The organism is Streptomyces callyspongiae (assembly GCF_047200695.1).
GTDB lineage: Bacteria > Actinomycetota > Actinomycetes > Streptomycetales > Streptomycetaceae > Streptomyces.
Map to the genome: position 1 here is coordinate 1 of NZ_JBJZOM010000024.1, position 56,520 is coordinate 56,520.

The 56,520-nt window shown below is 72.0% G+C and carries 54 protein-coding genes and 1 riboswitch (1 of these 55 only partly in view); of the genes, 25 read left to right on the forward strand and 29 right to left on the reverse strand.

From position 1 onward, the window contains the following. Positions 1 to 321 precede the first annotated feature (321 nt). Positions 322 to 1,710, forward strand: a complete 1,389-nt coding sequence (locus ACL06G_RS19760) for a phytoene desaturase family protein (RefSeq protein ID WP_412785830.1) — start codon at positions 322 to 324, stop codon at positions 1,708 to 1,710. Between the two features lie 51 nt (positions 1,711 to 1,761). On the opposite strand, the gene ACL06G_RS19765 is transcribed toward ACL06G_RS19760, so the two are convergent. The 5 genes from ACL06G_RS19765 to ACL06G_RS19785 all read right to left on the reverse strand — a co-directional run bounded on the left by ACL06G_RS19765 (position 1,762) and on the right by ACL06G_RS19785 (position 6,343). After that, a complete protein-coding gene (locus tag ACL06G_RS19765; RefSeq protein ID WP_412785829.1) occupies positions 1,762 to 2,910 on the reverse strand; it encodes a hypothetical protein in 1,149 nt (382 codons plus the stop codon). Positions 2,911 to 2,982: 72 nt separating this feature from the next. After that, positions 2,983 to 3,891, reverse strand: coding sequence for a methylenetetrahydrofolate reductase [NAD(P)H] (gene metF / locus ACL06G_RS19770; RefSeq protein WP_412785828.1), 909 nt, complete (start codon positions 3,889 to 3,891; stop codon positions 2,983 to 2,985). A gap of 60 nt (positions 3,892 to 3,951) precedes the next feature. Continuing rightward, positions 3,952 to 4,650, reverse strand: a complete 699-nt coding sequence (gene thiE / locus ACL06G_RS19775) for a thiamine phosphate synthase (protein ID WP_412785827.1) — start codon at positions 4,648 to 4,650, stop codon at positions 3,952 to 3,954. Between the two features lie 109 nt (positions 4,651 to 4,759). After that, the gene (locus ACL06G_RS19780) at positions 4,760 to 5,125 is read right to left on the reverse strand and encodes an Rv2175c family DNA-binding protein (RefSeq protein ID WP_412836432.1); all 366 of its coding nucleotides are present in this window, start codon (positions 5,123 to 5,125) and stop codon (positions 4,760 to 4,762) included. Between the two features lie 33 nt (positions 5,126 to 5,158). Beyond that, entirely contained in the window at positions 5,159 to 6,343 is a 1,185-nt protein-coding gene (locus tag ACL06G_RS19785) for an NAD(P)/FAD-dependent oxidoreductase (protein WP_412785843.1), read from the reverse strand. Between the two features lie 145 nt (positions 6,344 to 6,488). After that, positions 6,489 to 6,601: riboswitch (TPP riboswitch) on the forward strand. On the opposite strand from ACL06G_RS19785, the gene thiO reads away from it, so the two are divergent. The 7 genes from thiO to ACL06G_RS19820 all read left to right on the forward strand — a co-directional run bounded on the left by thiO (position 6,594) and on the right by ACL06G_RS19820 (position 13,504). Continuing rightward, a complete protein-coding gene (gene thiO, locus ACL06G_RS19790) occupies positions 6,594 to 7,790 on the forward strand; it encodes a glycine oxidase ThiO (protein ID WP_412785825.1) in 1,197 nt (398 codons plus the stop codon). Its footprint overlaps the riboswitch before it by 8 nt. Then, on the forward strand, positions 7,787 to 8,011 hold the full coding sequence (gene thiS / locus ACL06G_RS19795; RefSeq protein ID WP_412785824.1) for a sulfur carrier protein ThiS: 225 nt from the start codon (positions 7,787 to 7,789) through the stop codon (positions 8,009 to 8,011). The genes thiO and thiS overlap by 4 nt, the downstream gene beginning before the upstream one ends. Before the next feature lie 4 nt (positions 8,012 to 8,015). Then, positions 8,016 to 8,879, forward strand: a complete 864-nt coding sequence (locus tag ACL06G_RS19800; protein ID WP_412785823.1) for a thiazole synthase — start codon at positions 8,016 to 8,018, stop codon at positions 8,877 to 8,879. Between the two features lie 140 nt (positions 8,880 to 9,019). Then, complete coding sequence (pknB, locus tag ACL06G_RS19805) at positions 9,020 to 10,930, forward strand: Stk1 family PASTA domain-containing Ser/Thr kinase (RefSeq protein WP_412836433.1); 1,911 nt, start codon at positions 9,020 to 9,022, stop codon at positions 10,928 to 10,930. 324 nt (positions 10,931 to 11,254) lie between these two features. Then, positions 11,255 to 12,064, forward strand: a complete 810-nt coding sequence (locus ACL06G_RS19810) for a transglycosylase SLT domain-containing protein (protein WP_412785821.1) — start codon at positions 11,255 to 11,257, stop codon at positions 12,062 to 12,064. 29 nt (positions 12,065 to 12,093) lie between these two features. Beyond that, positions 12,094 to 12,981 carry a deoxyribonuclease IV gene (locus ACL06G_RS19815; protein WP_412785820.1) on the forward strand — a complete coding sequence of 296 codons (888 nt, stop codon included), beginning with the start codon at positions 12,094 to 12,096 and terminating at the stop codon, positions 12,979 to 12,981. A gap of 43 nt (positions 12,982 to 13,024) precedes the next feature. Further along, complete coding sequence (locus ACL06G_RS19820; RefSeq protein ID WP_412785819.1) at positions 13,025 to 13,504, forward strand: DUF4396 domain-containing protein; 480 nt, start codon at positions 13,025 to 13,027, stop codon at positions 13,502 to 13,504. Between the two features lie 14 nt (positions 13,505 to 13,518). Here the strand turns inward: ACL06G_RS19820 and ACL06G_RS19825 are convergent, their stop codons facing one another. Beyond that, complete coding sequence (locus ACL06G_RS19825; protein WP_412785818.1) at positions 13,519 to 14,376, reverse strand: alpha/beta fold hydrolase; 858 nt, start codon at positions 14,374 to 14,376, stop codon at positions 13,519 to 13,521. A gap of 92 nt (positions 14,377 to 14,468) precedes the next feature. Further along, positions 14,469 to 15,092 (reverse strand): sulfite oxidase-like oxidoreductase, encoded by a 624-nt coding sequence (locus tag ACL06G_RS19830; RefSeq protein WP_412836434.1) that lies wholly within the window; start codon positions 15,090 to 15,092, stop codon positions 14,469 to 14,471. A 169-nt stretch (positions 15,093 to 15,261) separates the two neighbouring features. Here ACL06G_RS19830 and bfr point away from each other — a divergent pair, with 169 nt between their 5' ends. Beyond that, a complete protein-coding gene (gene bfr / locus ACL06G_RS19835; protein ID WP_412785816.1) occupies positions 15,262 to 15,741 on the forward strand; it encodes a bacterioferritin in 480 nt (159 codons plus the stop codon). Between the two features lie 66 nt (positions 15,742 to 15,807). Here bfr and ACL06G_RS19840 read toward each other — a convergent pair whose 3' ends face one another. The 5 genes from ACL06G_RS19840 to ACL06G_RS19860 form a co-directional block, all read right to left on the reverse strand. Then, on the reverse strand, positions 15,808 to 16,224 hold the full coding sequence (locus ACL06G_RS19840; RefSeq protein WP_412785815.1) for a DUF7144 family membrane protein: 417 nt from the start codon (positions 16,222 to 16,224) through the stop codon (positions 15,808 to 15,810). Between the two features lie 191 nt (positions 16,225 to 16,415). Further along, the gene (locus ACL06G_RS19845; protein WP_412785814.1) at positions 16,416 to 16,703 is read right to left on the reverse strand and encodes a (2Fe-2S)-binding protein; all 288 of its coding nucleotides are present in this window, start codon (positions 16,701 to 16,703) and stop codon (positions 16,416 to 16,418) included. A 155-nt stretch (positions 16,704 to 16,858) separates the two neighbouring features. Beyond that, on the reverse strand, positions 16,859 to 18,208 hold the full coding sequence (locus tag ACL06G_RS19850) for a class II 3-deoxy-7-phosphoheptulonate synthase (RefSeq protein ID WP_412785813.1): 1,350 nt from the start codon (positions 18,206 to 18,208) through the stop codon (positions 16,859 to 16,861). An 87-nt stretch (positions 18,209 to 18,295) separates the two neighbouring features. After that, complete coding sequence (locus tag ACL06G_RS19855) at positions 18,296 to 20,104, reverse strand: AMP-dependent synthetase/ligase (protein ID WP_412785812.1); 1,809 nt, start codon at positions 20,102 to 20,104, stop codon at positions 18,296 to 18,298. Between the two features lie 285 nt (positions 20,105 to 20,389). Further along, positions 20,390 to 21,805, reverse strand: coding sequence for a GNAT family N-acetyltransferase (locus ACL06G_RS19860; RefSeq protein WP_412785811.1), 1,416 nt, complete (start codon positions 21,803 to 21,805; stop codon positions 20,390 to 20,392). A gap of 139 nt (positions 21,806 to 21,944) precedes the next feature. Here ACL06G_RS19860 and ACL06G_RS19865 point away from each other — a divergent pair, with 139 nt between their 5' ends. The 6 genes from ACL06G_RS19865 (at position 21,945) to ACL06G_RS19890 (ending at position 27,055) form a co-directional block, all read left to right on the forward strand. Beyond that, a complete protein-coding gene (locus ACL06G_RS19865; protein ID WP_412785810.1) occupies positions 21,945 to 22,706 on the forward strand; it encodes a metallophosphoesterase family protein in 762 nt (253 codons plus the stop codon). Between the two features lie 113 nt (positions 22,707 to 22,819). Then, on the forward strand, positions 22,820 to 23,311 hold the full coding sequence (locus ACL06G_RS19870) for an SRPBCC family protein (RefSeq protein WP_412785809.1): 492 nt from the start codon (positions 22,820 to 22,822) through the stop codon (positions 23,309 to 23,311). Continuing rightward, complete coding sequence (locus ACL06G_RS19875; RefSeq protein ID WP_412785808.1) at positions 23,301 to 24,602, forward strand: ArsA family ATPase; 1,302 nt, start codon at positions 23,301 to 23,303, stop codon at positions 24,600 to 24,602. The genes ACL06G_RS19870 and ACL06G_RS19875 overlap by 11 nt, the downstream gene beginning before the upstream one ends. A gap of 40 nt (positions 24,603 to 24,642) precedes the next feature. Next, on the forward strand, positions 24,643 to 25,131 hold the full coding sequence (locus ACL06G_RS19880; RefSeq protein WP_412785807.1) for a DUF5304 domain-containing protein: 489 nt from the start codon (positions 24,643 to 24,645) through the stop codon (positions 25,129 to 25,131). A gap of 108 nt (positions 25,132 to 25,239) precedes the next feature. After that, a complete protein-coding gene (locus ACL06G_RS19885) occupies positions 25,240 to 26,181 on the forward strand; it encodes an ROK family glucokinase (protein WP_412785806.1) in 942 nt (313 codons plus the stop codon). 31 nt (positions 26,182 to 26,212) lie between these two features. Next, positions 26,213 to 27,055, forward strand: a complete 843-nt coding sequence (locus ACL06G_RS19890) for an endonuclease/exonuclease/phosphatase family protein (RefSeq protein WP_412785805.1) — start codon at positions 26,213 to 26,215, stop codon at positions 27,053 to 27,055. A 254-nt stretch (positions 27,056 to 27,309) separates the two neighbouring features. On the opposite strand, the gene ACL06G_RS19895 is transcribed toward ACL06G_RS19890, so the two are convergent. Next, positions 27,310 to 27,849, reverse strand: a complete 540-nt coding sequence (locus ACL06G_RS19895) for a hypothetical protein (RefSeq protein ID WP_412785804.1) — start codon at positions 27,847 to 27,849, stop codon at positions 27,310 to 27,312. After that, positions 27,836 to 28,606: an alpha/beta hydrolase gene (locus ACL06G_RS19900; protein WP_412785803.1), complete on the reverse strand. Its 771-nt coding sequence runs from the start codon at positions 28,604 to 28,606 to the stop codon at positions 27,836 to 27,838. Before ACL06G_RS19900 ends, ACL06G_RS19895 begins: the two co-directional genes overlap by 14 nt. A gap of 144 nt (positions 28,607 to 28,750) precedes the next feature. On the opposite strand from ACL06G_RS19900, the gene ACL06G_RS19905 reads away from it, so the two are divergent. From ACL06G_RS19905 to ACL06G_RS19920, 4 genes are all read left to right on the forward strand, one after another. Beyond that, positions 28,751 to 29,599 carry a lysophospholipid acyltransferase family protein gene (locus ACL06G_RS19905; RefSeq protein ID WP_412785802.1) on the forward strand — a complete coding sequence of 283 codons (849 nt, stop codon included), beginning with the start codon at positions 28,751 to 28,753 and terminating at the stop codon, positions 29,597 to 29,599. 19 nt (positions 29,600 to 29,618) lie between these two features. Then, positions 29,619 to 30,815, forward strand: coding sequence for a MacS family sensor histidine kinase (macS, locus tag ACL06G_RS19910; protein WP_412785801.1), 1,197 nt, complete (start codon positions 29,619 to 29,621; stop codon positions 30,813 to 30,815). 34 nt (positions 30,816 to 30,849) lie between these two features. Continuing rightward, a complete protein-coding gene (locus ACL06G_RS19915) occupies positions 30,850 to 31,494 on the forward strand; it encodes a response regulator (RefSeq protein WP_412785842.1) in 645 nt (214 codons plus the stop codon). Positions 31,495 to 31,627: 133 nt separating this feature from the next. After that, the gene (locus tag ACL06G_RS19920; RefSeq protein ID WP_412836435.1) at positions 31,628 to 32,656 is read left to right on the forward strand and encodes a 6-phosphofructokinase; all 1,029 of its coding nucleotides are present in this window, start codon (positions 31,628 to 31,630) and stop codon (positions 32,654 to 32,656) included. Positions 32,657 to 32,755: 99 nt separating this feature from the next. Here the strand turns inward: ACL06G_RS19920 and ACL06G_RS19925 are convergent, their stop codons facing one another. Beyond that, positions 32,756 to 33,925, reverse strand: a complete 1,170-nt coding sequence (locus ACL06G_RS19925) for a glycosyltransferase family 4 protein (RefSeq protein WP_412785799.1) — start codon at positions 33,923 to 33,925, stop codon at positions 32,756 to 32,758. 108 nt (positions 33,926 to 34,033) lie between these two features. Here ACL06G_RS19925 and ACL06G_RS19930 point away from each other — a divergent pair, with 108 nt between their 5' ends. Continuing rightward, on the forward strand, positions 34,034 to 35,344 hold the full coding sequence (locus tag ACL06G_RS19930) for a glycosyltransferase 87 family protein (RefSeq protein WP_412785798.1): 1,311 nt from the start codon (positions 34,034 to 34,036) through the stop codon (positions 35,342 to 35,344). Here the strand turns inward: ACL06G_RS19930 and ACL06G_RS19935 are convergent. The 4 genes from ACL06G_RS19935 to ACL06G_RS19950 form a co-directional block, all read right to left on the reverse strand. After that, positions 35,298 to 36,533: a hypothetical protein gene (locus ACL06G_RS19935; protein WP_412785797.1), complete on the reverse strand. Its 1,236-nt coding sequence runs from the start codon at positions 36,531 to 36,533 to the stop codon at positions 35,298 to 35,300. The two genes, ACL06G_RS19930 and ACL06G_RS19935, sit on opposite strands and share 47 nt — an antisense overlap. 65 nt (positions 36,534 to 36,598) lie before the next feature. Further along, entirely contained in the window at positions 36,599 to 37,633 is a 1,035-nt protein-coding gene (locus ACL06G_RS19940; RefSeq protein ID WP_412785796.1) for a C40 family peptidase, read from the reverse strand. A gap of 233 nt (positions 37,634 to 37,866) precedes the next feature. Continuing rightward, on the reverse strand, positions 37,867 to 38,886 hold the full coding sequence (locus ACL06G_RS19945) for a C40 family peptidase (RefSeq protein ID WP_412836436.1): 1,020 nt from the start codon (positions 38,884 to 38,886) through the stop codon (positions 37,867 to 37,869). A gap of 316 nt (positions 38,887 to 39,202) precedes the next feature. Then, complete coding sequence (locus ACL06G_RS19950) at positions 39,203 to 40,558, reverse strand: NYN domain-containing protein (RefSeq protein ID WP_412836437.1); 1,356 nt, start codon at positions 40,556 to 40,558, stop codon at positions 39,203 to 39,205. 498 nt (positions 40,559 to 41,056) lie between these two features. On the opposite strand from ACL06G_RS19950, the gene ACL06G_RS19955 reads away from it, so the two are divergent. Continuing rightward, complete coding sequence (locus tag ACL06G_RS19955) at positions 41,057 to 41,338, forward strand: Lrp/AsnC family transcriptional regulator (RefSeq protein ID WP_412785793.1); 282 nt, start codon at positions 41,057 to 41,059, stop codon at positions 41,336 to 41,338. A gap of 77 nt (positions 41,339 to 41,415) precedes the next feature. Here the strand turns inward: ACL06G_RS19955 and trpD are convergent, their stop codons facing one another. The 5 genes from trpD to ctaE form a co-directional block, all read right to left on the reverse strand. Further along, entirely contained in the window at positions 41,416 to 42,480 is a 1,065-nt protein-coding gene (trpD, locus tag ACL06G_RS19960; RefSeq protein WP_412785792.1) for an anthranilate phosphoribosyltransferase, read from the reverse strand. A gap of 239 nt (positions 42,481 to 42,719) precedes the next feature. Further along, positions 42,720 to 44,345: a cytochrome bc1 complex cytochrome b subunit gene (gene qcrB / locus ACL06G_RS19965; protein ID WP_412785791.1), complete on the reverse strand. Its 1,626-nt coding sequence runs from the start codon at positions 44,343 to 44,345 to the stop codon at positions 42,720 to 42,722. Next, a complete protein-coding gene (gene qcrA / locus ACL06G_RS19970) occupies positions 44,342 to 45,427 on the reverse strand; it encodes a cytochrome bc1 complex Rieske iron-sulfur subunit (RefSeq protein ID WP_412785790.1) in 1,086 nt (361 codons plus the stop codon). Before qcrA ends, qcrB begins: the two co-directional genes overlap by 4 nt. Then, entirely contained in the window at positions 45,424 to 46,236 is an 813-nt protein-coding gene (gene qcrC / locus ACL06G_RS19975; RefSeq protein ID WP_412785789.1) for a cytochrome bc1 complex diheme cytochrome c subunit, read from the reverse strand. The genes qcrA and qcrC overlap by 4 nt, the downstream gene beginning before the upstream one ends. A 77-nt stretch (positions 46,237 to 46,313) precedes the next feature. Then, positions 46,314 to 46,934, reverse strand: a complete 621-nt coding sequence (gene ctaE / locus ACL06G_RS19980; RefSeq protein WP_412785788.1) for an aa3-type cytochrome oxidase subunit III — start codon at positions 46,932 to 46,934, stop codon at positions 46,314 to 46,316. A 198-nt stretch (positions 46,935 to 47,132) separates the two neighbouring features. On the opposite strand from ctaE, the gene ACL06G_RS19985 reads away from it, so the two are divergent. Continuing rightward, positions 47,133 to 47,546: a hypothetical protein gene (locus ACL06G_RS19985; RefSeq protein WP_412785787.1), complete on the forward strand. Its 414-nt coding sequence runs from the start codon at positions 47,133 to 47,135 to the stop codon at positions 47,544 to 47,546. Between the two features lie 30 nt (positions 47,547 to 47,576). Here the strand turns inward: ACL06G_RS19985 and ACL06G_RS19990 are convergent, their stop codons facing one another. The 4 genes from ACL06G_RS19990 to ctaC all read right to left on the reverse strand — a co-directional run bounded on the left by ACL06G_RS19990 (position 47,577) and on the right by ctaC (position 52,098). Further along, positions 47,577 to 48,845, reverse strand: coding sequence for a L,D-transpeptidase (locus ACL06G_RS19990; RefSeq protein WP_412785786.1), 1,269 nt, complete (start codon positions 48,843 to 48,845; stop codon positions 47,577 to 47,579). A 114-nt stretch (positions 48,846 to 48,959) separates the two neighbouring features. Then, positions 48,960 to 49,358 carry a cytochrome c oxidase subunit 4 gene (locus tag ACL06G_RS19995; RefSeq protein WP_412785785.1) on the reverse strand — a complete coding sequence of 133 codons (399 nt, stop codon included), beginning with the start codon at positions 49,356 to 49,358 and terminating at the stop codon, positions 48,960 to 48,962. Then, complete coding sequence (ctaD, locus tag ACL06G_RS20000) at positions 49,355 to 51,106, reverse strand: aa3-type cytochrome oxidase subunit I (protein WP_412785784.1); 1,752 nt, start codon at positions 51,104 to 51,106, stop codon at positions 49,355 to 49,357. The genes ACL06G_RS19995 and ctaD overlap by 4 nt, the downstream gene beginning before the upstream one ends. Further along, on the reverse strand, positions 51,103 to 52,098 hold the full coding sequence (gene ctaC, locus ACL06G_RS20005) for an aa3-type cytochrome oxidase subunit II (RefSeq protein WP_412785783.1): 996 nt from the start codon (positions 52,096 to 52,098) through the stop codon (positions 51,103 to 51,105). Before ctaC ends, ctaD begins: the two co-directional genes overlap by 4 nt. A 289-nt stretch (positions 52,099 to 52,387) precedes the next feature. Between ctaC and ACL06G_RS20010 the strand changes: the two genes are divergently transcribed. Further along, positions 52,388 to 53,827: a cysteine desulfurase/sulfurtransferase TusA family protein gene (locus ACL06G_RS20010; RefSeq protein WP_412836438.1), complete on the forward strand. Its 1,440-nt coding sequence runs from the start codon at positions 52,388 to 52,390 to the stop codon at positions 53,825 to 53,827. A 28-nt stretch (positions 53,828 to 53,855) separates the two neighbouring features. Here ACL06G_RS20010 and ACL06G_RS20015 read toward each other — a convergent pair whose 3' ends face one another. Further along, the gene (locus tag ACL06G_RS20015; protein ID WP_412785781.1) at positions 53,856 to 54,833 is read right to left on the reverse strand and encodes a carbohydrate kinase family protein; all 978 of its coding nucleotides are present in this window, start codon (positions 54,831 to 54,833) and stop codon (positions 53,856 to 53,858) included. 135 nt (positions 54,834 to 54,968) lie between these two features. Between ACL06G_RS20015 and ACL06G_RS20020 the strand changes: the two genes are divergently transcribed. Next, the gene (locus tag ACL06G_RS20020; protein ID WP_412785780.1) at positions 54,969 to 55,208 is read left to right on the forward strand and encodes a hypothetical protein; all 240 of its coding nucleotides are present in this window, start codon (positions 54,969 to 54,971) and stop codon (positions 55,206 to 55,208) included. 99 nt (positions 55,209 to 55,307) lie between these two features. After that, a protein-coding gene (locus tag ACL06G_RS20025; protein WP_412785779.1) for a hypothetical protein crosses the window boundary here: on the forward strand, positions 55,308 to 56,520 show its 5' portion. It continues 293 nt past the right edge of the window; 1,213 of the gene's 1,506 nt are visible here — the first part of the coding sequence; it begins with the start codon at positions 55,308 to 55,310; the stop codon falls past the right edge of the window.

Consider the following 56,520-nt stretch of genomic DNA (forward strand, 5'->3'; position numbering starts at 1 on the left):
GGGCCGCCCGCGGGGCCCCCGCCGGGGGGGGGGGGGGGGGGGGGGGCCCCCCCCCCCCCCCCCCCCCCCCACGTCTCCCCCGTCCCCCGTATCCCCCGTATCCCCCGAATACGGTCTCCCCCGGTGCATGACCGGGGCTCCGACGCTCCGCCGCCCCGTGCCGGCGGTTCGTCGTCGCTCCCTGCCACGCCTCACACTCTGCCGCTCCCGGCGGGCCCGTCCCATCCGCTCCGGTACTCAAACCCCACCCTGGGTACGCGTACTCAGGCGGTGCGCACCGGTGCTCAACAGGCCTCCGGCCTGCCGATAGGGTCCATGCCCATGGCAGGCATCGCGGTGATCGGATCCGGCACGGGAGCCATGGCAGCCGCGGCGCGGCTGGCGACGGCCGGACATCGGGTCACGGTCCTCGAGGCGAACGACACCTACGGCGGAGCCCTGCGGCGGTACGAACGGGACGGCTTCGCCTTCGACACGGGCCCGGGACTGCTGCACCTGCCCGCCGTCCACCGGGACCTGTTCCTCAAGACCGGACGCCGCGGCCTGGAGGACTGCGTGGACCTGCGCCGGGTCGACCCGGACGCCCGCCACGTGTTCGCCGACGGGACCGGCGTGACACTGCCGGGCTTCTCGCACGGCGGCGTGGCCGCCGCCCTGGACTCCGCGCTGGGCTCCGGCTCCGGGGCGCAGTGGCAGTCCGTCCTCGGCCGGGCCGCCACGACGTGGGACGCCACCCGCCGCCCGCTGCTGGAGGAACCCCTGCACGAGGACGCCCCCGTTCCGCAGGACCCCTACCCCGTCCGACGGCGCCGGGGCCTGCTGCGTCGGCGGCCGCCGACGCTGGCCCGAGTGGCCGCGGACGAGCTGCGGGACCCGCGACTGGCGGCTCTGCTGTGCGGCAGTGCGCGGTCCCACGGCATCGATCCGGCCCGGGCCCCCGCCAGCGCCGCGGTCCTCGCCCATCTGGAGCAGACCTTCGGGACGTGGTACGTGCGGGGCGGCATGCGGGAGCTGGCGCGGGCACTGCACGACCGCTGCCGCGAGCGGGGTGTGGAGTTCCGGTTCGGCACCCGGGTCGCTGGGGTGCGGGAGGCCTCCGGAGCCGTGACCGGGGTGGCCCTGGCCGACGGCGAGGAGCTCGACGCGGACGCCGTCGTCGCGCCCGGCTCGCCCCGGCCCGACGCGCCGGGCGTCCGGTCGCGTTTCACGGTGCTGCTGGCGCTGCGCGGGGCGCGCCCGGAGGGCACACCGCACCGCACGCTGCTCCACGACGCCGGGGGACGGCTGCTGACGGTGCTGCGGCCTGGCGACCCGGCCCTGGTGCCCGACGAGGACCACGAGTCGGCGGTGCTCACCGTGAGCGTGCCGCCGGGTCCGGTGGCCGCACCGGAACGCACGGCACGGGAGCTCATCGCCCGGGCGGACGCGGCCGGACTCGGCCTGGGCCCGCGCCTCCTGTGGTGGGAGGCGGTCACACCTGCCGACTACGCGATCCACACCGGCTCCCCGGGCGGGGCGGTCCCCCCTCCCGCTCTCGCCGGGGACGGCGGCGAGGGTCTGCGGGACGCGAACCTGCCCGGGTCTCCTTCGGGCCTCTTTCGCGCCGGCGGCTGGGCCCACCCCGGAGGCGGACTCGCGCATGCGGGCATGTCGGGAGCCCTCGCGGCCGGTCTGCTGGTGGAGGGGAAGGACTGGCGCGGGAGCGCCTGAGCCCGGCAGCACGCCCTGTTCCGCACGCGGTCGCGGCGTGCGGGATCGGATTCAGTAGCCGCGCTGCTCGTCGTAGCCGTATCCTCCGGCCGCCGGGTCGTAGCCCGGCGGCGCACCGCCTTCGTATCCGTAGCCCTGGCCGGGGTACGGCTCGTTGCCGTAGGAGGCCTGGGGGTCCGTGCCGTAGGCGGCCTCGGCGTACGGATAGCCGTAGCCGTCGCTCCCGCCGTAGGCGGCTTCTCCGTAGCCGCCGTACGGGAGGTTCTGCTCGTAGCCGCCGTAGGGAGCCTGCCCGTAGCCGCCGTAGCCGTCTCCCGCCGGGGTGTAGCCGTACCCGGCGGCGTCGTAGCCGTACCCGTCCTGGAAAGGAGCGGGAACCTGCTCGGCCTCCCGCTGCTGCGGGACCCAGGCGCCGTCCTGGGGGGCGTAGCCGGGGTCGGGGAACTGGTTCGGGTACCCCTCCTGCGCGGGGTACCCGGAGTCGTAGGGGTCGTAGCCGTACTGCCCGGAGTCGAATCCGGCGTACGGGGCGTACTGGTGCTGTTCCTGCTGCACCTGGCCGACGTCGGCCGCAGGCGCGTACGGCAGGGGCTCGCCGGGGTCGTACGCGCCGTACTCCCCGGTCTCCTCCGGCAGGGGCTGCGGCGCGTACGCAGGCATGTCGTACGGGTCGTACCCCTGCGGGGCGCCGGGGCCTGCCGCGTCGTTGCCGAACGGATCGAACTCCTGCTCCCCATACGGCTCCGGGCCGGGCGCACCGTACGGGTCCGGACCGGAGTCACCGTACGGGTCCGGACCGGAGTCACCGTACGGGTCGGCCTCACCGTCCCCGTACGGTTCCGCCTCCGCGAACCGGTCCTCGGCATCGGCGGACTCCGGTTCCTGCGGCGCTGTGTCCTCGGCGGCGACGGGGCCCTCCCGGCGCCGCCTGCTGGAGCCGGGCATGCCGCCCAGTGCCCAGCCGGTGGTGAAGCCGCGGCGGTAGGACAGCGTGACGAAGGTCTGCCCGACGGCGAAGGCGGCGGCGCCGAGGGCGATCACGACGACCGAGGAGAGGACGACGACACCGGCCACCACCGTGGCGAAGCCGGCGAAGGCCAGGAGCCGCCAGCGCAGCCGCGCCTTGTACTGGAGCAGCACCTCACCGAGGAGCCACAGCGCCACCACCCCGAACGCCGCGTAGAGGACCGTCCAGCCCATGTCCGCCCTCTCCTTGCTGCCGCTCGGTTGGTGCACCCGGATCCCGCCGGACCCCGGACATGACGTCCGACCCTAATGGAGACCGAGGTTCTGATGGATCTCGAGTGTCGCCGTGGAATGGTTCAGCGTAATGAAGTGGAGGCCGGGGACGCCTTCCTGCTGAAGCCTCGCACACAGTTCCGTGGCGTACTCGATTCCGACCGAGCGTACCGCTGCCGGATCGTCCTGCACGGCAAGGATCCGCTCCGTGAGCTCCGGCGGCAGGGAGGCGTTGCTGAGCTGGGCGAACCGCTCGATCTGCCGCACGTTGGTCACCGGCATGATCTCGGGAATGATCGGCGTCTCGCAGCCCCGTGCCGCGACGCTGTCCCGCAGCCGCAGGTAGTCCTCTGCGCGGAAGAACATCTGGGTGATGGCGTAGTCGGCTCCGGCGCGGCACTTGTTCACGAAGTGGCGGATGTCGGTGTCCCAGTCGGTCGACCGCGGGTGCATCTCCGGGAAGGCGGCCACACCGACGCAGAAGTCGCCCGATTCCTTGATGAGTTCGACCAGCTCGGAGGCGTAGGTGACGCCCTCCGGGTGCTTGACCCACTCCCCCATCGGATCGCCGGGCGGGTCGCCGCGCAACGCGAGGACGTTGCGGATGCCGACGTCGGCGTAGGAGCCGATGACGTGCCGGAGCTCCGCGCGGGAGTGGTTGACCGCGGTCAGGTGGGCGACCGGTGTCAGGGTGGTCTCGTTGGCTATCCGCTCGGTGGCGCGGACGGTGCCTTCCCGCGAGCTGCCGCCGGCGCCGTAGGTCACCGACACGAACGTGGGCGATACGGCTTCGATCCGGCGCAGGGCGTTCCACAGGGTCCGCTCGCCCTTCTCCGTCTTCGGTGCGAAGAACTCGAAGGAGTACGAGCGCCTGCCGGAGGCCAGCAGGTCACGAATGGTCGGTGTGCGCTCTGTCCTGACGGATGTAGTCCCAAGGGCCATATGTGCAGGCTATCCGCAGCTTCAAGACCGCGTCCGGTAGCGGCGAAGGACAGGCGCCTCTCATCCGCTTTCCGGACGCCCGGCGTCCACGGAGTGGACGATCGGCCGTTCCCGCAGGCGCTTCGACAGCTCGGCGGCCGCGGCGGCGGGGTCGTCCGCCTCGGTCAGGGCGCGCACCACCACCACTCGCTCCGCGCCCGCCTCCAGCACCGCGTCCAGCGTGCGGAGGTCGATACCGCCGATCGCGAACCAGGGGCGCGCCGGAGCGAGCGCTGCCGCGTACCGCACCAGCGGAAGTCCCGGGGCGTGCCGCCCCTGCTTGGTCGGGGTGGGCCAGCACGGGCCGGTGCAGAAGTAGTCCGCCCCGGGCTCCGCGACGGCCGCGTCCACCTCGGCCTCGGCATGCGTGGAGCGTCCGATCAGGACGTCGCCCGACCTGTCGCCGAGAACGGTGCGGGCCGCCGGAACCGGCAGGTCGCCCTGCCCCAGGTGGAGGATGTCGGCGCGAGCGGCGTGGGCGACGTCGGCACGGTCGTTGACGGCCAGCAGCTTCCCGTGGCGGCGGCAGGCGTCGGCGAACACCTCCAGATGCTCCAGCTCCTCCTTGGCTTCCAGACTCTTGTCGCGGAGCTGCACGACGTCGACCCCGCCGCCGAGCACCGCGTCGAGGAACTCGGGCAGGTCCTGCTGCTCCTTGCGGGCGTCGGTGCACAGGTAGAGCCGGGATGCGGCGAGGCGTGTGCGGGGGCTGCCGGCCATGGGTGGCGTGTCTCCAGAGAGCCGTGCCGGGGTGCTGGCCGCAGCGTGGCGGCCCGCACCCCGGCGAACGTCGGGTGCGGGGTGCGGTCGGCGCCGGGGCGGCCGGGGTTCAGACCGCCAGGGCCTGGGCCCGGCGCTTCACCTCGGTGCCGCGGTTCTCACGCAGTGCCTGTGCCGGCGTGCCCGGCAGACTGTCGTCGGAGGTGAACAGCCACTCGAGCATCTCCTCGTCGGTGAAGCCGTCGTCCCGGAGCAGCGTGATGGTGCCGGCCAGTCCCTTGATGATCCTTCCTTCGCCGATGAAGTCCGCAGGCACCTGCAGAACGCGGTTCTCGCCCCTCCGCACGGCGATCAGCTGGCCCTCCTTGACCAGCTGCCTCACCCGCGTCACCTCGACGTCCAGCCGTTCGGCGATGTCGGGCAGGGTGAGCCAGGCGGGAACGAGCGCATCGGTCTTCTCGTCAATCTCGGTCACGGTCACCAGCCTGCCACCTGGCGCCGACAGCCACTACCGTGCCGCCTTCTTCAGGGCGAGCGAGGCGTCGGCCAGCAGAGTGGTGTCCAGCACGGCGCCCTGCCGGATGAGCCGCCGCCCCTGCGTCAGATCGCGGGGGCGTCCCACGGCGAGCAGCGCGACGAGACGCCCGTCACGCAGCCAGCAGGCCGACCAGGAGGCCTCCCGCGGATCGCCCCGGAGCAGCAGCAGGTCGTCCTCGCCGTGGTGGCCGGCGTACTGCACGAAACGGCCGAACTGCTCCGACCAGAAGTACGGCACGGGGTCGTGGACCGGTGCGGCTTCCGCCGGCCTCCCTCCGAGTTCCGCCGTGAGCGCGGCGGCGACCACGACCGGCCCCTGCAGTGCGTTGTCCCAGTGGTGCACCAGCAGGCGTTCCCCGAACCGGGCCGAGGGGAAGGACACGCAGTCGCCCACGGCATGGACGCCCGGCAGGGACGTGCGCAGGCGTGCGTCGCCGCGGATCGAGCCGTCGGCGCACAACTCGACCCCGGACCCCTCGAGCCAGCCGGTGGCGGGGCGGGCTCCGACGCCGACGACCACGGCGTCGGCGGCCAGCCGCTCGCCGTCGGCGAGAACGACCGCGCCGGGCTCGACCGAGGACACCGCCGCCCCGGTGCGCAACCGGGCTCCACTGCGCGCGTACCAGTCGCGCATGGGCTCGGCGACGGCGGGCGGCAGCACACCGGGCAGCGGCCGGTCGCCCGCTTCCACGACGGTGACCTCGCAGCCCGCCTCCCGGGCTGCAGTGGTGAACTCCGCGCCGATCCACCCGGCGCCGACCACCACGACGGTCCGTCCTCCGGCGAGCACGGGCTGCAGCCGGTGCACGTCGTCAAGGGTCCGCAGCAGGTGGATGCCGGGCACGTCCTCGCTGCCGGGGAGCGCCACCGGCTCCGCTCCGGTGGCGAGCACGAGGGCGTCGTAGCGGACCTCGCCGCGGTCCGTGGCGAGCACCCCGGAATCCGCACGCAGGGCGGTGGCGCGGGTGCCGAGTTCGAGGTCGATGCCGAGTGCATCGAAGTCGATGTCGAAGGCGGAATCCGCCTCCTTGCCGAGCAGCACGGCCTTGGACAACGGCGGCCGGTCGTACGGCCGGTGGGGCTCCGCCCCGAGCAGCCGGATCCGGCCCGCCCATCCCTGTTCCCGCAACTGGACGGCAGTCTGCACTCCCGCCATGCCCGCTCCGACGATCACGACGCCGTGCTTCCGCGTGTCCTTGGCTCCCACACCGCCACTGTAGGCATGCCACGGGGCCGGGCACCGGGCCCCCGACGGGCGGAGCCTGACGCGGTGCACGGCACCGAGTAGGCTGGTCGGCGTACGTCGACACCGCGGGAGCCCGGACGACCGGGCTGAGAGGGAGGCTGGCGCGGCCTCCGACCGTACGAACCTGATCCGGGTCATTCCGGCGAAGGGAGGAGCAACCGTGCACACCTCCGGCAACGCCGCCCGCCGGCCCGACGTCCTGGTCCTGGGCGGCGGTCCGGTCGGGCTGGTCACGGCCTGGCGCACGGCGCAGCGCGGCTCGAGCGTCACCGTGGTCGATCCGGAGCCCGGCAGTGGTGCGTCCCGAGCGGCTGCGGGCATGCTCGCGGCCGTCACCGAACTCCATCACGGCGAGGAGACGCTGCTCGCGCTCAACCTGGCCTCCGCACACCGGTGGCCGGACTTCGTAAGGGAGTTGGAGGAGGCAAGCGGGCAGGAGACCGCCTACCGGACGGACGGCACCCTGGCCGTCGCGTTCGACTCCGACGACCGCGCCGCGCTGCGGGAGGTGCACGCGCTCCAGCAGCGCTACGGGCTGCGCTCCGAGTGGCTGACCGGTCGGGAGTGCCGGAGCATCGAACCGATGCTCGCCGCATCGGTTCGGGCCGGTCTCCGGGTGGACGACGACCACCAGGTCGACCCCCGCCGGCTCACCGCGGCGCTGCTCGAGGCATGCGGCCGGGCCGGTGTGCGGTTCCGTCACGCATCGGCGGCACGGCTGACGGTGAGTGGGGACAGGGCCCGTGGGGCCGTGCTGGACGACGGGACCGAGGTGTCCGCGGAGCAGACCGTGGTCGCCACGGGCTCGTGGAGCGGGCGGCTCGAGGGCGTGCCGGAGGACGCCCTTCCACCGGTCCGGCCGGTCAAGGGCCAGGTGTTGCGGCTGCGGGTGCCCGCCGCCCAGGCACCGTTCCTCTCCCGGTCGGTGCGCGCGACGGTACGCGGGGCAGCCGTCTATCTGGTTCCGCGCCGGGACGGCGAATTGGTCATCGGAGCCACGAGCGAGGAGTTGGGTTGGGACACGACCGTCACCGCGGGCGGCGTCTACCAGCTGTTGCGCGATGCCCATGCGTTGGTGCCCGGCATCACGGAACTTCCGCTGGTGGAGAGCCGGGCGGGGTTGCGGCCGATGTCGCCCGACAACGCACCGCTCCTGGGAGCCACCCGCGTCCCGGGGCTGCATCTGGCGAGCGGGCACGGCCGCAACGGAGTCCTGCTGACCCCGGTGACGGGGGACGCCATGGCGGACGTGCTGACGTCCGGTGAACCGCCCGCTGTGGCGGAGCCGTTCACCCCTCTGCGTTTCGTGCCCCCGGTGGGAGCGCGACGCGCACCGCGCGAAGGGGTTGCACGGTGACCGCCTCGTCCACCGCCACCGTCGGGGTCACCGTCAACGGCGAGCCGCGCCGGCTGGTGCGGGGCAGCACACTCGACGTCCTGATCGCCGAACTGACGGCCGCGCCCTCCGGTGTGGCGGCGGCCGTGAACGAGACCGTCGTGCCGCGCGGCCGCTGGCCCGAGGAGGAACTCGCCGACGGTGACCGCGTCGAGATACTGACCGCAGTCCAGGGAGGCTGACCCGGTGACCGATTCCGCAACGACGTCCGACGTCCACCGGGGCGCGGAGGAGACCGGACCGGCCGGCGGGCCGGCTCGGGACCCGCTGGTCATCGCGGGCACGTCCTTCTCCTCGCGCCTGATCATGGGGACCGGGGGTGCGCCGAGCCTGGAGGTCCTGGAGCGGTCGCTGCTCGCCTCGGGCACGGAACTGACCACGGTGGCGATGCGCCGGGTCGACCCGACCGTGCAGGGTTCGGTGCTGACGGTGCTGCGACGGCACGGCATCGGCGTGCTGCCCAACACCGCGGGCTGCCGAACGGCGGGCGAGGCGGTGCTGACGGCACGACTGGCCAGGGAAGCGCTGGACACCGCCTGGGTGAAACTGGAGGTCGTGGCGGACGAGCACACGCTGCTGCCCGACCCGTCGGCGACGTTGGAGGCCGCGGAGACGCTGGTGGACGACGGTTTCACCGTGCTGCCGTACACGAACGACGATCCGGTGACGGCACAGCGGCTCCAGGACATCGGCTGTGCGGCCGTCATGCCGCTGGGGTCGCCGATCGGATCCGGTCTCGGCATCCGGAACCCGCACAACTTCGCGCTGATCACGGAGCGCGTGACGGTCCCGGTGATTCTCGACGCCGGTGCGGGAACGGCTTCGCACGCCGCCCGGGCGATGGAACTGGGCTGCGCCGCCGTCATGCTGGCCTCGGCCGTCACGCGGGCACGAGTCCCGGAGCTGATGGCCGAGGCGATGCGCCATGCCGTGGCGGCCGGACGCCTCGCGCACCGCGCCGGCCGCATTCCGGAACGGCGCTACGCCACTGCTTCGTCCCCCCTGGACGGCGTCGCCGAACTCGACCCGGAGCGTCCCGCCTTCCGGTAGGCGTGCCGTGGGCCGTCGCACCCGATCCGTGTGGCGCGGGTCACGGAAGGAGTGGTTCCGCGTCACCGTCCTGCTGCAGGTACGCCACCGGGCGACGGGGGTGCCCGGTGGTGCGCCGGCGGCCTCGTAGACTCAGGCCCGTGGACAGCACCCTTCAGGACCCGCTCGTGGGCCGCATGGTCGACGGCCGGTACCGCGTGGACGCGAGGATCGCGGTGGGCGGCATGGCCACGGTCTACCGGGCCCTGGACACCCGCCTGCACCGCGTCCTGGCGCTCAAGGTGATGCACCCGTCCCTGGCGACCGACCAGGCCTTCGTCGCCCGGTTCACCCGCGAGGCCCGCTCGGCCGCCCATCTGGCGCACCCGAATGTCGTCGGCGTGTTCGACCAGGGCAACGACGGGGAGCACGTGTACCTGGCGATGGAGTATGTCGACGGCTGCACGCTGCGCGACGTCCTCCGGGAACGCGGAGCGCTGCAGCCCCGCGCCGCCCTCGACGTGCTGGAGCCGGTGCTCGCCGCTCTCGGGGCCGCCCACCGCGCCGGACTCGTCCACCGGGACGTGAAGCCGGAGAACGTGCTGATAGGGGACGACGGCCGGGTGAAGGTGGCGGACTTCGGCCTGGTGGGTGCCGTGGGCGGGCAGACCTCGGTCGGCACCGACTCCCTCCTCGGAACCGTCTCCTACCTGGCGCCCGAGCAGATCGAGCACGGCGTCTCGGACCCCCGCAGCGACCTCTACGCCTGCGGCGTGGTGCTCCACGAGATGCTCACCGGCGCGAAGCCGCACGGCGGGGACACGCCCGCCCAGGTGCTCTACCAACACCTCCAGGTCGACGTGCCGCCTCCGTCGCTTCTGGCCCCGGGACTCGCGCCGGCCCTGGACGCCCTGGTCGCACGCGCCGCGGCGCGCGATGCCGGGCAGCGGCCGGAGGACGCGGTGGCCCTCCTCTCCGAGTGCCGGACCGTGCGCGACGGCCTCACCGAGGAGCAACTGGACGTGATGCCGCCGCAGGCGCGGGACCTCGGTCCGTCCGGTACCGAGCACCTGACCACGGTCCTGCCCCGTCCCGTCGGGGCCGTCGACGCGACCGCCGTGGAACGCACGGCCCGCTTCCCCTCTCCTGCGGTCGAGGAACCACCTGCCGGTCCCCCGTCGCACGGCGCGCAGAACCGCCGCCACGGACGGCTCCTGGTGGTCTCGCTCGTGGCGCTCCTGGCCGTGCTGCTGGGTGCGGGCGTGTGGTACATCGGCTCCGGGCAGTTCGTCCGCACTCCGGGCGTGCTGTCGCTCACGGAGGAACGGGCCCGCTCCGAACTGCGGGAAGCCGGCCTGGACGTGCGCGTGGAGCACGACCACAGCCTCACCGTGGACCGCGGACACGTCATCGCGAGTGATCCGGAACCGGGAGAACGGGTCCGCCGCAACCGGGCGGTGACGCTCGTGGTCTCCAGCGGCCCGAGGACGGTGGAGGTGCCGGAGCTGACAGGTACGCCGCTCGCCGAGGCGCGCAGCGCCCTGAAGGAGGCGGGACTCGAACCGGGGCTGGTCTCGCGCCGGTTCGACGACGCGGTCGCCCGCGGCTCGGTGATCCGCACCGAGCCGGCGGCGGGCACCGGGAAGCGCCCCGGCTCCGCGGTGCGCCTGACGGTGTCCGAGGGGCGCGAGATCGAGGTTCCCGACGTGGCAGGCCGAAGCCGGCGTGCGGCCCACCAGGCCCTCACCGACGCGGGACTGAAGGTCCGCATCGCCCCGGAACGCGTGCACTCCGGCCGGCCTCCCGGCACGGTCGCCGCCCAGTCGCCGGAGGCCGGCGCGAAGGCGTCCGAGGACGAGACCGTCACGCTCACCCTCTCCAAGGGACCGGAGCCGGTCGAGGTCCCGGATGTCGAGGAGCGGAGCCTGGACCAGGCGCGTACGGCGCTGGAGGATGCCGGGTTCACGGTGCGGGTGCGGCGCATCTTCCTCGGCGACACCGTCTTCAACCAGAACCCCGACGCCGGGGACGAGGCACCTCGCGGCTCCGAGATCACGCTCTGGGTGCGCTGAGACGGACCTGCTCTCCGCTCACCGCGGGTTCGGAAAACCGCACCGACAGTGGGTGCAGGGGCCGCCCGTTGTGAGCCCGCACATAGGACGCACGTCACGTACGGGGTTGCTTAGTAGTCCGATCGACCCCCTGAGCGGCACATGTGCCCCTTTTGCCCCGTTCGGTGGCGGTAGTTTCACGAAACGGGATAGTACGTCACACTTTTGATCTGCGTTTTCGGGTGCTCTAAGAATTGCCGACGTCGCATGGCGCCGTGAGACAGAACGCGGCGCGCCGCCATTCGGCTTGGCGACCGTCACGCAATCGAAAGGCCCGCACGCACCATGCCTCGCTTCAACCTTCCGATCACGCAGATCACCTCGCTCACCAGCAAGTCGCTCCGGTCCCTGAAGAAGGTCGACCTGAACACCCTCCGGAACTCGGCCAAGGCCAAGCAGTACTCCGTCGCAGGGATCGCCACCGCCGGCGCCGCGGCGATGGCCCTGACCCTGGTGCCCGGATCCGCCGACGCCGGCAACGAGTCCCAGAGCACCGCCACCAAGGTCACCGCCACTCCCGTCGCCTTCAGCGGGCACGCGAAGCAGGCGGGCGAGCAGCGGGACGGCATAGCGCAGCAGCTCGACACCGTCCAGAAGCAGATCAAGGCGGACGCCGAAGCCGAGAAGAAGGCCGAGGCGGCCAAGAAGAAGGCTGCCGCGGAGGCGAAGAAGCAGAAGGCCGCCGCCGAGGCCGCCGAGAAGCGGAAGGCCGAGCGGAAGGCCGATCGCAGCCAGAAGCGCGCCGAGGTCAAGAAGGCCGCCAAGCCGTCCTACCCGAACAACCTGGACGGCTGGATCCGTGAGGCGCTGTCCATCATGGACAAGCACAACATTCCGGGTACCTACGAGGGCATCCACCGCAACATCATGCGCGAGTCCAGCGGCGACCCCCGGGCCATCAACAACTGGGACATCAACGCCCAGAACGGCGTTCCGTCCAAGGGGCTGCTGCAGGTCATCAAGCCGACCTTCGACGCCTACCACGTCCAGGGCACGGCCTGGGACCAGTACGACCCGGTCGCCAACATCGTGGCCGCCTGCAACTACGCCGCGGACCGCTACGGAACGATCGACAACGTCGACTCGGCGTACTGAGGCCGATCGGCCCTCGCCATACTGGTGCGGTGATCGCAACGCAGCACCGCAATCCCATCGGCGGCCATGTCCCCGTAGCCGGGGGCCTGGCCGCCGAAGGCGTCTCCTACGCCACCGGCATCGGCGCGGAGGCCGTCCAGGTGTTCGTCGCCAACCCGCGCGGGTGGGCCACGAATCCGGGACGCCCGGCACAGGACGAGGCGTTCCGCGCCGCCTGCGCCGAACGCGGCATCCCCGCGTTCGTCCACGCGCCGTATCTGATCAATGTCGCGTCCCACACGGCGGCGACGGCGGCGAGGTCGGTCGTCTCGCTGCGGCATTCCCTGGAGCGCGGGAGAGAGATCGGCGCGCGGGGCGTCGTGGTGCACACGGGTTCCGCCACCGGTGGCCGCGACCGGGGCGTCGCCCTGGCGCAGGTGCGGGAGCTGGTGCTGCCGCTCCTCGACGAGCTCACCCACGACGGCGACCCGTGGCTGCTGCTGGAGCCGACGGCCGGCCAGGGGGCGTCGGTCTGCTCGCTCGTCGAGGAGCTCGGGCCGTACATGGACGCGCTCGACCGCCACCCGCGGCTGGGTGTGTGCCTGGACACCTGCCACGTCTTCGCCGCGGGGCACGACCTGGCAGGGCCCGGCGGGGTGGAGCGGACCCTGGACGAGTTGGTCGCGGTCGTCGGCCCCGGACGGCTCCGTCTGGTGCACGCCAACGACTCGCGGGACGTCTGCGGCGCCGCGAAGGACCGGCACGCGAACATCGGCTCCGGTCACATCGGGGACCCGGCATTCGCCGCTCTGATGGGTCACCCCGCCACCGACGGGGTACCACTGGTCATCGAGACACCGGGCGGCAAGGCGGGCCACGCGGCCGACATCGCCCGGTTGAAGGCACTCAGGAATACCCGGGAGGGGTATACCGGTTGACGGGGGCGTTCCACCCACCGTCACGGAAGGAGAGCCCGACGCGATGGAACCGGACGTCCAGGACCACACTGCCCACAGCGGCCACGCCTCCTCGCCCTGGCCCACCGCTGCGCGCGCAACCCTGCACTGCCTCACCGGCTGCGCGATCGGCGAGGTGCTCGGCATGGTGATCGGCACCGCGCTGGCCTGGCACAACGCCCCGACGATGGCGCTCGCCATCGTGCTCGCCTTCGTCTTCGGCTACAGCCTCACGATGTGGGCCGTCCTCCGCGCCCGCGTTCCGTTCCGCGAAGCGGTGAAGGTGGCGCTGGCCGCGGACACCGTGTCCATCGTGGTGATGGAACTCGTCGACAACTCGGTGGTCCTCATGGTCCCCGGCGCCATGGACGCGCATCTGTCCGAGTGGCTCTTCTGGATCAGCCTCGGGGTCGCCTTCGTGGTCGCCTTCCTCGTCACTACTCCGGTCAACAAGGCCCTCATCGCCCGCGGCAAGGGCCACGCCGTCGCGCACGCCTACCACTGAGGGCCGCCCTGCGGTCAGCGCGTGAGGAACGGCAGGACGGCGGCGGCCACGGCTTCGGGCTGCTGCACCCCGAGGTCGTGGGCCGCGTCGGGGATCTCGGCGAGGCTGCCGTGGGGCAGCCGGTCCAGCATGCGGGCGGCCGTGGCCGGGGCCAACAGCTCGCTGTACCGGCCGCGCACCACCAGCGTCGGCGCGGCGATGCGCTCGATCGCCCGCCACATCCTGGGCTCGGTCACACCCTCCGTGCCGAAACGGACGAGGCCGGAGGCGTCGAAGCGCCAGACCAGTCGGCCGTCGGACCGGGGCACCAGGTTCGGCACGACGACGTTCCTGACCAGGGCCTCACGGGCCAGTGGGTCACCGACGAGCCAGTCGCGCACGGCTTCGTCGGCGTCGGCGTAGGAGGCCTCGCGCAGCGCCCGCAGCATGGCGGGGAACGCCCGTCGCGCCCAGGGCGAGGCGAAGCTGTCCGGCCCGACGTCGAGCAGGACGAGTCTATCGACGAGATCGGCGTGGTCGGCCGCGACGAGTGCCGCGATCACGGCCCCCATCGAGTGGCCCACCAGATGCAGGCGTGGCACCTCCGCGCGTTCGGCGAGTTCCACGACATCCCCCGCCATCGCCGCAGCGGAATACGCGGCGGTCCGGTCCGAACGGCCGTGTCCGCGCTGGTCGGGCACGAGCACGCGGAACCGGCGTGCCAGCGCCGCGGTGAGGATGTCCCACTCCCGGCAGTGCCCCATCAGTCCATGGAGCAGGACGACGGCCGGGGCGTCCCGCTCTCCCACGTCACGGTAGTGGTACCCGAGGCCGTGCAGCAGGGTGTAACGGTCCTCACCGGCCGGGAGCGGGGAGACGTCGGTGGTGGACATGAATCCGACCCCCAGGGACGGGGCTGCTCCTCTTCGAGGGTAGCTCTGCGGGCCGGGTGGCCGCGCCCCGGAACGGCCGCCGGCGACCCGGGCTACGGATCCGGGCCGTCCCCGGGTTCCTCCTGGTAGCTGTAGCGCTGCTCGCGCCAGGGGTCGCCGATGTTGTGGTAACCGCGCTCCTCCCAGAAGCCGCGGCGGTCGGCGGTCATGTACTCGATCCCGCGGACCCACTTGGGGCCCTTCCACGCGTACAGATGCGGCACCACCAGGCGGACCGGGAAGCCGTGCTCGGCCGTGAGCAGCTCGCCTCCCCGGTGCGTGGCGAAGACGACCTGCCCGTCGGTGAAATCGGCGAGACGGAGGTTCGAGCTGAAGCCGTACTCCGCCCAGACCATGACGTGCGTGGCCTCCGCAGCCGGCGGCGCGAGAGCGACGACGGTGCGGGCCCTCACCCCGCCCCACTCCGCGCCGATCATGCTGAACTTCGTGACGCAGTGGAAGTCCCCGGTGACCGTCTCGTACGGGAGAGCACTGAACTCTTCATGGGACCAGCAGTGTTCGTCGCCGTCGGCCGTGGCGCCGAAGACCCGGAACTCCCAGCGCTGCGGGCGGAACTTCGGAACGGGGCCGTAGTGGGTGACCGGCCAGCCGCGCTGGAGCCGCTGCCCCGGGGGAAGCGACGCCTTCCCCGTCCCGTGGCTCTCGGACCGACCCATCCCTTCATGGTGACAGACCGGGACACGGCTGCCGAAAGCAGCCCCGGGGCGGCCCGCGCCCGAACTGCGAGGAGGCCCGACCGGAGAGCCGTGGCTACTGGAATCGGGGTGGCCCGGGTGCGAGGATGCCCGCAACCAGCGCTTATCTTCCCTGGAAGGAGTCCGCGCGATGCAGGGCGACCCCGAGGTCATCGAGTTTCTGAACGAACAGCTGACCGCCGAACTGACAGCGATCAACCAGTACTTCCTGCACGCGAAGATGCAGGAGAACTTCGGCTGGCCGAAGCTCGCCAAGTACACCCGCGCCGAGTCCTTCGACGAGATGAAGCACGCGGAACGGCTGACCGACCGCATCCTCTTCCTGGAGGGCCTTCCGAACTACCAGCGCCTCTTCCACGTACGGGTGGGGCAGACGGTGACGGAGATGTTCCAGGCCGACCGCCAGATCGAGGTCGAGGCGATCGACCGCCTCCGGCGCGGGATCGAGGTGATGCGAACGAAGGGCGACATCACCTCGGCGAACCTCTTCGAGGACATCCTGGCGGACGAGGAGCACCACATCGACTACCTGGACACCCAGCTCGAACTGATCGAGAAGCTCGGCGAGCCGCTGTACATCGCGCAGCTCGTGGAGCAGCCCGAAGGCTGACCGGACGCGGCACGTGCGGAGGCGGACGCGGTGTCCGCCTCCGCACGGTCCGGGGTCGGGGCCGTCTCAGCGGGCCCCGTCGGGCTCGCTCCTCACGGTGCAGAGACCCCAGATGACGAAGCCGCACATGGCGATCAGTACGACCGACCACACCGGGTAGTAGGGCAACGACAGGAAGCTCGACACGATCACCAGCCCGGCCATGATCACTCCGGCCACGCGGGCCCAGAAGTTGGCCCGGAACAGACCGAACGAGACAAGTACGGCGACGGCTCCCACCGCCAGGTGCACCCAGCCCCACCCTTCGGTGTCGAACTGGAAGGTGTAGTCGGGGGTGGTGACGATGACGGCGTCGTTGACGATCGCCATCACGCCCCGGAGCAGGTCGAGCACGCCGGCGATGAGCAGCATGACCGCTGCGAAGACCGTGATGCCGCCGGCCAGACCGTAGTCCACCGGCCGTTCGCGGATGGTGTGCGCCATGATTCCTCCCTGAGTGAGCAAGCGCCACGGCGGCACGAGGGCCGGTTCGCCGAAAGGCACGCGACCACGGTCGCCTCTACGAGGAAATTCTCCGCACGCGACGGGGGGCCGCAAATCGGCATGCGCACGGCCTGTCGCAGATTCGGGGGCACCGCTCTGCCCGGGAGCTGCGGAGGGCCGGGGAGGCGCGGTCAGGCCGCGGGGGCGCGGACTGCCGCGGGAGCGGCGATCTCCGGGAGCGCGCGGTCCGCGGGGAGGGCCGCAGGGACGGCGGCGGGCACGGTCGCGGCCTCGTCCGCGGAAACCTCACGGCGGGGGCAGCTGCCGCGGCCGAGTATGCCCTGGATGCGGCGGACGCAGGAGCCGCAGTCGGTGCCGGCCTTGGAGGCGGAGGCGATCTGTCGCGGAGTGCACGAGCCCGCGTCCGCGTGCGCGCGGACCTGCTGCTCGGTGATGCCGAAGCAGGAGCAGACGTACACGCGGGTTCACCTCCGTCGGGGCGCGGGCGTCCCGGCCATGGGACTGAGGTAACCCTAACCTTAGTTCCCTCGGGGCGTCCACCGGACGGCCGTGGGGCCCGCGTCACACCTCCCGACGCGGGCCCCACGGGTGTCTCACGGAGACGTGGAACGTCTCACTGGTCGCGGTACATCTCCGCCACGAGGAAGGCCAGGTCCAGGGACTGGCTCCGGTTGAGGCGGGGGTCGCAGGCGGTCTCGTAGCGCTGGTGCAGGTCGTCGACGAAGATCTCGTCGCCACCGCCCACGCACTCCGTCACGTCGTCGCCCGTCAGCTCGACGTGGATGCCGCCGGGGTGCGTACCGAGGCTCTTGTGCACCTCGAAGAACCCCTTGACCTCGTCCAGCACGTCGTCGAAGCGCCGCGTCTTGTGCCCGCTGGCAGCCTCGAAGGTGTTGCCGTGCATCGGGTCGCAGACCCACACGACCTGGGCCCCGGAAGCGGTGACCTTCTCCACCAGCGGCGGCAGATGGTCGCGGATCCGGTCCGCGCCCATGCGCGTGATGAAGGTCAGACGTCCCGGCACCCGGTCCGGATCGAGCCGGTCGATCAGCGCCAGGGCATCCTCGGGCGTCGTCGTCGGCCCGAGCTTCACCCCCACCGGGTTGCGCACCTGCGCAGCGAACTCGACGTGAGCCCCGTCGAGTTGACGCGTCCGCTCACCGATCCAGACCATATGGCCGGACACGTCGTACAGATCGCCGCTGCGGGAATCGGTGCGGGTCAGCGCACCCTCGTAGTCGAGCAGCAGCGCCTCGTGGGACGCATAGAACTCGACCGTCTTGAGCTCCTCCGGGTCGGTGCCGCAGGCATGCATGAACTTCATGGCCTGGTCGATCTCGCGGGCCAGGGCCTCGTAGCGCTGGCCGGAGGGCGAGTTGCGGACGAAGTCCTGGTTCCAGGCGTGCACCTGGCGCAGGTCGGCGTAGCCACCGGTGGTGAAGGCGCGCACCAGGTTCAGCGTGGCGGCGGACGCCTGGTACATCCGCTTCAGCCGCTCGGGGTCCGGGAGACGGGCCGCCTCGGTGAACTCGAACCCGTTGACGGAGTCGCCCCGGTAGCTCGGCAGAGTCACGCCGTCCCGGGTCTCCGTGGACTTGGAGCGGGGCTTGCTGTACTGGCCCGCGATGCGGCCCACCTTCACCACGGGCACCGAGCCGGCGTAGGTGAGCACGGCACCCATCTGAAGGAGTGTCTTCAGCTTGTTGCGGATGTTCTCGGCGGAGACCGCGTCGAAGGCCTCCGCGCAGTCGCCGCCCTGCAGGAGGAACGCCTCACCCCTGGCCACCGCGCCGAGCCGCTGCTTGAGCTGGTCGCACTCCCCGGCGAAGACGAGGGGCGGATAGGACTCGAGCTCGGCGATCACGTCGCGCAGAGCCTGGTGGTCCGGCCATTCCGGCTGCTGCGCCGCGGGAAGATCACGCCAGGTGGCGGTCGGGGTGCTGGTCTCAGCGTTCACGGTCACGCAGTCCAGCCTAAAGGGTCCCCCCGCCGGTTCCGTGCCGTGCCCGCCTGGTGAGACACCTCGCGTCGGGCACGGCACGGTGGGCCGTCAGGCCGCGTAGAGCTCCTCGATCTCGGCGGCGAAGTCCTTGGCGACCACACCGCGCTTCAGCTTGAGCGACGGAGTGAGGTGGCCGGACTCCTCGGTGAACTGGGTCTGCAGGAGACGGAACTTGCGCACCGACTCGGCCCGGGAGACGGCGGCATTGCCGGTGTCGACGGCGGTCTGCAGTTCGGCCAGCAGGTCCGGGTCCGACAGCAGCGCCTCGTGGGAGAGGTCCGCCTTGCCGTTCTCCTCCGCCCACCGCGGCAGGAACTCTTCGTCGACGGTCAGCAGGGCGCCGACGAAGGGCCGTCCGTCGCCGACGACGATGCACTCGGCCACGAGCGCGTGGGCGCGGATGCGGTCCTCGATCAGCGCCGGAGCGACGTTCTTGCCACCTGCCGTGACCAGGATCTCCTTCTTCCGTCCCGTGATCGTCAGGTAGCCGTCCGCATCGAGGGTGCCGATGTCTCCGGTGTGGAACCACCCGTCGGAGAGCGCTTCCGACGTGGCGGTCTCGTTGTTCCAGTACCCGGTGAACAGGTGCTCGCCGTGGAGCATGACCTCGCCGTCGTCGGCGATCCGCACGACGGACCCCGGCAGCGGCTGGCCGACCGTGCCGATCTTCTGGCGGTCCGAGGGGTTGAACGCGGTCGCGGCGCAGGACTCCGTCAGGCCGTATCCCTCGAGGACGGTGAAGCCGATGCCGCGGTAGAAGTGCCCGAGCCGCTCGCCCAGCGCCGCACCGCCCGAGATGGCGTGGGTGGCCCGGCCGCCGAGGACGGCGCGCAGCTTGCGGTAGACGAGCCGGTCGAACAGCTTGTGCCGCAGCCGCAGGGCCAGTGACGGGCCGTCGGGCTGCTCCAGCGCCCGGCTGTACGCGATCGCCGTCTCCGCCGCCTTGTCGAAGACACCGCCCTTGCCGTCGGCCGCGGCCTTGGTCCGCGCCGAGTTGTAGACCTTCTCGAACACCCGCGGCACGCCGAGGACCAGCGTCGGCCGGAACGAACCCAGTTCGTCGGTGAGGGTCTTCACATCGCTGACATGCCCGAGCTTGATCGGCGCCATCACCGCCGCGACCTGTACCAGCCGCCCGAAGACGTGCGCGACGGGAAGGAAGAGGAGCACCGAGGACTCGCCCGTGCGGAACTGGGCGCTGAGCCGCTCGACGACGTTTCCGCACTCGGCGAAGAAGCTGCGGTGGGTGAGCACGCATCCCTTGGGACGGCCGGTCGTGCCCGAGGTGTAGACGATGGTCGCCGGGTCGTCGGCCCCCGCGGCCGAACTCGCCGTGTCCACGGCCTCGTCCGTCACCTCGGCGCCCCCGGCGGCGAGTTCGGCGACCGCGCCGTCCCGCCCCCCGGAGGAGTCGATCTGCCAGACGCGGCGCAGTTCGGGGAGGCGGTCGCGGACCGCCTCGACCGCCTTGCCGTGCACCTCGGTCTCCACGAGGCAGGCGGCGGCACCCGAGTCGCCGAGAATCCAGGCGATCTGCTCGGGGGAACTCGTCTCGTAGACCGGAACGGTGACGGCCCCGGCAGTCCAGATGGCGAAGTCGAAGAGCGTCCACTCGTAGCGCGTGCGGGACATCAGCCCCACCCGGTCACCGGGGGCGACACCCGCGGCGATGAGCCCCTTGGCGGCAGAGCGGACCTCCTCCAGGAACGCTGCCGCCGTGACGTCCTCCCAGCGGCCTTCCTGCTTGCGCGCGAGCACCGGTACGTCCGGGTGCTGCGCCGCGTTCCGGCGGATGAGATCCGTCAGATTGCCGTCCGCGGGGACCTCGTACATGGCCGGAAGACTGAACTCGCGCAACTGCTGCTCCTCGTCGGCGCCGGACGGGCCCTGCGGCCGGACACCGTCCGCGTTTCACCGGGACCCTCAAGATCCCGGAAAAGATGACTGGCCGGACGTTACCCACTGGTAAAGGTCCTGGGGTAGAGGCCCCGGTCAGATGTTCCGTGCGTCACATCGCAGGTGGGCCTCGGGCGGCCCTCCGCTCCCGCAGGCTAATGCACGCGCGGAGCGCCCGGAAAGTCACCGCAGGTGAGAGGGCTGTGGAGGACGGAGTCCACTCTATGTGCATCAGGCGTGCTCACGTCACACGCAGGGGGCGTGGCCCACCTCACCCCGCCCGTCCCGGCGAAGCGGCGTCAGGCGGACGCTGAGTCGGACCGTGCCGTCCTCGACCCGGTGGCGGACCGGCAGGCCCAGCCCGCGCACCGCGGCGACCATGGCTGAGTTCGCGACACCGGTGACGGCGTACACGGCGGAACAGCCGTCCTCCCAGGCCAGTGCGACCAGTTGCCGCAGCAACCCGCTGCCGACGCCACGCCCCTGCCAGGCGTCCTCCACCAGCAGAGCAGCCTCGGTCTCGGTGCCGTCCCACAGCAGATGTCCGACCGCGACCACCCGCCCCGAGGCGTTCTCCGCGACGAGCGTCCGCCCGGAACGCGGCGAGAGCAGCCGCCCCAGCAGGGTGTCCAGGTCGGCGACGCGACCGTGGTAGCGCGCGGCGAGGCTCTGCCGGGAGCACCGCGCGTGCAGCGCCCGGACCGCCGCGAGGTCGTGCGTGTCCGCGCTTCTGAGGACGAGTGCGCAGCCGTCGCCGGCCGTCACGTCCCAGCGCCTGCGGGACGGCCGACGGTCGTGGGCGACCAGCGCCCGTGCACGGGCGTACTCGACCGGAGTGAAAGGCGCCCGGGGCCGTTCGACCACCAGCACGCCTCCCGCGGGGTCGCCGAGGCGTAGTCGGTGCGGCTCGAACGTGTCGCGCGAGGAACGCGGTTCGCGGGGCCTTCCCCCGGGGGTGGTGTCCGGCACGGAACGGACCGTGCAAGGGCCGAGGAGACGCTGCAGAGCAGGTGACAGGGCCGCGGGGTCCCCGGCGACCCGCGCGGCCAGCTCGAGGGCCCGGGTCGGCCCGTCGACCAGGTCGCGGACGTCGGCGCGCACCACGACGACCCCGGCCGCGCCCGCCCCGGCCACCATCCGCATCAGATCGTCCTCCACCAGCACGGCTGGGGCTCGTACCAGCAGTTCGTCCACCGTGGCTTCGGAGGCGCGCGTCGCACCACCCGCAAAGGGGGTACCGTCGCCGCTCTCCGGGCCGAGCGGCATCACCTGCACCGCGAGCACGTCGATCCGGGCGTCCGCCAGGGCGGAGCACAGCGCTGCCAGGGCGCCGGGCTCCTCCCGCACGGTGGCACGCAACCGCCACAGGGCCTCACCGACCGGGTCGGGCACCGGAGGTGCGACGTCTGCGGAGGCGTGCGTCCTGCGCCAGGACCACCAGCCGTGCACGCCCGCCGTCACCACGAGCACGAGGGCCGCCGACGCCAGCAGGCCGGCGCCGTGGGGGCCGCCCACGACGGCCTTCGCCGCCAGGTCCGTCACGGTCACCGCGGTGAACAGTGCGGCCAGGTCGATCAGGTGGCGCCGCCAGTGCGATCCGCGGGGACCACTGTGGCCGGTCTGCTTCCGGACGGCGGGCGGAACGACGGGAGGAGAGGTCATGCGGCCACGATCCGTGACGCGTGTGCCACAGCGATCAGCAGCGTGTTTCGGCGGTGTTCGGGATGCCCCGGCCGTGTTTCCGCAGCATGCCCGGGCACTCACGGAACGGAAGCGGTCGGCGACCCTCTACGCTGTGTTCATGCGGGTCCATGTGGTGAGCGACGTGCACGGCAACAGCGCGGATCTCGCGAAGGCCGGTGACGGGGCCGATGCCCTGGTGTGCCTGGGCGACCTGGTTCTCTTCCTGGACTACGCGGACCACTCGCGCGGCATCTTCCCCGACCTGTTCGGCGTGGAGAACGCCCACCGCATCGTCGCCCTGCGCACCGCGCGCCGTTTCGAGGAGGCACGCGCGTTCTCCGCGCGGCTGTGGGAGGGCGTCGACCGCCGCGCCGCCACCGAGGCCGCGGTCCGCCGGCAGTACGCGGATCTGTTCGCCGCCTTCCCGGAGCCGACGTACGCGACGTACGGGAACGTCGACGTCCCGCCGCTCTGGCCGGAGTTCGCCGGACCCGGCACCACCGTCCTCGACGGCGAGACGGCCGACATCGGCGGCCTGCGCTTCGGTTTCGTCGGCGGCGGACTGCCCACGCCGATGCGCACGCCGTACGAGATCGACGAGGAGACCTACGCCGAGAAGGTAGCCGCCCTCGGCGAGGTCGACGTGCTGTGCTCGCACATCCCGCCCGAGGTGCCGGAACTCTGCTACGACACGGTGGCCCGCCGGTTCGAGCGCGGGAGTGCGGCCCTGCTGGAGGCGGTGCGCACGGTGCGGCCTCGCTACCACTTGTTCGGGCACGTCCACCAGCCGTTGGCCCGCAGGATGCGTCTCGGCCACACCGAATGCGTCAACGTGGGCCACTTCAACCACTCCGGTGTGCCCTGGGTGCTGGAGTGGTGAGCGTGGCGGCGCGGCCCGCGCGGTAGCCTGCCACGGCGCGCGGTGGCCGGCGGCGCACGCCGGAGGGCGCGCGGCGGCGGTACCGTACCCGGAGCAAGCGAGGAGCCAGGGCGATGGCGGAACACACCAGCTCGAGCATCATCATCGAGGCGGCACCGGCCGAAGTGATGAACGTGATCTCCGACTTCGCGCGCTACCCGGAGTGGACGGGTGAGGTGAAGGAGGCGGAGGTCCTCTCCACGGACGCCGAGGGCCGTGCCGAGCAGGTGCGGCTGCTGCTGGACGCCGGGGCCATCCGGGACGAACACACCCTCGCCTACGACTGGGTCGGCGAGCACGAGGTGCACTGGTCGCTGGTGACCTCGCAGATGCTGCGCGCGCTCGACGGCCTGTACCGCCTGGAGCCGGTGGTGGGCGGTGGCCGCACCCGTGTGACGTACCAACTGACGGTGGACGTCAAGATCCCGATGCTCGGAATGATCAAGCGCAAGGCGGAGAAGGTCATCATCGACCGCGCCCTGGACGGCTTGAAGAAGCGGGTGGAGTCGGGCGCCGGGCAGCCCGGCGCCGAGGGCGGGGGCCCCGCCAAAGGCGATGCCCACTGACCCGAACGGCGACCCGCCGGCCCCGCGGATCGTCCTGGTCGCCGGTCCCGGTGGAGCGGGCCGGACGACCGTGGCCGCCGCGACCGCGCTCTCGGCCGGACAGCGGGGCGGGCGCACCCTGCTGCTGACCACCGAGGAGGCCGGAGTCGCGGAGTGCGTCCTGGGCACGGACGTACCGGCGGGACGTCCCGCCGAAGTACTACCGGGCCTGTGGGCCGCACGGACCGACCCCGACGCGGAACTGCTCGCACTGGCGGACGCCATGCGCCGAAAGGCCGGTGCCCTCTGGGAGTTCACCGGAGCGGAGCCGCTCGACGACGACGAACTCGTCCCCCTGCCGGGCGCCTCCGCGTTCGCCCTCCTCCGCGCACTCGGCACCGCCGCCGCCTCCGGTGCGTGGGAGACGCTGGTCGTCGACCTGCCGGCGGTGCCGGAGGCGCTGCACACCCTCGCCCTCCCCGCGCAGGTGCGGCGCCTGACCGACCGGCTGCTGCCGCCGCAGAAGCAGGCCGCACGGGCGCTCCGCCCGATGCTCGCGGAACTGGCCGGCGTCCCGATGCCCTCTGACGCGCTGTACGCCGCAGCGGACGATTTCCTCGGCGAACTGACCCGCGTACAGGCCCTGCTGGAGTCCGAGAGGACGACGGTGCAGTACGTCGTCGACCCCGGTCCGCTCACCGCCGGACGGTTCGGCACAGTGCGTGCCGCGCTGGCGCTGCACGGCCTGCGCCTGGAGGCGGTGGTCGCGAACCGGATGCTGCCGACCGGCACCCGGGACGCCTGGCTCGCCGGGCTCTCCGGTGAACAGCAGGCCGCTGTGAAGGCCCTCCGGGGACCCGAACGGGCTCTCCCCGTCCGGGAAGTGCCGCACCTGGGACGGTCGCCGCGCGGTGCCGAGGCCCTCACCGCTCTGGCCGAGCGGGCGGGACTCGCGCGCCTCACCGACCGGGCTCCGGCAACCGCCCGGAGGAACGGCCCGGTGGTGGAGGACCGCCTCGCCACGGAGGGCATGCTGCGGCTGCGTCTGGCACTGCCCGGTGCGCGCAAGGAGGAGTTGGGGCTGGTGCGGCGCGGTGACGAGTTGCTGCTGTCGGTGGGTTCCCACCGGCGCGCCGTGCCGCTGCCCTCCGCACTGCGACGCTGCCGGGTGGTGGGGGCCGCCTTCGAGAGGGGCGAACTGTGCGTGCGTCTCGAGCCGGACCCGGACCTGTGGCCGTTCCGAGGTGGCGCCCGAGGGCCCGGCGCTCCCGCGGCCTCCGGTCCGCGGCCCCGGGACGGTGAGGTCGGGTAACGTCGGGAGGAGAAACCGAATCCCCGGACCGGGAGTCCTGATGAGCGATGCCTCCGAGCGCCCCGGCGCACACGACGACGCGGACCCCTGGGGCGAGGCCTGCGCGGAGGATCTCGCTGCCGAACGGGACCGCCACCGGTCCGCACACGGGCCGCAGCCCGTCAGCGCTGCCGAGGAGCTGAGGAAGCTCGCCGACGCCGTCTCGGAGAGGTTCGCCGGCCGGGGACGGAGCGGAAACGGGAACGCCGGCGCCTTCGCCGTGCAGGGCTTCGCGGAGCAGTTCCTCGACCGGGCACGTGCCGCGGTCGAGCCGGTGATGGAGCGGAACCCGCAGGTCTTCGACCATCTGGCCGCCGCGGGCACCGAACTGGCGGCCGCGTACCGGGCCGCCGTGCAGGGGCAGGAGCAGCGCTGGTCGTCGGGGCCCGGCCCGCAGGAGCCGAAGCCCCCGAAGGACGGCACGGACGGCACGACGCGCCCTGACGACGGCGAGGGGCCGCCCGGGCCGGAACGCATCGACCTGGACTGATCCGCGCCGCTCGGCGCCCGCGCCCGGCCGGCGCACGGCGTGCTGTGCGCCACACCTCCTCGGGTACCCTCGTGCGCAGCGGGGATCGACGGAACAACTGAGGGACACATGGGACTCACCATCGGCGTCGACATCGGAGGCACCAAGATCGCGGCCGGAGTGGTCGACGAGAAGGGCTCGATTCTCGACACCTGCAAGGTTCCGACCCCGCCCACTGCCGAGGGCGTCGTCGACGCTCTCGCGGACGCCGTCCGCACGGTCGGTGCCGACCATCCGGTGGAGGCGGTCGGTATCGGCGCGGCCGGGTACGTCGACGACAAGCGCGCCACGGTGCTGTTCGCCCCCAACATCGACTGGCGCCACGAAGCGCTGAAGGACAAGGTCGAGCAGCGCGTCGACCTGCCCGTCGTGGTCGAGAACGACGCGAACGCCGCGGCCTGGGGCGAGTACCGCTTCGGCGCGGGCCAGGGCCACGACGACGTCGTGTGCATCACGCTGGGCACCGGCCTCGGCGGCGGCATCGTGATCGGCGGCAAACTGCACCGCGGCCGATTCGGCGTGGCTGCGGAGTTCGGCCACATCCGGGTGGTGCCGGACGGGCTGCTGTGCGGCTGCGGCAGCCAGGGCTGCTGGGAGCAGTACGCGTCGGGCCGCGCACTCGTCCGGTACGCCCGGCAGCGGGCCGCCGCGACACCCGAGAACGCGGAGATCCTGCTCGGTCTGGGCGACGGCACCCCCGAGGGGATCGAGGGCCGCCACGTCAGTCAGGCGGCGCGGGCCGGGTGCCCGGTCGCGGTGGACGCCTTCCGGGAGCTCGCCCGGTGGGCGGGATCCGGGCTGGCGGATCTGGCGTCGCTGTTCGACCCGTCGGCGTTCATCGTCGGCGGTGGCGTGTCGGACGAGGGCGATCTGGTGCTCGACCCGATCCGCAAGTCGTTCCGACGGTGGCTGGTGGGCGGCAACTGGCGCCCCCACGCTCAAGTGCTGTCCGCCCAACTCGGCGGCGAGGCGGGCCTGGTGGGTGCGGCCGACCTGGCGCGTCAGGGCTGATCCGCGGCGGCCGGCGGCGTAGTCTGCGGCCATGACCGCCGTGAGGGGAAGCGCGGAACCCGCACCCGCGTCGGCCGGCCTCCCGGCCTCGCGCAGCGAACCGGACGGCACCGCCGTCGTCAGGCTGCTCAGCTACAACGTCCGCTCCATGCGCGACGATGTGGGGGCGCTCACCCGGGTCGTCCGGGCGTGCGCCCCCGATGTCGTCTGCGTCCAGGAGGCGCCCCGGTTCTTCCGCTGGCGGAAGTACGCCGCCCGGCTGGCGCGGGAGAGCGGACTGGTGCACGTCACGGGCGGCGCGACGGCCTGCGGCCCGCTGATCCTCGCCTCGCTGCGCGCGCACGTGGAGGACACCGAGGATGTCCTGCTGCCCCGGACCCCGGGTCTCCACCGGCGCGGCTTCGCCACGGCTCGACTCCGATTCGGTCCGCTGCGGGCCGGCGGGCCGGCCGCCCGGCTGGGAGTGCTCAGCTGCCACCTGAGTCTGCAGACGGACGAGCGGTACGCGCAGGCGGGCCTGCTGCTGGACCGCGTGCGGAGCATGCACCGCACCGCCGGCCACATCGTCGCGGCCGGTGACCTCAACGAGCGGCCCGGCGGCCGCAGTTTCCGGCTGCTCACGGATACCCTGCAGGACGGCTGGTCGGCCGCGCCCTGGGGCGGCGAGCACACCTCCACGGCGGACCGCCCCCACCAGCGCATCGACGCGGTGCTGGCGTCCGGCGGCGTGGAGGTGCTCGGCTGCGGTGTTCCGGCCGGCCTGCCCGGGGTCAGCGAGCAGGATCTGCGGGCGGCCACGGACCACCTGCCGGTGCTGGCGGCGCTGCGGGTGCCGCCGGCTGCCGGGACGGAGCACCCGGCGGATACGGAATGACGCCGTTCCGGGTCAGCCGTCGCTGCCCGCCCGGGCCCGCTCGCGCCGCAGTTCGAGCGTGACGAGCCAGCCGGTGAGAGCGGCGACAGCGGTGAAGACGAACAACAGGGTCAGCACGGTCGGTTCCCCCTCCTCCCGTCGCCCGCCACCGGCGTCTCCGGCGGCGGGCGGCCATTCTCGCAGGCGGGTCGTCCCGGCACACTGCCGTCAACCGGCAGTGTGCCGGGACGGCAGACTGCCGGATTCGCGCCCCCTCAGACCACCGCTCCCCCGGCCGGGTCGTCGAAATCGTCGTCGTCGCGCAGCCGGGTCAGCAGGGTGGCGAAGCCACCGAGGAAGCCCCCCACACCGAGGGTGAGGATCCACCACGAGAGGGGTACGCCGAACAGGACCGCGCCGACGAGCAGCAGCGGGCCGCCGAGGGCGGCGACCCAGCCGAACCTGGTGACGGTGTCGGCCTCCGGCAGTGGCGGAGGTTCCGGCGGCACGAAGTGGTCGTCGTCCGGTTCCTCGGGAGCCCGCCAGTCGCGGGGTCCCGTACCGGCCCGGTACACCGTGAAGCTGCGGACCGGCCCGCCCGGCGGCGCGTCGTCCGCCTCGGCGTCCTGCTGCCCGCGGCCCTCCGTTCCACCGTCGTCCGCTGCCGCGTCCTGCTGCTCCCGGAGGTCCGGCCGCGAGTCGGGTTCGTCGCCGTAGCCCGCGACGATCTCGGCCCACGCGGCCTCCTCGTCGGCGGGGAGGGTGGGCTCGCGGTCGTCGCCGTGGCCGCCCGGTTCCGGGTTACGCTCCGTCACGTGCCGTCTTCCTCGCTGCGATACGGGAGATGAAGTCGTGGCTGTCCGCGAAGATCCGCGGTGCGTCGTGGTCGAGGGTCGCCACGTGGTAGCTGTCCTCCAGAACGGTCTCCGTCACATCGGTGGAGGACACCAGGGAGAGCACCACCCCGGAGTCGCCCGGGGGCACCACGTGGTCCGTCCTGCTGCGGAGGAGCAGGAGCGGCTGGGTGACCTGCGGAAGGTCTCCGCGCAGCAGGCGGAGGAGGTTGCGCAGCGACAGGGCGGCATCCAGCGGCACGCGGTCGTAGCCGAGCTCGTGGGAGCCGGGCGCGGCGATGTCGTCGGCCAGGCCCTTCGTGGAGCGCACCAGGTGCCGGAGCACGGGCAGCGCGTACCCCGAGGGGCGGGGGAACGTCGCGGCCGGGTTGACGAGTACCAGGCCGCTCACCGCGTCGCCGTGCCGCGCGGCCAGCCGCAGGGCGAGGGCACCACCCATGGACAGTCCGCAGACGAAGACCTCGGAGCAGCGGTCGCGCAGGGACCGCAGCTCCCGCTCCAGCGTCGCGTACCAGTCCTCCCACCCGGTGACCTGCAGGTCCTGCCAGCTGGTGCCGTGACCGGGGAGGAGGGGCAGGGAGACGGTGAGGCCACGCTCGGCGAGGTACCTCGCCCAGGGGCGCAGCGACTGCGGCGAGCCGGTGAATCCGTGGCACATCAGCACACCGGTCTGCGAGCCGTCGTGGAACATCGGCTCGGCTCCGGGGAGGATCGGCACCGCGGTCTCCCTTCGCACGGCACGGACGGGAACGATGCCACCCTACGCGTGCGCGGGGTCACCCGGTAGCGCGGCGCGGAGCGAGCCGCCGCACCGCCTCCGGGGCGGGATAGGCTCGATCCGATCGGTACAGGAGGTCCTCGGGTGTTCTACGGCGCGATGAAGCTGTCGGTCGGCAGCTCGCTCAAGCTGGTCTTCCGCCCCTGGGTGGAAGGCCTGGAGAACGTGCCCGCCACCGGCCCGGCGATCCTGGCGAGCAACCACCTCTCCTTCTCCGACTCCTTCTTCCTGCCCGCCGTCCTCGACCGCAAGGTCACCTTCATCGCCAAGGCGGAGTACTTCACCGCGCCCGGCGTGAAGGGGAGGCTCACAGCCGCCTTCTTCAAGGGGGTGGGGCAGCTCCCCGTGGACCGGTCGGGCGCGCGGGGTGCCGGCGAGGCCGCGGTAAGGAGCGGTCTGCGGGTGCTCGAGCAGGGCGAACTCTTCGGCATCTACCCCGAGGGGACCCGCTCCCCCGACGGCCGGCTGTACCGGGGCAAACCCGGCGGGTTGTCCCGGGTGGCCCTGCGGTCCGGGGCGCCGGTGATCCCGGTGGCGATGATCGACACCGAGAAGATCCAGCCACCGGGTACGGTCGTGCCGAAGCTCATGAGGCCGGGCATCAGGATCGGCAGGCCACTCGACTTCCAGCGCTACCAGGGCATGGAGCAGGACCGCTTCATCCAGCGGGCGATCACCGACGAGGTCATGTACGCGATCCGGAAGCTGTCGGGGCAGGAGTACGTGGACGTCTACGCCACCGCCGCCAAGCGGCGGCTCGCCGAGGAGGCGAAGGAAGCCAAGGAGGCGCCGGAGGCGGGGGCGCGGCAGTCGTCCCGGGGATCGGCGGGGGCCCCTGGCCCCGCTGCGGGTCGTGACGGCCGCACGGAGAGGTCCACAGCCGCACGGCGGCACCGTCTTCCGGGAACGGACGACAGCAGAAGCGCCGCCTAGTACGGCACTGTCAGGGGGGATGAGGAGCATGCCGGCGAGAATGTCGGTGGAGCAGCCGCTGTGGCGTGCGCTGACCGCCTACCGTCTGCTGACGGCGGCCTACGCCGTCGGCCTGTGCGTGCTGGCGCACGAGCACTACCTTCGCCCGCGCGTGGCCGTCGCGTACTTCGCCGTCCTCGTCGTCTGGACCCTCGGCACGGTGACGCGGACGCTGTCGGAGTCGCGCTGCCGCTACCCGTTCCTCGTCGGGGAAATGGCCGTCGCGCTGTCCGGCATCCTGCTCACCGCGCTGGTCGAGACGCCCGAGCGGATCGCGAGCGGGGTGCACACCCTTCCGTCGGTGTGGACAGCCGGCGCCGTGCTGGGGTTCGCCATCAAGGGAGGCTGGCGACCCGCGGCGGCTGCCTCCGCACTCGTCGGTGCGGCGAACCTGCTGGAGCGCGGTGCGTGGTCCCGCGACACGGTGCACAACGTGCTGCTGGTCTGCGTCGCCAGTATCGCGATCGGCTACGTGGTCGAAGTGGCGCGGGCGAGTGAACGCACCCTGGCCCGCGCCCTGCAGATCGAGGCGGCCACCCGGGAGCGGGAGCGGCTGGCCCGCGACATCCACGACAGTGTGCTCCAGGTACTGGCCATGGTGCAGCGACGCGGCAGCTCGCTGGGCGGTGAGGCGGCGGAACTGGGGCGGCTCGCCGGGGAGCAGGAACACGCGCTGCGGGCCCTGGTGTCGAGCCGGGGCGACGCGCTGCCGCGGCAGAACGGTCCGGAGCTCGCAGCGCGGGGACGTGCCGGGTCCGGGGACGGCGCCGGCCCGGAGGAGGACGGACCGTACGACCTGCGGCGTACCCTCGCCGCGTACGGCAGCGCCCGCGTCACCTTCGCCGAACCCGGTACGCCCGTACTGCTCGCCGCGGAACCGGCCCGCCAGTTGGCCGCGGCGGTCGGTGCAGCGCTGGACAACGTACGGCGTCATGCGGGAGAGGCGGCGCACGCGTGGATCCTGCTGGAGGACGAGGCGGACACGGTCGTGGTGACGGTCCGCGACGACGGCCCCGGGATTCCCGCCGGCCGTCTCGCCGCCGCGGAGGCGGAGGGCCGCATGGGCGTGGCATTGTCCATACGGGGTCGGCTGGCCGAACTCGGCGGATCGGCGGAGTGGATGGCGGTGCCGGGACAGGGCACCGAAGTGGAACTGAGGGTGCCGAAGGATGTCTGAGAACGAGACCGGGGAACGTAACGCGCCGACGGTGATGGTCGTCGACGACCACCCCATGTGGCGGGACGCGGTCGCACGCGATCTGGAGGCCGCGGGGTTCGCGGTGGTGGCGACTGCGGGGGACGGCAGGCAGGCGGTCCGCCGGGCACGCGCCGCCGCGCCCGACGTGCTCGTGCTGGACCTCAACCTGCCGGAGCTGCCGGGTGTCGAGGTGTGCCGGCGGCTGGTCGGCCCCGACTCCGCACCCCGGGTGCTGGTGCTGTCGGCCAGCGGGGAGCACGCGGACGTGCTGGAGGCGGTGAAGTCCGGCGCCACGGGATACCTGGTGAAGTCGGCGAGCGCCGAGGAGCTGATCGAGGCGGTGCGGCGCACCGCGGTCGGCGACCCGGTGTTCACTCCCGGCCTGGCGGGCCTGGTCCTGGGCGAGTACCGGCGGCTCGCCGGCGATCCCGCCGCACCCCGTCAGGAGCAGCGGGACGTACCGCACCTCACCGACCGGGAGACGGAGGTGCTGCGCCTGGTGGCGAAGGGGCTGAGCTACAAGCAGATCGCCGAGCGGCTGGTCATCTCGCACCGCACGGTGCAGAACCACGTGCAGAACACCCTCGGCAAACTGCAGCTGCACAACCGCGTCGAGCTGGTGCGCTACGCGATCGAGCAGGGCCTCGACGAGGAGTGAGCCCGACTCGTCCTCCGTACGGGTGACGCCCGAATCGGTGCGGGAATGTCCCCGCCGCACACACCGCGGCCGGCGCGGGTCGCCGCTAGCGTGACCGCATGGCGTGCCCGGTCACCGAGAGGGGAGAGCTCCCATGCGGGTCGGAGTACTCACCGGCGGGGGCGACTGCCCCGGCCTGAACGCGGTCATGCGGGCCGCGGTGCGCAAGGGAGTCCAGGAGTACGACGACCGGTTCGTCGGTTTCAAGGACGGCTGGCGGGGCGTGCTCGAGGCGGACACCGTGCCGCTGGACATTCCGGCGGTGCGCGGCACGCTGCCGCGCGGCGGCACCATCCTGGGGTCCTCCCGCACGAACCCTCTCCAGCAGGACGGCGGCGTCCGCCGAATCCAGGAGACCCTCGCCGAGACGGAGTTGGACGGACTCATCGTGATCGGCGGCGAAGACACCCTCGGCGTGGCCGCACGACTCACGCACGAGTACGGCGTCCGGTGCGTCGGCGTCCCGAAGACCATCGACAACGACCTCTCCGGCACGGACTACACCTTCGGCTTCGACACCGCGGTGCAGGTGGCCACGGAGGCCGTGGACCGGCTGCACACCACCGCCGAGTCCCACATGCGCGTCCTGGTGCTGGAGGTGATGGGGCGTCACGCGGGCTGGATCGCACTGCACTCGGGGCTGGCCGGCGGCGCCAACTGCATCCTCATCCCCGAGCACCCCTTCGACGTGGACCGGGTCTGCGCGTACGTGGAGTCCCGGTTCAAGGCGAGCTACGCCCCCATCGTGGTCGTCGCGGAGGGCGCCGTCCCCCGGGACGGGGAGATGGTGCTCAAGGACGACACCCGCGACGCGTTCGGGCATGTCCGGTTGTCGGGCGTCGGCGAATGGCTCGCCCAGGAGATCGAGCGCCGCACCGGCAAGGAGGCCCGCACCACGGTGCTGGGTCACCTGCAGCGCGGCGGCACGCCGAGCGCCTTCGACCGCTGGCTCGCCACCCGGTTCGGGCTCCATGCCATCGATGCGGTGCACGAGGGCGACTGGGGCGCGATGGTTTCGCTCCGCGGCACCGACATCGTCCGCGTCCCGATGGCGGACGCCGCCGCGCGGATCAAGACGGTGCCGACCGAGCTCTACGACGAGGTCAGCGTCTTCTTCGGGTGACCGGCCGAGGCTCCGGCAGCGGTGACCGGCCACGCGGCAGGAACCCCGGGCCCCTGCCGGGTAGCGGACGAGGCGGGAGGCGCCCTCCGGCTCCGCCGTTCACTCCTCCTGCTGCAGCAGGGCGCGCAACCGGCCCGCGAGGAGGTCCCAGCGCCACCGGGACTCCACCCATGTGCGGCCACGCTCCCCCATGCGGGCGCGGAGCACCGGATCGCGGAGGAGTGCGACGATCCGCTCCGCCGCCTCGTCGGGCGCCCCACCGCGCACCACCCAGCCCGTCCGCCCGTCAAGGACGGCGTCGGGGGCGCCGCCGGAATCACCCGCCACCACGGGCAGTCCGGTCGCCGAGGCCTCCAGGTAGACCATCCCGAGGCCCTCGACGTCGAGCCCGCCGCGGCGCGTCCGGCACGGCATCGCGAAGACGTCGCCCGCGCCGAAGTGCGCCGGGAGCTCCTCCCAGGGCACCGCGCCGGTGAACCGCACCGCGTCGGCGACACCGCGGGCGCGGGCCAGTTCCTCCAGCCTCCGGCGGTACGGTCCGTCGCCGACGACGAGCAGCACCGCGTCCGGCACCGCTGCGAGGATCCGTGGCAACGCCTCGATCAGGGTGTCCTGCCCCTTGCGCGGCACCAGGCGTGACACGCAGACCACGACCGGTCGTCCCGCGAGCCCCCACCGCTCCCGCACGGCGTCCCCGCCCGAGTCCGGGTGGAAGGTCTGCTCGTCGACCCCCGGCGGAAGCTGCTCCATGCGACGCGCCGCCTCGGCGCTCAGCGCCGGAGCGATGCGAGACCGGGTGTACTCACCCAGATAGGTGAGGACGTCGGTCCCGTCGCCGATGCGTCGCAGCAACTGCCGGGCGCCCGGCAGCCGGGCCCAACCGGCCTCGTGGCCGTGGGTGGTGGCCACGATCCTCTCGACCCCGGCACGCCGCAGCGCGGGAGCCATCAGCCCCAGCGGCGCTGCCGCGCCGAACCACACGGAGCGGCAGCCGTGCGCCCGCACCAACGCGGCCGCGCGGCGCGTCACCCGCGGCGTGGGCAGCAGCACGGTGGCGCGGTCCCGCACCACGGTGAACGGCTGTTCGGCGTCGAAGCGGGCGGTGGCCTCCCTGCCCTCCGCGGACCGCTTCCACGTGGACGCGTAGACGACCACCCGCTCCGGGTCGAGCCGCTGCGCCATGCTGTGCAGGAACGCCTGGATCCCGCCGGGCCGGGGCGGGAAGTCGTTGGTGACGATCAGCGTGGTGCGCGGAGCGGTCGTGTCCATCGCCACCGACAGTACCGGGTCGCCGGTCGCACGGACCGACACCGCCCGGGCGACCGGCGGGGTTCCGCGGGCAGGTCGGGGTGCCGCCGCGGCGGTACTGTCGTCGTCATGCGCCTGCCCACCGCCGCCGCCCCGGCCGTCTGGATCGCCACCCGGACCGTTCTCCTGCTGCTGGTGTTCCACGTGCTGCCCTTCCCCGGGCCGGACGTCACCAGCGACGTGTCGGTCATCTACCAGGGCTGGTTCGACGTGCTGCGCACCGGCTCCTTCCCGCAGGGCGACGTCACCTGGCAGTACCCACCGCTGGCCGCGGCGGCCGTTCTGGCGCCGGGAGCGCTGCCGTTCCTCGGCTACAGCGCGGCATTCTTCGTCGTGGTCTGCGTGGCGGACGCGGTGGTGTTCGCCCAGCTGCTGGCAGCGGGCCGGGGGCGGGGCCGCCGCCGCGCGGGGGCCTGGTGCTGGGTGGTGGGCCTGCCGCTGCTCGGGCCCACCGCGTACGCGCGGTACGACGTCGTGGTGGCTGCCGTGGCCGTGGCCGCACTGCTGCTGCTGGTGCGCCGACCGGCAGTGGGCGGGGCGCTGGCGGGGCTCGGCGCGCTGCTGAAGGTGTGGCCCGCACTGTTGCTGCTCGGCACGCCCCGGGGGCGCGGCACCCGCGTCGCCTGGTGCGCCGCGGGCATCGCCGCGGCGGGTGCGGCGACCGCGTTCACGCTGCGCATGCCCGGCGCCTTCGACTTCCTGACCGCCCAACGGGACCGGGGCACCGAAGTGGAGTCCCTGGGGGCTCTGGTCTTCCACCTCGCCCGCCACGCCGGCTGGGAGGGCCAGGTGCTGCTGCACTACGGCTCGGTGGAGTTCCTGGGCCCGTACGTGGAGTTCGTCAGTGCGGCCGCCCTGGTCCTGACCGCTGCGGCGTTCGCCTGGCTGCTGGTGTGGCGGGTGCGTGCCCGCGAGTGGACCGCGTCCACTCCGGCGGATGCCGCGTTCACGGCACTGCTGCTGTTCGTCACGACGAGCCGGGTGATCAGCCCGCAATACATGGTGTGGCTCGTGGCGGTGGCGGCTGTGTGCCTCTGCCTGCGTGCGAGCCGGATGGGTCCGCCCGCGGTCATGGTCGTGGCGGCGACGGCGGTGACGATGCTGGAGTTCCCGATCTGGTTCGGTGAGGTGGTGGCCAGCAGTTGGCTGGGGCTCTCGCTGCTGGTGGTGCGCAACGGCCTGCTGGTCGCCGCATGCCTGTCCGCGGGCCGGCGCCTGTGGCGGACGACCGTCACCGAGCCGCGGGAAGCGGGTGCCAGGGCTCGCGCGGCGGCCGCCGACCTGGAGCGGGTGCCCGCCCGCCACGGTCCCCGCACGGCCGTGGCGTTCCCCGCTACCGGGACAGCTGCTGCCGCAGAGCGGAACGCCACAGGCGGGTGAAGGCGGCGGTGTCGACGCCGAGCACGTCCCGCAGGGCCCGGTCCACGACGGCACGCGGAGCGCCTTTCCCGGCCCCCACCGCGGTGTAGAGCGCGGCGAGGCGGTCGGAGCCCCAGCGGTCCGCCACCAGCCGGCAGGCCATCCAGGCGCCTTCGTAGGCGAGGGCCGGGGCGTCCGGGTCCCCGGTGGCCTGGAAGCGGCCGTCCGCGGGCAGTGTGCGGGGCACCCGCCCGTCCCGCACGGACCGGGTCAGGACCGGTGCGGCCGCGGCCGGGTCCGTCCCGGTGCCGAGGTGCCCGAACCAGTCGGCCAGTCCCTCGGAGAGCCACAGCGGCGTACCGGGTCCGGTGCGGGCGCGGGTCGCCACGTGCGCCGTCTCATGGGTGAGGACCACCTGCCGTCCGCGGTCGCTCAGTTCCTGGAAGGCCTCCGGGTTGACGACAATGTGCCGCCCCTCTCCCGTGGTGCTCGCGGACGGCCCGGTGGTGACGGCCGCGAGGCCCGCGTAGCGGGACGGTTCGCCGCCCAGCAGCTCCGCCATGTCCCGCAGGGAGGCGGGAACGAGGACCAGGGTGCGGCGGGACCACGGCTCGGGCCAGTGGCGGGAGACGGCGGACACGGCCCGCTCGGCACGCCGCGCGACGCCCCGCAGCGTCGCGCGGTCCACCGTTCCCAGCACCGTGCTGCGGCGCCCGTGTTCGACGCGGAGCCGGCCCTGCTCCCAGAGCTGCCGCCGGGTGCTGCCGGCGTGTCCGCCCAGCAGCCAGCGGCCCGCCGTGCGCCGCAGGGAGAACCGTTGCGTGAGGTGCCGGGGGGTGTCGGTGTCCCGGGTGAGGCGGTAGCTCAGCTCGACCTCCGCACGGGGCCGGTCGCCGTCCCGGTCGAGTCGGCGGAGGTCGTAGCGCCAGGAGACCGGGTGCAGCCGGGCCAGGTTGGCGGCGACGAGGCGCTGCCGGCGCAGGAACGTGCGGGCCCGGGGATCGACGGTCCCGAGGAAGCGCTGCGGGTCCGCCGCCCGCACGGCTGCCGCCCGCCGGTCGAAGAGGGCCTGTGCGGCCTTCTCCTGCACGGGTGCCCCCTGCCCGGCGGGCCCGCTGCCCGGTCCTGGCGCGCATCCGAGCGGGCCGAGCAGCACGGCGGCGAGGAGGCAGACGGTGCTGCGCACCGTGCCGGATCGGCGTGCCTTCACGCCGCGAGTGTAGTGGTGCGGCCGCTTCCGCACGGGCTCGATGCCCCGCCGGCGGACTCCGGCGGTCAGGGCCGGGTGACGCGGGAGACCGGCATCATGCCGACCGGATCGTAGCGGACGGCCGCTCCCGGATAGGGAGCGTGCACGACCTGGCCGCCTCCCACGTACAGGGCCACGTGGGAGGCGTCCTGCCGGTACACCACGAGGTCGCCGGGCCGTGCCCGGGAGAGCGGCACCCACCGTCCGGCGCGGGCCTGCCCCTGCGAGGTGCGCGGCAGCGAGACGCCGGCGCGGGCGTAGGCCCACTGCGTCAGTCCGGAGCAGTCGAAGGCGTACGGTCCGGCCTGGCCCCATCCGTAGGGTGCCCCGACCACGCTGCGCGCCGCGGCGACGGCCGCGGCGGCGCGGCCGGAAGGGGCCCCCGCGGCGGTGAGCGGGCCCGGGTCCCGTCCCTCCCCGCGGGATGCGCGCTCGTAGGCGGCACGTTGTGCGGGCAGCATCCGGTCCAGCACCTCTTGTGCCGCGCCGAGCCGCCGCTGGACGGTCTTCTTGTGCCGCAGCAGGGCGGTGCGGCGGCTGCGCAGCTCCGCCAGCCGGCTGTCCGCCTCGGTGCGGTACTGGGCGAGAACCCGCTGCGCCTCGCGGAGTCTGCCGAGCCGTTCCGCGTTGCGCGCGCCGATACGGTCCAGAGTGGCGACCTTCGCGAGGAAGGTGTCCGGGTCCGACGACAGCAGGAGCGCGACGGAGGGGTCCAGCACCCCGGAACGGTACTGGGCGCCGGCGAGCCGGCCCAGGTGGCGCCGGAGCCGGTTGACGACGACCTGCTTGCGTGCCGCCTGGTCCTGGACGTCCTCGATCCGTGCCCGGAGTTCCGCGATCCGTGCTGCCGCGGCGTTGTACTTCTCGGTGGCTGCTTCGGCACGTGCGTGGAGGCGGTCGACGCGCGCCGCCGGATCGGGCTGGACTCCGCCGTCCGGTTCCGCGTCGGCCGGAACGGAGGTGAGGGCGGTGACGGCGACGGCGCCGAGAACGCCGGCGCGGACCGCCGGGCGTCTGCCGGACGGCGTACCGGCGTGCCGGTCTGACCGGTGCGGGACCACGGCCGCGCTCCTTCCACTGGGCGATGTGCCCGGCAGAATGTAGCGACTTGCTTACAGAGGGTCCACGAGCCCGATCGGCTACGGCTGTCCCTGGGCGGCGCTCCGGAACGGAGAGCGTGCAGGTCAACGGCGTGCGGCGGAGTGCGGGCCACCGCGGCGGAACCACCCGTAAGAACGACGGTCGACGTCGGCGGGTCGGCGCCGCCGGGGACGCCCCGCGGGGTACGGAAACGTCAGCCGACGCGGACGCCGTACATGAACGGCATGCTGTTCAACGAGGTGTACTGCACGGACGAACCCGGCTTGGGTGCGTGGAGAACCTGACCGTTGCCGGCGTAGAGACCGATGTGGTGCAGGTCGCTGTAGTAGAGCACCAGGTCGCCGGGTTCGAGGTTGTCGGCGCTGACACGGGCGCCCGCGCTCGCCTGCGATTGCGAGGTGCGCGGCAGCGAGACACCGGCCTGGGCGTAGGCCCACGAGGTGAGGCCGGAGCAGTCGAAGGAGCTCGGCCCGGTCGCCCCCCACACGTACGGAGAGCCGATCTTGCCCTGTGCCGCGCTGAGGGCCGCGCCCGCCCGCTGCGAGGCGGGGAGTGCGCTGCCGAGGTCGACGTCCGCGGTGGCGGCAGCCTCGGCGCGCTGCATGGCCTCGCGCTGCTCGGCGGTGAGGGTGTTGAGCAGGTCCCGGGCGTCGGACAACTTGCCCTGGATCCGGTCCTTCTTCTTCCCGAGCTCCTTGCGGGTCTCCGCGAGGTCCTCGAGCTTGGTGCGTGCCTCGGTGCGGCGCTGTTCGAGACTGCGCTGCTTGTCCTGGATCTTCTCCAGCGCATCGCTCTGCTTGCTGCTGAGCTGGTCGAGCGTGGCGGCCTTGTCCAGGTAGTCGTCGGGGTCGGAGGAGAGGAAGAGCTGGATGGACGGGTCGACGCCCCCGGTGCGGTACTGCGCGGTCGCCATCGAACCGAGGTGGTCGCGCATGCCGTTCAGTTCGCCCTGGCCGCGCGCCACGGTGTCCTGGAGATCACTGATCTCCTTCTGCAGCTTCTCCTGCTTCTCCTTGGCACCGTTGTACTTCTCGGTGGCCTTCTCGGCTTCCTCGTAGAGCTTGTCCACCTTGGACTTCACCTCGTCCAGCGAAGGCTTGGACGGGGCCGCCTGAGCGGTCTGCGAGGTGACCGCGACAGCGGCGGCGGCGGTTGCCGTCAGCACGTTGATGCGCGTGCGACTGGGCTGCTTGGGACGACGGTGGGACGCCACTGGGGCGAGCTCCTTCTTCCTCAGCCGCCTGCCGGCCGGTTCTGCTCCGGCCCCACTCGCCCTGGGGAGTCGGCTCGTGGGACGAGGCGGTACCTCCGCTGTCACTCCCGACGAGTGATCGGCTTCGCGGCGGTTCGTGGCCAGACATTAGCCACGTACATCTGATCGGATCAAATCTCTCACCGAAAATAGCTCGCACATCACAGATTTCTTTGCTCCCCGTCCACCCGCAGCAACGGCGACCTGACGGAACGTAGGAGCAATACGGGCACGAAGCGACGTTGCCCGCCAACTCCCCCGTAAACCGCAAGACTCCCTATGTGCGGGCGAGTCGGCGCAGCAGCAGGGCAGAGGCGACCGGACGGGCTCCCGCGGCCGCACAGCCGTCGGCGACCTCGCGGTCCGAGGAGACCACCACGACCGGCCTGCCCGGCGGTTCGGCACGGACCAGGCGACGGATCAACTCGTCCGCGGTCTGACCCGGTTTGCTGAACAGCACCCGCACACCGCGAGGCGGAGCGAGCAGCACGGGAGCAGCCAGTTCCGCGCCGTCGAAGACGCAGGTCATCTCTGCCCCGGTCTGGGCCGCGAGCACCGCCAGACCACCCAGCAGGCGCAGCCGCTGCTTGTCGAGCGGCATCGTCGGATAGCCGGTCTTGGTCACGTTGTAGCCGTCGACCACCAGGTGGGCCTGCGGCAGTGCCAGGAGCTGGTCCAGCAATGCCGGGTCGGTCTCCGACAAGGCCCGCGCTGCGACGTCCTGGGGGCTCATCCGGCCCGGCTCGACGGCCTCGACAGTGTCGGCCGGGCGGAGTTCGGCGGGCGGCAGCGCCAACTCGCGCCGCAGCCCCTGCGCGGCGTCCAGGACCGTGTCCAGCAGCAGCCGCACCCTCATGTCCTCGACACTGCGGCCCTCGCGGGCGGCACGACGGGCCGCCTCCAGGGCGGACTCGGAATCCGCCAGCCGGGTCTTCAGACGGCGCACCTCGCTGTCCCCCGCCGCCTTCTCCGCCGCGTGCGCGGAGCGCTGCTCCTCCCTCTCGGCGCGCAGTTTGCGCAGAGCCGCCTCTCCGCGCTTGACGTCGCTCTGCGCGCTGCGGAGCTTCCGCCGCACTGCCTCCAGCTCCTTGCGAGCCGCATCCGCCTCGCTGCGGGACCGTTCCGCCTCGCTGCGGGCGGAGGCCCGGGCCCGGGACAATTCCTCGCGCAGACGGCCCAGTTCCTCCTGGGTCTCCTCCTCCACCTGCTCGGCCTGGGCGCGCTTGGCCTCCTCCCCGGCGGCGGCGACGAGCTTCGACCAGCCGGGCGGACGCAGCACGTACGCCGTGGCGGCCACCTCCACCGGATCGGCAGCAGCGGGAGGCGTCCCGGACTCGACCGCCCGGGCCAGCTCCGCCGCCTGCTCCCGGAGCCGTGTCGCGATGCGCTGCCGGAACACGGGATCGCTCTCCAGCGCAGCCGCCATGGCGTTCCCGCCGAACCGGGTCCGGCGCTGCGGAGTGAACCTCGCGTACTGACGGAGCGGTGCCGGAAGCTCCGCGACGGTCAGGCCGCCGACGGCCTCACCGGTGAGCGCGACAACCCGGCGCCGCACCTTCTCGGGCAGCGGGCGGTCGAGCACCTCGTCCGACGGCACGCGTCCGCCGCTCTCGGCCCCGCCGCGTTCCTCCACCGTTCACACCTGCCCGTTCCGTCCCGTTCCGGTCCGCCGACGCCCGACCGTCCGTGCGTTTCCGGGCGCCCGGCCGTTCGACCGGTTCGCCCGGGTCCACCGCATCACGCCGACGGCACCGGACGGAGTCGATGTTCTCACTGCGGACGCCCCGTTCCTCGACGGTCGGGGCCACCGGCCGCGTCCGGCCGGGTGCACTGCAGATCAGCCTACGGCCTGCGACACCCGGTGCACCTCGTCCGGAGGGTGCCGTGGCCGGCGCGTCACCGTCCGGCCCGGCAGGGCCGGGGTGCCCGCTCTCCTGCCCCGCTCGTCACGCGGCCACCCCGGCCGGTCGGGCTCCGGACCCGGCATGCGGCCGGACAGCCTGCCGGACGGGTGCGGCACGACGACGGCGGTCACGGACCAGGGTGCCCCCCGCACGTCGTAGGCTTCATGCTCGGCTTCCGCTACGCCCGGCTGCGCTTCCGTACGGCCGCCCCGACGAAGGGACCTCACATGATCACCTCGATCGTGCTCATCAAGACCAGCACCGACCGGATCCCGGAGATCGCCGAGCAGATCGCGGCGATCGAGAGTGTGAGCGAGGTGTACTCCGTGACGGGTGCGCACGACCTGATCGCCCTGGTCCGGGTGGCGCGCCACGACGACCTGGCGGATGTCATCCCCGGGCGCATCAGCAAGGTTCCCGGTGTCGAGCACACGGAGACCCACATCGCCTTCCGCACCTACTCGCAGCACGACCTGGAGGCCGCCTTCTCGATCGGTCTGGACGCCTGAGCCGGGGGCCGGTCCCGGCCCCACCGGTGTGAGCGAGGGGCGCCCGGAGCGGCCGACCCACACGGGCGCCCTCCCCGCTACGCCTGGCTGGCCGCGACCCAGCGCTCCAGGACGGCCTTCGCCGCGCCCGAATCGAGGGACTCCGCCGCCCGCGCGATTCCCGCGGCCAGACGCTCGGTGAGCGGCTCGTCGGTCGGGTCGAGCGCGGCCAGTGCCGCGGCGGAGTTCAGCAGCACCGCGTCGCGCACGGGGCCCTGCTCGCCGTCCAGCAGGCGGCGTGCCACGTCGGCGTTGTAGGAGGCGTCGGCACCTCGCAGGGCCTCCACCGGCACCATGGGGATCCCGACCGAGCGCGGGTCGAAGCTCTCCTTCCGCACGGCACCGTCCCTCACCACCCACACCGTGGAGGTGGCGGTGGTGGTGAGCTCGTCGAGACCGTCGTCGCCGCGGAACACCAGGGCGGAGGATCCGCGGTCGGCGAGCACTCCGGCCAGGATGGGAGCCATGCGTGCGTCGGCCACGCCTGTCGCCTGGGCCCTCACACGGGCGGGGTTGGTGAGCGGGCCCAGGAAGTTGAACGGCGTCGGGACGCCCAGTTCCGCACGGGCCGCACCCGCGTACCGGAGCGCGGGGTGGAACTTCACCGCGAAGCAGAAGGTGATGCCCGCCTCCGCGGCGACCTCGACGACCCGCTGCGGGGCGAGGTCGAGGTTGACCCCCAACTTCTCCAGCACGTCCGAGGCACCGCTGGCGGAAGACGCGGCACGGTTGCCGTGCTTGACGACCTTCGCCCCGGTGCCGGCGACCACGATGGCGGACATCGTGGAGATGTTCACCGTCTTCGCCCGGTCGCCGCCGGTGCCGACGATGTCGACCGTACGGCCCGGGACCTCGATCGTGTGGGCGTGCTCGTACATGGTGCGGACGAGACCGGCGACCTCCTCGACGGTCTCCCCCTTCGCCCGCAGCGCCACCGCGAAGCCGGCGATCTGAGCGTCGGAGGCCTCGCCGCGCATGATGCGGTCCATCGCCCAGGCCGACGCCGCCGACGACAGATCCTCTCCCGCCAGCAGAGCGCTCAGCACGTCGGGCCAGGTGAGGCCGTCTCCGGCGGGAGAGCCGACGTCGGGAACGGTGTTCATGCTGCACGCTCCTGGGTTCGTCGGCCCGGCCGGGGACCCGGCGGACCGTGGACGGACCGGCGGCACCTGCCGCACGGCTTGGACGGGAGGGACCGCCGCGGCCGCCTCCCGCTCGCTCCACACCCTATCCGCGCGACGGGCCGCCGTGGTCGCGGCGCCCGTGCGGACACCGCGGGCCCCGTCCCCTCCGGTTCCGGAGGGCACGGGGCCCGCGGTGCGGCGACCCGAGCGGTCGGGGATCAGTGGTGGCCGTGGCCGCTGGTGATCTCCCGGTACTCCTCGGCGGTCGGCTTCGGCACCTGGCCGGTCTCCGCGTCGAAGTAGCTCTTGCTGAACCGTGCCCGCAGCTTCTGGCCGGCACCGATCTTCCGCTTCACTCCGTTCTCGTCCCGCTCCGGGCCGAGTTCGAGCGGCTCCTGCTGGTCGTGGGCGGTGAGCGTGTGGAGCTGCTCCTGGCTGAGCGGCTCGTGCACCTCGATGAACTCGCCGTGCGGCAGGCGCTTGATGATGCCGGATTCGCGTCCGTGCAGCACCTTCTCCTTGTCGCGCCGCTGCAGACCCAGACAGATCCGCTTCGTGGCGATGAACGCCAGCACCGGGCCCACGAAGAAGCCGATGCGTACGAACCAGGTGATCGCGTTGATCGACAGGTGGAAGTGCGTGGCGACAAGGTCGTTGCCGCCGCCGATCAGCAGGATCATGTAGAGGGTGATCCAGGCGACACCGAAGGCGGTACGGGTCGGTGCGTTCCGCGGACGGTCGGCGATGTGGTGCTCGCGCTTGTCGCCGGTCACCCACGCCTCGATGAACGGATAGACCGCGATCGCCGTCAGGACCAGCGGGAAGATCAGCAGCGGGATGAACACGCCCAGCACCAGGGTGTGCCCCGCGAAGTTGACCTCCCAGCCGGGCATGAAGCGGATCAGGCCCTCGGAGAAGCCCATGTACCAGTCGGGCTGCGCGTTCGTCGACACCTGGTCGGGACGGTACGGCCCCAGCACCCAGATCGGGTTGATGGAGAACGAGGCGGCCAGCACCGCGATGACGCCGAAGACCAGGAAGAAGAAGCCGCCGGCCTTGGCCATGTACACCGGCAGCAGAGGCATGCCCACGACGTTCTTGTTCGTGCGGCCGGGGCCCGCGAACTGCGTGTGCTTGTGGTAGAAGACCAGGATCAGGTGCGCCACGAGCAGGCCGAGCATGATGCCCGGAAGCAGCAGGACATGGGCGGCGAAGAACCGCGGAATGATCTCGTGCCCGGGGAACTCCCCGCCGAACAGGAACATCGACAGGTACGAGCCGACGACCGGCACGGACAGGATCGCGCCCTCCATGAACCGGACACCCGTGCCGGACAGCAGGTCGTCCGGCAGGGAGTAGCCGGTGAAGCCGGTGAACATGCCGAGCACCAGCAGCAGGAAGCCGAAGAGCCAGTTGACCTCGCGGGGCTTGCGGAACGCGCCGGTGAAGAAGACGCGCATCATGTGGACCCACATGGCCGCGAGGAAGATCAGCGCCGCCCAGTGGTGGATCTGCCGGATGAGCAGACCGCCGCGGATGTCGAAGCTGATGTCCAGCGTGGAGGCGTAGGCCTCCGTCATCCGAATGCCGTGCATCGGCGCGTAGGAGCCGTGGTACTCGACCTCTGCCATGCTCGGCACGAAGAACAGCGTCAGGAAGACACCGGTCAGGATGATGATGATGAAACTGTAGAGCGCGACCTCACCGAGCATGAAGGACGGGTGGTCCGGGAAGATCTTGCGCATGTTGGCGCGTGCCAGGGTGTAGATCCCCAGCCGGCCGTCCGCCCAGTCGGCGACCCGCTCGCCGGCGGGCGCCTTCTTCTTCGATGCTTCTGTACTCATGCTCCGCGCTCCCAGAAGGCCGGGCCGACGGGTTCGGCGAAGTCGTCCTCCGCCTGCAGGAACCCCTCTTCGTTGACGCTGATCCTCAGCTGCGGCAGCGGGTGACCGGCAGGGCCGAAGAGCACACGCGCACCGTCGGCGAGGTCGAACGTCGACTGGTGGCAGGGACACAGCACGTGGTGCGTCTGCTGCTCGTACAGGCTGACGGGGCAGCCGACGTGGGTGCAGATCTTGGAGTAGGCGAGGACACCCTCGTGGCTCCAGTCCAGGGTCCGCTTGTCCTTGATGTCCTCGGGCTGGATGCGCACCAGCATGAGGGCGGCCTTGGCGATCTCGGTGTTGAAGTCCTCGTCCTCGGGCTCCAGACCCTCCGGCCGCGCGAAGGCCAGCGAGCCGACCGAGACGTCCTCGGGCCGCAGTGGCTCACCGGTGTTCTCGTTGATGAGCAGCTTGCCCTTCTCCCAGGGCGTGTGCCGCAGCTTGTCCTCCGGAAGCGGGCCGAGGTCGCGCAGCAGCACGACGCTGGAGAGCGGCAGCAGGGTCAGCGCGCCGAACATGGTGTTGCGCACCAGCTTGCGCCGGCCGAGAGCCGATTCCTTGGCGCCCTGGCGGAAGTCCGCCATGACCTTGCTCCGGACCTCGGGCTCCGCCTCGATGGCGTGCCGTTCGTCCGCGAGCTCGACGTCGCTCATCAGGGTGCGTGCCCAGTGGACGGCGCCGATGCCGATGCCGAGGAGCGCGACACCGAGCGTGGTGCCCAGCGCGAAGTTCAGCGCGCTGATGTGGCCCAGGGGCCAGATGTAGACGATCTTGTCGACGGGAAGCGTCACGTAGGAGGCGATGAACCCGACGGTCGCCAGCATCGACAGGACGAAGTAGAGGGCGACGGTGCGCTCGGAGCGCTTCGCGGCCCGCTCGTCGATGTCCTGGATGCGGTGCTCGTGAGGCGGGAGTCCCGGGTCGCGGAACGGGTTCTCCGCCAGATCCGGCTCCCGGCCGTGCGCCTCGTCCTGCCCCTGCGGCAGCTTCTCGTTCGGGTCGTCGTCTGACACGTTGTCGTGGGATCCAGTCTCGCTGCTCATGACTTCTTGGCCTTCGCTGTGCGGGCCGCGACCCAGACGGCCAGGGCGATCATCGCACCGAGGCCGAACACCCAGGCGAACAGGCCCTCGGACACCGGGCCGAAGCCGCCGAGCTTGTAACCGCCCGGGCTCTCGGCCTCATCGCTGTTGACCGTCTTCAGGTACGCCACGATGTCCCTCTTGTCCGACGACGGCACGACCGTGTCGGGGAAGGCAGGCATCGCCTGCGGGCCGGTCTGCATGGCCTCGTAGATGTGCTTCTCGGACACGTCGCCGAGGTCCGGCGCGAACTTGCCCCGGGAGAGGGCGCCGCCTTCACCGGTGAAGTTGTGGCACTGGGCGCAGTTGGTGCGGAAGAGCTCGCCGCCCCTGGCGGTGTCGGCACCCTCCGGGTCGTACTGGCCCTCGGTGGGGACGCTCGGGCCGGGGCCCAGCGAGGCGATGTAGGCACCCAGCTGCTGGATCTCGGCGTCCGAGTAGCGCTTGGGCTTCTTGGGGGCCTGCGGGCCGGGCTGCTGCGCGGGCATGCGGCCGGTGCCGACCTGGAAGTCGACGGCCGCGGCGCCGACGCCCACCAGGCTCGGGCCGTCACTGGTCCCCTGGCCGCCCTTGCCGTGGCAGCTGGAGCAGCCGACCAGGTAGAGCTTCTTGCCCTCCTTGATCGCGAGGGACTGGCCGGACTTGGTGTCGGCCTTGGCCTCGTCGGCCGGCGCGAACGCGGCGTACAGCCCCCCGGTGGCCGCCAGCGCGAAGAGTAGGACGACGAGCGCCGCCAGCGGATGGCGCCGTCGTGCGGAGAGCTTTTTCACGGATTACCCCGGTGTCAGGATCTTCTGCGTCGATGCTTCTGGCTGTGTCTGCGCGGACCCGGGCCGCGCGGCCCGGGTCACTTGATGAGGTAGATCGTGGCGAAGAGGCCGATCCACACGACATCGACGAAGTGCCAGTAATAGGACACGACGATGGCCGCAGTGGCCTGGTGGTGGGTGAACCTCCTGGCCGCGTACGTCCGGCCCAGGACGAACAGGAAGGCGAAGAGGCCGCCTGTCACGTGCAGTCCGTGGAAGCCGGTGGTCAGGTAGAACACGGAGCCGTAGGGGTCGGAGGAGAGCGAGAGGCCCTCGTGCTTGACCAGCTCCGTGTACTCGAAGATCTGACCGCCGATGAAGACTGCGCCCATCACGAAGGTGATGACGAACCAGGTCCTGAGCTTCTTCACGTCACCGCGCTCGGCGGCGAACACGCCGAGCTGACAGGTGAGCGAGGAGAGCACCAGGATCGTGGTGTTCGCCGCGGAGAAGGGGATGTTCAGCGCTTCGGCATGAGCCTCCCAGTACTCGGCGCCCGTCACCGACCGAAGGGTGAAGTACATCGCGAACAGAGCCGCGAAGAACATCAGCTCGGAACTCAGCCAGATGATGGTTCCGACACTGGTGAGGTTCGGCCGGTTCACCGACGGATGCGCGTGCCCGGTTTCTACTGCTGTTGCTGTCGCCACGCCCGACATTATGTCGGTCGCCCGTCGCGGGTTCGCTTCCGGGGGTGCCGTTCGGTGTGTCCGTGCCGTCTGGGCTGGGCAGACCGCCTTCCGCAAGACCGTGCGAACCGGTGTCGGGGGGCTGCTCGAGGGAGTAGCATCCGGCAGCACGGAACCGCGATCACCGACGGCTCCGGATCGTGGACAATGACCCTTCGCGGAGGAACGATGCAGCCGACCGCCACGGTGCTGGTCTACAGCGACGACGTCAACACCAGGGAGCAGGTGCGGCTCGCCGCGGGGCGCCGCCCCGCCGCCGACGCTCCCGAGGTGGAGTACGTGGAGTGCGCGACGCTGCCCGCCGTGCTGAGCACTCTCGAGGAACGCACCGTCGACGTCTGCGTGCTGGACGGCGAGACGGCCCCGGCGGGCGGTATGGGCGTGTGCCGGCAGATCAAGGACGAGATCTTCCGCTGCCCGCCCGTGCTGCTGCTCATCGGCCGTCCGGAGGACGCCTGGCTGGCGACCTGGTCGCGGGCGGAGGCGGCGGTACCGCACCCGGTGGACCCGGTCGCGCTGGCGGACGCCCTCGCCGGACTGCTGCGGGGCGACCACCGCTCGCCGGAGGCCGGGGCGGCCTGAGACCCGGCCTCCGGACACCCCCGCGCGCGATCACGCCTCGAACCGGAGCCGGGCCTGCGCGAACTCCACGTCGCCCACCGGTGCGTCGGTCGATCCGCCGCGCCCCGTCAGGGCGCTGCCCTCCCGCCACTCCTTCCAGCTGAGATTCCAGTCGCCGAAGCCGTTGCCGAAGGCTGCCATACGCTCTCCCCCGCCTCCGGTGTAGGAGAAGACGTCCCCGGGCTGCACCAGGTCGTAGAGCCAGCGGGCGTTCTCGGTGCTCATGCCGGTGCATCCGTGGCTGGTGTTGGCAACGCCCTGGGAACCGACGGACCAGGGGGCGGCGTGCAGGAACTCGCCGCTCTGCGTGAGACGCGCGTTCCAGTGGACACCGAGGTCGTAGGACTCGGAACTGCCGGCGGGTATGCCGATGCTGCCGCTGGTCATGCGGACGAACGGTGATTTGCTGAGGATCACCTTGATGCCGTGACGGGTGTTGAAGCCGGGTTTGCCCGCGCTGATGGGGATCGTGCGTATCCGCTCCCCGTCCTGGTACACCTCCAGGGTGTGGGAGTCGAGGTCGACGAAGCCCTTGACCTCGTCGTCCGTGCGCAGGGTCAGCGGCTTCGAGGCGCCGCCCTGGAGGCCGTCGCGTATCCGTATGCCCTTGAGGGCCGCCGAGGCCGTGATGGTGGCGTGGGCGGGCCAGTAGTCCTTGGGGCGGTAGTGGAGTGTCCGGTCGTCGACCCAGTGCCAGGCGCCCTCGACCCGGGGGGTGGAGCTCACGCTGAGTCCCTGCTCGACGGTCCGCCGCTGCTTCGTGCCCTTGACCGCGTGACTGAGCTCGGCGACCACGGGCTGGCCGACGCCGTAGGTGCCCTTGTCGGGGCCGAAGGCCACCGTGAGCCTCCTGCCGTCGGAGGGACGCGTCCGGAAGTGCATGGTGCGGCGGCCGGGCTCCCCGTCCTCGTTCTCGGTGCTCACCCGGACGGTGTACCGCGCTCCGGCGGCCAGCGGGACCGTGCTGTGCCAGCGGCTGCCGTCCTCCGACAGCGCACCGCGTATTCGTCGGGCCGCGGCGTCCGTCGCCACTACGTCGGTTATGCGCCCGTCCCCGTCCTCTGCGGTGATGACGAGCGGGTCGCGGAAGTCGACGCGGGTAGCGCCGTCCTCGGCGCTGAAGCTCACCTGGGAGCCGGCGTCGTACGGAGCCGCGGCAAGGGGGTTCCCGTCGCTGCTGCAGGCGGTGAGCCCCACCGCCAAGGGGCCCATGAGGAGGGCGCAGCTCACCGCTGTGCGGTGCTTGGCTCGTTCAGTCATGCCTCGACGCTAGGAGCGCACGGGGCCGATGGCCTGCTGTGATGGCCCGTTCGGGTCGTCACGCGCGGCGGGCCCCCGGGAAATCCCGGGGGCCCGCCGTGGGATGCGCAAGACTTACTGGTTCTGCGCCTCACCGTGGTAGTACTCGAACACCCATCCGAACAGTCCGATGAGGACCACCGGCAAGGAGAAGAAGAACAACCACCAGCCGAAGATGATGCCCAGGAAGGCCAGGGCACCGCCGATCGCCAGCGAGAGCGGCTGCCAGCTGTGCGGGCTGAAGAAGCCCACCTCGCCGGCGTCGTCGGCGACGTCCGCCTCCTTGTCGTCCTGCGGTCCGACATCGACCCGGCGCGCGGTGAACGCCAGATAGAAGCCGATCATCAGCGACAGGCCGAAGGTGAGGAAGAGAGCGGTGGTGCCGACCGGCTCCTTCGACCACACGCCATAGACGACCGCCATGGCGAGCATGAAGAAGGAGAGCAGGATGAACATCTGTCCCTGGATCTTCACTTCCCGACCTCCTTGCCGGCAACGGCTTCCTCGCCCCGACCGGCCGCATCGGGCCGACCGGTCTCCTCGAGCTGGTCGAGAGCGGCGATCTCGGGGTGGTGCAGGTCGAAGGCCGGGGACTCGGACCGCACCCGCGGCAGCGTGAGGAAGTTGTGCCGCGGCGGCGGGCAGGACGTCGCCCACTCCAGCGAGCGGCCGTAACCCCACGGGTCGTCGACCTCGATCTTCCTGCCGTGCTTCGCCGTCTTCCAGACGTTGTAGAAGAACGGCAGCATCGACATGCCCAGCAGGAACGAACTGATGGTGGAGACGGTGTTCAGCGCGGTGAAGCCGTCGGCCGCCAGGTAGTCGGCGTAGCGCCGCGGCATGCCCTCCGCACCGAGCCAGTGCTGTACGAGGAAGGTGCCGTGGAAACCGATGAACAACGTCCAGAAGGTGATCTTGCCGAGCCGCTCGTCGAGCATCTTGCCGGTGAACTTCGGCCACCAGAAGTGGAAGCCGGCGAACATCGCGAAGACCACCGTGCCGAAGACCACGTAGTGGAAGTGGGCCACGACGAAGTAGCTGTCGGAGACGTGGAAGTCGAGCGGCGGCGAGGCCAGGATGACGCCGGTCAGACCGCCGAAGGTGAAGGTGACCAGGAACCCGATGGTCCAGAGCATCGGCGTCTCGAACGAGAGCGACCCCTTCCACATCGTGCCGATCCAGTTGAAGAACTTCACACCGGTCGGTACCGCGATGAGGAACGTCATGAACGAGAAGAACGGCAGCAGCACACCGCCGGTGACGTACATGTGGTGCGCCCAGACCGTCACGGACAGACCGGCGATGGCGATCGTCGCGGCGATCAGGCCGACGTAGCCGAACATCGGCTTGCGGCTGAAGACCGGGATGATCTCGGAGACGATGCCGAAGAACGGCAACGCGATGATGTACACCTCGGGATGGCCGAAGAACCAGAACAGGTGCTGCCACAGCAGCGCCCCGCCGTTGGCGGCGTCGAAGACGTGCGAGCCGAACTTGCGGTCCGACTCCAGCACCAGCAGGGCGGCCGCCAGCACCGGGAAGGCCAGCAGCACCAGCACACCGGTGAGCAGCACGTTCCACGTGAAGATCGGCATGCGGAACATCGTCATGCCGGGCATCCGCATGCAGATGATCGTGGTGATGAAGTTGACCGAGCCGAGGATCGTGCCGAAGCCGGAGAAGGCCAGACCCATGATCCACATGTCCGCACCGATGCCGGGCGAGTACACCTCGCTGGACAGCGGCGCGTAGGCGAACCAGCCGAAGCCGGCGGCGCCCTGCGGAGTGAGGAAGCTGCCGACGGCGATCAGCGAGCCGAAGAGGTAGAGCCAGTAGGCGAACATGTTCAGCCGCGGGAACGCCACGTCCGGCGCACCGATCTGGAGCGGCATGATCCAGTTCGCGAAGCCGGCGAACAGCGGAGTGGCGAACATCAGCAGCATGACCGTGCCATGCATGGTGAACGCCTGGTTGAACTGCTCGTTCGACATGATCTGCGTGCCCGGGCGGGCGAGTTCGGCGCGCATGAAGAGCGCCATCACGCCGCCGATGCAGAAGAAGAAGAACGAGGTGATGAAGTACAGGGACCCGATCGTCTTGTGGTCGGTGGTCGTCAGCCACTTCACCACGACATTGCCGGGCGCCGTGCGGCGCGCCGCAGGGTCGCCCGTTCCGGCGACCCCTTCCGCGGCGGCACCCTGGGGTTCGTTGAGGATGCTCACGGGTTATTCGTCTCCGCATTCCTGGCGTCGCCGGTTGTGGCGACGCCCGCCGGGATGTAGCCGGTCTGGCCCTTCTTCGCCAGCTTCTCCAGGTGGTCCCGGTACCTCTCCGGCGAGACGATCTTCACGTTGAAGAGCATCCGGGAGTGGTCGACACCGCAGAGTTCGGCGCACTTGCCGACGTAGGTGCCCTCGAGCTTCGGAGTGACCTGGAAGCGGTTGGTGTGGCCCGGGACGACGTCCTGCTTCATCAGGAAGGGCACGGCCCAGAAGGAGTGGATGACGTCCCGCGAGGTCAGCACGAACTGGACGGTCTCACCCTTCGGGAGCCACAGGGTGGGGCCCGGGTTCTTGGTCTGGTAGTTCCTGTCGGCAGGGGTGCCGGCGGTGTAGACGCCCTCTGCGCCCTCCGGGAAGGCCTTCTTCATCCGGTCCGGGATGGCGGCCAGTTCCTTGGAGTCGGTGCCGTCCGTCGCGGTGTCGCCGTCCACGTTCTCGATGTAGTTGAAGCCCCAGCTCCACTGGTAGCCCACCACGTTCACCACGTGGTCCGGCTTCTCGGAGGTGGCGAGCAGCTTCGCCTCGTCACGGGCCGTGAAGTAGAAGAGGACCGCGACGATGATGATCGGGACCACGGTGTACAGCGCCTCGATGGGCATGTTGTACCGGGTCTGTGTCGGAACCTCGACCTTGGTGCGCGAACGCCGGTGGAAGACGATGCTCCACAGGATCAGCCCCCAGACCAGGACACCCGTGGCGAGCGCAGCCGCCCACGAGCCCTGCCACAGGGAGAGGATCCGCGGCGCCTCCTCCGTGACCGGGGTCGGCATACCGAGGCGGGGGAAGTCCTTGGATGTGCAACCGGTGGCGGTCGCCAGGACCAGGCCCGCAGCGAGGACCTGCGGCAGCATCCGCCGCATCGGGCGCTGCGACATGGGGTTACCGCCCACGCCCTGGGGGCGGTGGGGGAGGTCGGAGCCGTTGGGACTCACGTAGCGCCTTCCCGAGAGTCTCGCCCGCTCAGCCGGGCTCGGCCGTCTTGCGTGGTCGGGCGCCGGCCCGTGGCGCGGGCAGGGTTTGATGTTTATGCGGGCCAAACCTTACTGGACGCGATTTGGCGTCGCGCGGGGAGGGTCGGATCTCCCGCGTGGCGACGGCGCGCCGTTGCACAACCCCTGTCCCTGGCCCCGCTGCGCGGCGCACGGGACCGCCCAGGACCCGGGTGACGCCTCGGGGTGACATCCCACGTCACGGGGCAGCTGCCAGGCGTTAGCGTGAAGCGTGCCCTACTTCGACGCCGCCTCCTCCCAGCCCCTGCACCCCGTCGCGCGGCAGGCGCTGACGGCCGCACTGGACGAGGGGTGGGCGGACCCCGCACGCCTCCACCGGGAGGGCCGCCGCGCCCGGATACTGCTGGACGCGGCACGCGAGGCGGCTGCGGAGGCCGTCGGCTGCCGCCCGGACGAACTCGTGTTCACGCCGTCGGGCACGCAGGCCCTGCACACCGGGATCGCCGGCGCCACCGCCGCGCGGCACCGCGTCGGCCGCGGGCTGGTGGTGTCGGCCGTCGAGCACTCCGCGGTGCTGCACGCGGCCGCGGCCCACGAGCGGGACGGCGGCACGGTCTCCGAGGTCCCCGTGGAACGGAGCGGCGCGGTCGCTCCCCGACGGTACGCCGCCTCGCTGGCGAACGGCACCGCGCTCGCCTGCCTGCAGAGCGCCAACCACGAGGTCGGCACCGTGCAACCGGTGGCGGAGGTCGCCGGGACGTGCAGGGAGGCGGCGGTCCCGCTCCTCGTGGACGCCGCGCAGTCGCTGGGGTGGGGCCCGGTCGACGGCCCGTGGTCCCTGCTGGCGGCCAGTGCCCACAAGTGGGGAGGCCCGGGCGGCGTCGGCATGCTGGTCGTGCGCAAGGGTGTGCGCTTCGACCCGCCCGGCCCTGCGGACGCGCGCGAGGCGGGCCGCTCCCCCGGGTTCGAGAACATCCCGGCGATCGTGGCGGCGGCCGCTTCGCTGCGCGCGGTGCAGGAGGAAGCGGCTGCGGAGGCGCCACGGCTGCGCCGCCTGGTGGACCGCATCCGGACGCGGGTGCCCGAACTGGTCCCGGACGTCGAGGTGGTGGGTGACCCGGTGCGGCGGCTGCCGCACCTGGTCACCTTCTCCTGCCTGTACGTGGACGGCGAGGCGCTGCTGCACGCCCTGGACCGCGCCGGCTTCTCGGTGTCGTCCGGTTCCTCGTGCACCTCGAGCACGCTGACGCCGAGTCATGTGCTGCGCGCCATGGGCGTGCTGTCCGAGGGGAACGTGCGTGTCTCGTTGCCGCCCGGCACGACCGAGGAGGAGGTCGACGGCTTCCTCCGCGCCCTTCCGGAGGCGGTGACCGCGGTGCGGGACGCCGCCGGCGTTCCGGCGGCATCCCGCGGTGGGGCGTCCGCCGCGGTGGAGGAGGCCGGGGCCGCGGAGGACGGTGGGAAGGAGGCGGCCGTCACCGTGGACGCACTGGGCCGGCTCTGCCCGGTGCCGGTCATCGAACTCGCGAAGGTGATCGGCGACGTGCCGGTGGGCGGAGTGGTGACGGTGCTCGCGGACGACGACGCCGCACGGCTGGACATCCCGGCCTGGTGCGGGATGCGGGGGCACGAGTACCTGGGGGTCGACGCGGACGGCACGACGTACCGCGTCCGCCGCAGCGCGGAGCAGGGCGGACGCGGTATGTCGTGACGGAAGGGGTGCGGTGGGGCCGCGCCCGTCAGTCGGGGAGGTGCGCGCGGACCTCGTTCGCGGCGGTCTCGCCGTAGGCCTTCGTGAAGCGCTCCATGAACTGCCCGCGGCGCAGCTCGTACTCCTGGGTGCCCAGGGTTTCGATGACGAGCGTGGCGAGCATGCAGCCGACCTGGGCGGCCCGCTCCAGCGGGACGCCCCAGGAGAGGCCGGTCATGAATCCCGCGCGGAAGGCGTCGCCGACACCGGTCGGGTCGACCTTGGCCTCCTCCTGGGGAGTGCCGACGTGGATCGACTCCTCGCCCTTGCGGTCGATCCGCACGCCCTGGGCGCCGAGGGTGGTGACCCGGGCGCCGACACGGTCGAGGATCTCCGCCTCGGTCCAGCCGGTCTTCGACTCGACGAGCCCCTTCTCGTACTCATTGGTGAACAGGTATGTCGCACCCTCGAGCAGGACGCGGATGTCGTCGCCGTCCATGCGGGCGATCTGCTGCGAGAAGTCCGCGGCGAACGGGATACCGCGGGAGCGGCACTCCTCGGTGTGGCGGATCATGGCCTCGGGGTCGTCGGCACCGACGCACAGCAGGTCGAGACCGCCGACACGATCGGCGACGGACTGCACCTCGATGAGCCGCGCCTCGCTCATGGCCCCGGTGTAGAAGGAGCCGATCTGGTTGTGGTCGGCGTCGGTGGTGCAGACGAACCGCGCCGTGTGCCGGGTCTCGGAGATGTGGACGGATTCGGTGTCGACACCGTGCCGGTCCAGCCACCTGCGGTACTCCTCGAAGTCCTCGCCGGCAGCACCGACGAGGATCGGCCGCGCACCCAACTGGCCCATCCCGAAACAGATGTTCGCCGCCACGCCTCCTCGGCGGACGTCGAGACTGTCGACCAGGAAGGAGAGGGAGACCGTGTGCAGCTGATCGGCGACCAGCTGGTCGGCGAAGCGGCCGGGGAAGGTCATCAGATGATCAGTGGCGATGGAGCCGGAGACTGCGATACGCACGGCGAATTCTGCTCCAGACGGAGGACGGATGTCGGGCGCGACAACGCTACCCGCTTCCGCTCCGCAGCCGAACAGGACGTAACTACCACATAGTAGGCCTTTCCCCCGAGTCCTGGAAATGATTAGTGTCCGGTTGTGGACACGGACAGCACGAATGGCCGGACTCCCGGTGACGACCGGGAGGAGCCGGACTCGCTCGCACAACTCCGCGGGGACGGCGCGCGGATCTCCTTCGGCCGGCGACCGGTCACGGCACCCGGAACCCCGTCGGAGGACCGGCCCGGTCCGGCGGTGGAGCCGACGCGCCCGCGCGGGGTGCACGTCCCGGCGCGCGCCGCCCGCCTGCTCGACGGCATGTCCGACTACGGCGACTGAGCGGCCGCCGGGAACCGTTCCCCCCTCCTCCCCGTCCAAGGGGCGTCCCGCAACGGGATGCGGGCCCGACATGACGAGCGGAGCCGAAGGAGCGAACTGGTGAGCACCTCCAAGACCCCCGAGCGACACCACCCGCGCGGACGGCGGCTGACCGTCGCCTCGGTGGCGACGGCCGTCGTCCTGGCAGGCGGCGGCGGAGCCTACTGGGCGTCGAACGCCACCGAGCCGGCCGGGAGCGCGACCCGGGCGTCCGACAGCGGTTCCGAGCCGCCCCCGCTGGTCCTGGACACTCCCGGCCGGTCCGAATCCGGGGACGGCGGCAACCGCGGCATCGCGCCCGGAGAACCGAACCCCTCTGGCGCCGTCTACGAGGCGGAGGGGAAGCTGCCGGAGGGACCGGGCAGTGCGCCCGTGCACCGCCCTGACGGCAACCTCACCCGGGCCGAGGTCGCGGCCGTCGCGAAGGTCCTCCGCGTGCCGGGCGACCCGGTGCGGCAGGGCGACGGCTGGCGGGTCGGGGGCGCGCCCGACGGGTCCGGACCGCTGCTGACCGTGGGCGAGGCCGCCGGCGGCGCCTCGTGGTCGTACGTGAGTCGACAGCAGGGCAGGGACGACCTGTGCGGCAAGCCCGGGAGCGACCGGCCGGACGCCCCCTCGTCGCCCTGCGACCCGCTCCCGGGCGACGGCGGTCCGGCGCCGGACCAGGGCGACCCGGTCCCGGCCGAGCGGGCGAAGCAGGCGGTACGGCCCGCGCTGGCGCCTCTGCACCTGGAGCACGCCGCGCTGGACGCTTCCAGCACATACGGGGCGCTGCGCGTGGTGAGTGCGGAACCGCGGGCCGGCGGCCTCCCGGTGCGCGACTGGACCAGCTCCTTCACGGTGGACTCGACCGGCACCCTGGTGCGGGGCCACGGGCACCTCGGCGACCTGGTGAAGGGCGCCGAGTACCCGGTCATGTCGGCGCAGGAGACGCTGAAGGCGCTGAACAAGCACCGGAGCGGTCCTCCGGCACCGTCCTGCGACGACACGCCAGGACAGGGCGGCCCCGCGGGTGGCGGCGAGCTCGGCGGCTACCCGGAGGCGGACGACGTGGTGCGGTGCGTCGAGCCCGGGACCGCGGAGGAAGGCGCGCAGACCGTTCCGGTGACGGACGCGACGTTCGGGCTGACGACCGAGTACTCCGAGGGCCGGCCGGTCATGGTGCCGGCCTGGACGTTCCTGGTCCGTCCGCTGGGTGGCTCGGACACCTACGAGGTGGCCTTCCCGGCCGTGGAGCCCGAGTACCTCCGCACTCCCGAACAGGGCGACGGGG

Bases quoted from the DNA above. Each gene is read 5' to 3' on its own strand.
- ACL06G_RS19760 (WP_412785830.1), top strand. From the start codon at position 322: ATGGCAGGCATCGCGGTGATCGGATCCGGCACGGGAGCCATGGCAGCC.
- ACL06G_RS19765 (WP_412785829.1), bottom strand. From the start codon at position 2,910: ATGGGCTGGACGGTCCTCTACGCGGCGTTCGGGGTGGTGGCGCTGTGG.
- metF (WP_412785828.1), bottom strand. From the start codon at position 3,891: ATGGCCCTTGGGACTACATCCGTCAGGACAGAGCGCACACCGACCATT.
- thiE (WP_412785827.1), bottom strand. From the start codon at position 4,650: ATGGCCGGCAGCCCCCGCACACGCCTCGCCGCATCCCGGCTCTACCTG.
- ACL06G_RS19785 (WP_412785843.1), bottom strand. From the start codon at position 6,343: ATGGCGGGAGTGCAGACTGCCGTCCAGTTGCGGGAACAGGGATGGGCG.
- ACL06G_RS19810 (WP_412785821.1), top strand. From the start codon at position 11,255: ATGCCTCGCTTCAACCTTCCGATCACGCAGATCACCTCGCTCACCAGC.
- ACL06G_RS19820 (WP_412785819.1), top strand. From the start codon at position 13,025: ATGGAACCGGACGTCCAGGACCACACTGCCCACAGCGGCCACGCCTCC.
- ACL06G_RS19825 (WP_412785818.1), bottom strand. From the start codon at position 14,376: ATGTCCACCACCGACGTCTCCCCGCTCCCGGCCGGTGAGGACCGTTAC.
- ACL06G_RS19830 (WP_412836434.1), bottom strand. From the start codon at position 15,092: ATGGGTCGGTCCGAGAGCCACGGGACGGGGAAGGCGTCGCTTCCCCCG.
- bfr (WP_412785816.1), top strand. From the start codon at position 15,262: ATGCAGGGCGACCCCGAGGTCATCGAGTTTCTGAACGAACAGCTGACC.
- ACL06G_RS19840 (WP_412785815.1), bottom strand. From the start codon at position 16,224: ATGGCGCACACCATCCGCGAACGGCCGGTGGACTACGGTCTGGCCGGC.
- ACL06G_RS19860 (WP_412785811.1), bottom strand. From the start codon at position 21,805: ATGACCTCTCCTCCCGTCGTTCCGCCCGCCGTCCGGAAGCAGACCGGC.
- ACL06G_RS19865 (WP_412785810.1), top strand. From the start codon at position 21,945: ATGCGGGTCCATGTGGTGAGCGACGTGCACGGCAACAGCGCGGATCTC.
- ACL06G_RS19870 (WP_412785809.1), top strand. From the start codon at position 22,820: ATGGCGGAACACACCAGCTCGAGCATCATCATCGAGGCGGCACCGGCC.
- ACL06G_RS19875 (WP_412785808.1), top strand. From the start codon at position 23,301: ATGCCCACTGACCCGAACGGCGACCCGCCGGCCCCGCGGATCGTCCTG.
- ACL06G_RS19880 (WP_412785807.1), top strand. From the start codon at position 24,643: ATGAGCGATGCCTCCGAGCGCCCCGGCGCACACGACGACGCGGACCCC.
- ACL06G_RS19885 (WP_412785806.1), top strand. From the start codon at position 25,240: ATGGGACTCACCATCGGCGTCGACATCGGAGGCACCAAGATCGCGGCC.
- ACL06G_RS19890 (WP_412785805.1), top strand. From the start codon at position 26,213: ATGACCGCCGTGAGGGGAAGCGCGGAACCCGCACCCGCGTCGGCCGGC.
- macS (WP_412785801.1), top strand. From the start codon at position 29,619: ATGAGGAGCATGCCGGCGAGAATGTCGGTGGAGCAGCCGCTGTGGCGT.
- ACL06G_RS19915 (WP_412785842.1), top strand. From the start codon at position 30,850: ATGGTCGTCGACGACCACCCCATGTGGCGGGACGCGGTCGCACGCGAT.
- ACL06G_RS19920 (WP_412836435.1), top strand. From the start codon at position 31,628: ATGCGGGTCGGAGTACTCACCGGCGGGGGCGACTGCCCCGGCCTGAAC.
- ACL06G_RS19925 (WP_412785799.1), bottom strand. From the start codon at position 33,925: ATGGACACGACCGCTCCGCGCACCACGCTGATCGTCACCAACGACTTC.
- ACL06G_RS19930 (WP_412785798.1), top strand. From the start codon at position 34,034: ATGCGCCTGCCCACCGCCGCCGCCCCGGCCGTCTGGATCGCCACCCGG.
- ACL06G_RS19955 (WP_412785793.1), top strand. From the start codon at position 41,057: ATGATCACCTCGATCGTGCTCATCAAGACCAGCACCGACCGGATCCCG.
- trpD (WP_412785792.1), bottom strand. From the start codon at position 42,480: ATGAACACCGTTCCCGACGTCGGCTCTCCCGCCGGAGACGGCCTCACC.
- qcrB (WP_412785791.1), bottom strand. From the start codon at position 44,345: ATGAGTACAGAAGCATCGAAGAAGAAGGCGCCCGCCGGCGAGCGGGTC.
- qcrA (WP_412785790.1), bottom strand. From the start codon at position 45,427: ATGAGCAGCGAGACTGGATCCCACGACAACGTGTCAGACGACGACCCG.
- ctaE (WP_412785788.1), bottom strand. From the start codon at position 46,934: ATGTCGGGCGTGGCGACAGCAACAGCAGTAGAAACCGGGCACGCGCAT.
- ACL06G_RS19985 (WP_412785787.1), top strand. From the start codon at position 47,133: ATGCAGCCGACCGCCACGGTGCTGGTCTACAGCGACGACGTCAACACC.
- ACL06G_RS19990 (WP_412785786.1), bottom strand. From the start codon at position 48,845: ATGACTGAACGAGCCAAGCACCGCACAGCGGTGAGCTGCGCCCTCCTC.